51 protein-coding genes and 1 rRNA gene are annotated in these 57,671 nt (G+C 46.7%); 47 read left to right on the top strand and 5 right to left on the bottom strand.

Annotated elements, in window-relative coordinates:
* Window positions 1-553: 553 nt before the first annotated feature.
* The 24 genes from QOS07_RS00260 to QOS07_RS00145 all read left to right on the top strand — a co-directional run bounded on the left by QOS07_RS00260 (window position 554) and on the right by QOS07_RS00145 (window position 23,290).
* Window positions 554-1,756, top strand: a complete 1,203-nt coding sequence (locus QOS07_RS00260) for a NupC/NupG family nucleoside CNT transporter (protein WP_283587020.1) — start codon at window positions 554-556, stop codon at window positions 1,754-1,756.
* Window positions 1,757-1,835: 79 nt separating this feature from the next.
* Window positions 1,836-2,744: a ribonucleoside hydrolase RihC gene (rihC, locus tag QOS07_RS00255; RefSeq protein ID WP_283587019.1), complete on the top strand. Its 909-nt coding sequence runs from the start codon at window positions 1,836-1,838 to the stop codon at window positions 2,742-2,744.
* Between the two features lie 191 nt (window positions 2,745-2,935).
* Entirely contained in the window at window positions 2,936-3,661 is a 726-nt protein-coding gene (gene rsmG / locus QOS07_RS00250) for a 16S rRNA (guanine(527)-N(7))-methyltransferase RsmG (RefSeq protein WP_283587018.1), read from the top strand.
* Between the two features lie 17 nt (window positions 3,662-3,678).
* Window positions 3,679-4,635 carry a ParB/RepB/Spo0J family partition protein gene (locus QOS07_RS00245; protein WP_283587017.1) on the top strand — a complete coding sequence of 319 codons (957 nt, stop codon included), beginning with the start codon at window positions 3,679-3,681 and terminating at the stop codon, window positions 4,633-4,635.
* Between the two features lie 12 nt (window positions 4,636-4,647).
* Window positions 4,648-5,418: a ParA family protein gene (locus QOS07_RS00240; RefSeq protein WP_283587016.1), complete on the top strand. Its 771-nt coding sequence runs from the start codon at window positions 4,648-4,650 to the stop codon at window positions 5,416-5,418.
* Window positions 5,405-6,292, top strand: coding sequence for a ParB/RepB/Spo0J family partition protein (locus tag QOS07_RS00235; protein WP_283587015.1), 888 nt, complete (start codon window positions 5,405-5,407; stop codon window positions 6,290-6,292). The genes QOS07_RS00240 and QOS07_RS00235 overlap by 14 nt, the downstream gene beginning before the upstream one ends.
* An 11-nt stretch (window positions 6,293-6,303) precedes the next feature.
* Complete coding sequence (locus QOS07_RS00230) at window positions 6,304-6,504, top strand: DUF951 domain-containing protein (protein ID WP_003711677.1); 201 nt, start codon at window positions 6,304-6,306, stop codon at window positions 6,502-6,504.
* A gap of 51 nt (window positions 6,505-6,555) precedes the next feature.
* Window positions 6,556-7,653, top strand: coding sequence for a redox-regulated ATPase YchF (gene ychF / locus QOS07_RS00225; protein ID WP_283587014.1), 1,098 nt, complete (start codon window positions 6,556-6,558; stop codon window positions 7,651-7,653).
* A 46-nt stretch (window positions 7,654-7,699) separates the two neighbouring features.
* Complete coding sequence (locus QOS07_RS00220; RefSeq protein WP_283587013.1) at window positions 7,700-8,455, top strand: DUF1129 domain-containing protein; 756 nt, start codon at window positions 7,700-7,702, stop codon at window positions 8,453-8,455.
* Window positions 8,456-8,658: 203 nt separating this feature from the next.
* Window positions 8,659-9,336: a deoxyribose-phosphate aldolase gene (gene deoC, locus QOS07_RS00215; protein WP_283587012.1), complete on the top strand. Its 678-nt coding sequence runs from the start codon at window positions 8,659-8,661 to the stop codon at window positions 9,334-9,336.
* Between the two features lie 44 nt (window positions 9,337-9,380).
* Entirely contained in the window at window positions 9,381-10,574 is a 1,194-nt protein-coding gene (locus tag QOS07_RS00210) for a phosphopentomutase (RefSeq protein ID WP_283587011.1), read from the top strand.
* 27 nt (window positions 10,575-10,601) lie between these two features.
* On the top strand, window positions 10,602-11,900 hold the full coding sequence (locus QOS07_RS00205) for a pyrimidine-nucleoside phosphorylase (protein WP_283587010.1): 1,299 nt from the start codon (window positions 10,602-10,604) through the stop codon (window positions 11,898-11,900).
* Between the two features lie 17 nt (window positions 11,901-11,917).
* Window positions 11,918-12,628, top strand: coding sequence for a purine-nucleoside phosphorylase (gene deoD, locus QOS07_RS00200; RefSeq protein ID WP_283587009.1), 711 nt, complete (start codon window positions 11,918-11,920; stop codon window positions 12,626-12,628).
* 116 nt (window positions 12,629-12,744) lie between these two features.
* Window positions 12,745-13,695, top strand: coding sequence for a sugar-binding transcriptional regulator (locus tag QOS07_RS00195; protein ID WP_283587008.1), 951 nt, complete (start codon window positions 12,745-12,747; stop codon window positions 13,693-13,695).
* A 70-nt stretch (window positions 13,696-13,765) separates the two neighbouring features.
* On the top strand, window positions 13,766-14,908 hold the full coding sequence (gene guaB, locus QOS07_RS00190) for an IMP dehydrogenase (RefSeq protein ID WP_283587007.1): 1,143 nt from the start codon (window positions 13,766-13,768) through the stop codon (window positions 14,906-14,908).
* A gap of 160 nt (window positions 14,909-15,068) precedes the next feature.
* Window positions 15,069-16,082 (top strand): LCP family protein, encoded by a 1,014-nt coding sequence (locus QOS07_RS00185; RefSeq protein WP_283587006.1) that lies wholly within the window; start codon window positions 15,069-15,071, stop codon window positions 16,080-16,082.
* Window positions 16,083-16,190: 108 nt separating this feature from the next.
* Complete coding sequence (locus QOS07_RS00180; RefSeq protein ID WP_283587005.1) at window positions 16,191-16,880, top strand: response regulator transcription factor; 690 nt, start codon at window positions 16,191-16,193, stop codon at window positions 16,878-16,880.
* Window positions 16,881-16,904: 24 nt separating this feature from the next.
* Window positions 16,905-18,041, top strand: a complete 1,137-nt coding sequence (locus QOS07_RS00175; protein WP_283587004.1) for a sensor histidine kinase — start codon at window positions 16,905-16,907, stop codon at window positions 18,039-18,041.
* A 131-nt stretch (window positions 18,042-18,172) separates the two neighbouring features.
* Window positions 18,173-19,027: an AzlC family ABC transporter permease gene (locus QOS07_RS00170; protein WP_283587003.1), complete on the top strand. Its 855-nt coding sequence runs from the start codon at window positions 18,173-18,175 to the stop codon at window positions 19,025-19,027.
* Window positions 19,028-19,038: 11 nt separating this feature from the next.
* Window positions 19,039-19,419: an AzlD domain-containing protein gene (locus QOS07_RS00165; protein ID WP_283587002.1), complete on the top strand. Its 381-nt coding sequence runs from the start codon at window positions 19,039-19,041 to the stop codon at window positions 19,417-19,419.
* Between the two features lie 437 nt (window positions 19,420-19,856).
* A complete protein-coding gene (locus QOS07_RS00160) occupies window positions 19,857-20,783 on the top strand; it encodes a dihydroorotate dehydrogenase (protein ID WP_283587001.1) in 927 nt (308 codons plus the stop codon).
* The gene (gene pyrF / locus QOS07_RS00155) at window positions 20,780-21,508 is read left to right on the top strand and encodes an orotidine-5'-phosphate decarboxylase (protein WP_283587000.1); all 729 of its coding nucleotides are present in this window, start codon (window positions 20,780-20,782) and stop codon (window positions 21,506-21,508) included. The genes QOS07_RS00160 and pyrF overlap by 4 nt, the downstream gene beginning before the upstream one ends.
* Entirely contained in the window at window positions 21,508-22,152 is a 645-nt protein-coding gene (gene pyrE, locus QOS07_RS00150; RefSeq protein ID WP_283586999.1) for an orotate phosphoribosyltransferase, read from the top strand. The genes pyrF and pyrE overlap by 1 nt, the downstream gene beginning before the upstream one ends.
* A gap of 193 nt (window positions 22,153-22,345) precedes the next feature.
* A complete protein-coding gene (locus QOS07_RS00145) occupies window positions 22,346-23,290 on the top strand; it encodes an L-lactate dehydrogenase (protein ID WP_283586998.1) in 945 nt (314 codons plus the stop codon).
* Between the two features lie 134 nt (window positions 23,291-23,424).
* Here QOS07_RS00145 and QOS07_RS00140 read toward each other — a convergent pair whose 3' ends face one another.
* Window positions 23,425-24,600 (bottom strand): SAM-dependent methyltransferase, encoded by a 1,176-nt coding sequence (locus QOS07_RS00140; protein WP_283586997.1) that lies wholly within the window; start codon window positions 24,598-24,600, stop codon window positions 23,425-23,427.
* 152 nt (window positions 24,601-24,752) lie between these two features.
* Here QOS07_RS00140 and QOS07_RS00135 point away from each other — a divergent pair, with 152 nt between their 5' ends.
* The 7 genes from QOS07_RS00135 (at window position 24,753) to purB (ending at window position 33,634) form a co-directional block, all read left to right on the top strand.
* A complete protein-coding gene (locus QOS07_RS00135) occupies window positions 24,753-25,796 on the top strand; it encodes an AI-2E family transporter (protein ID WP_283586996.1) in 1,044 nt (347 codons plus the stop codon).
* 162 nt (window positions 25,797-25,958) lie between these two features.
* On the top strand, window positions 25,959-27,638 hold the full coding sequence (gene alsS, locus QOS07_RS00130) for an acetolactate synthase AlsS (protein WP_283586995.1): 1,680 nt from the start codon (window positions 25,959-25,961) through the stop codon (window positions 27,636-27,638).
* Complete coding sequence (gene budA / locus QOS07_RS00125) at window positions 27,638-28,372, top strand: acetolactate decarboxylase (protein ID WP_283586994.1); 735 nt, start codon at window positions 27,638-27,640, stop codon at window positions 28,370-28,372. The genes alsS and budA overlap by 1 nt, the downstream gene beginning before the upstream one ends.
* Window positions 28,373-28,852: 480 nt before the next feature.
* Entirely contained in the window at window positions 28,853-30,514 is a 1,662-nt protein-coding gene (locus tag QOS07_RS00120) for a formate--tetrahydrofolate ligase (protein ID WP_283586993.1), read from the top strand.
* Between the two features lie 153 nt (window positions 30,515-30,667).
* Window positions 30,668-31,153, top strand: a complete 486-nt coding sequence (gene purE / locus QOS07_RS00115; protein WP_283586992.1) for a 5-(carboxyamino)imidazole ribonucleotide mutase — start codon at window positions 30,668-30,670, stop codon at window positions 31,151-31,153.
* Window position 31,154: 1 nt separating this feature from the next.
* The gene (gene purK / locus QOS07_RS00110) at window positions 31,155-32,270 is read left to right on the top strand and encodes a 5-(carboxyamino)imidazole ribonucleotide synthase (protein WP_283587115.1); all 1,116 of its coding nucleotides are present in this window, start codon (window positions 31,155-31,157) and stop codon (window positions 32,268-32,270) included.
* A gap of 68 nt (window positions 32,271-32,338) precedes the next feature.
* Window positions 32,339-33,634, top strand: a complete 1,296-nt coding sequence (purB, locus tag QOS07_RS00105) for an adenylosuccinate lyase (RefSeq protein ID WP_283586991.1) — start codon at window positions 32,339-32,341, stop codon at window positions 33,632-33,634.
* Window positions 33,635-33,923: 289 nt separating this feature from the next.
* On the opposite strand, the gene QOS07_RS00100 is transcribed toward purB, so the two are convergent.
* The 4 genes from QOS07_RS00100 to QOS07_RS00085 all read right to left on the bottom strand — a co-directional run bounded on the left by QOS07_RS00100 (window position 33,924) and on the right by QOS07_RS00085 (window position 37,985).
* Window positions 33,924-34,442: a GNAT family N-acetyltransferase gene (locus tag QOS07_RS00100; RefSeq protein WP_326521315.1), complete on the bottom strand. Its 519-nt coding sequence runs from the start codon at window positions 34,440-34,442 to the stop codon at window positions 33,924-33,926.
* Window positions 34,443-34,533: 91 nt separating this feature from the next.
* The gene (locus tag QOS07_RS00095) at window positions 34,534-35,814 is read right to left on the bottom strand and encodes a homoserine dehydrogenase (RefSeq protein ID WP_283586990.1); all 1,281 of its coding nucleotides are present in this window, start codon (window positions 35,812-35,814) and stop codon (window positions 34,534-34,536) included.
* Between the two features lie 15 nt (window positions 35,815-35,829).
* Window positions 35,830-37,113, bottom strand: a complete 1,284-nt coding sequence (locus tag QOS07_RS00090) for an O-acetylhomoserine aminocarboxypropyltransferase/cysteine synthase family protein (RefSeq protein ID WP_283586989.1) — start codon at window positions 37,111-37,113, stop codon at window positions 35,830-35,832.
* Between the two features lie 17 nt (window positions 37,114-37,130).
* A complete protein-coding gene (locus QOS07_RS00085; protein ID WP_283586988.1) occupies window positions 37,131-37,985 on the bottom strand; it encodes a homoserine O-acetyltransferase/O-succinyltransferase family protein in 855 nt (284 codons plus the stop codon).
* Window positions 37,986-38,593: 608 nt separating this feature from the next.
* Here QOS07_RS00085 and purC point away from each other — a divergent pair.
* The 16 genes from purC to QOS07_RS00005 all read left to right on the top strand — a co-directional run.
* Window positions 38,594-39,313 (top strand): phosphoribosylaminoimidazolesuccinocarboxamide synthase, encoded by a 720-nt coding sequence (purC, locus tag QOS07_RS00080; protein ID WP_283586987.1) that lies wholly within the window; start codon window positions 38,594-38,596, stop codon window positions 39,311-39,313.
* Window positions 39,313-39,564: a phosphoribosylformylglycinamidine synthase subunit PurS gene (purS, locus tag QOS07_RS00075; RefSeq protein ID WP_283586986.1), complete on the top strand. Its 252-nt coding sequence runs from the start codon at window positions 39,313-39,315 to the stop codon at window positions 39,562-39,564. The genes purC and purS overlap by 1 nt, the downstream gene beginning before the upstream one ends.
* Window positions 39,561-40,241 (top strand): phosphoribosylformylglycinamidine synthase subunit PurQ, encoded by a 681-nt coding sequence (gene purQ, locus QOS07_RS00070; RefSeq protein WP_283586985.1) that lies wholly within the window; start codon window positions 39,561-39,563, stop codon window positions 40,239-40,241. The genes purS and purQ overlap by 4 nt, the downstream gene beginning before the upstream one ends.
* 3 nt (window positions 40,242-40,244) lie before the next feature.
* On the top strand, window positions 40,245-42,473 hold the full coding sequence (gene purL / locus QOS07_RS00065; RefSeq protein WP_283586984.1) for a phosphoribosylformylglycinamidine synthase subunit PurL: 2,229 nt from the start codon (window positions 40,245-40,247) through the stop codon (window positions 42,471-42,473).
* A complete protein-coding gene (gene purF / locus QOS07_RS00060) occupies window positions 42,449-43,915 on the top strand; it encodes an amidophosphoribosyltransferase (RefSeq protein WP_283586983.1) in 1,467 nt (488 codons plus the stop codon). Before purL ends, purF begins: the two co-directional genes overlap by 25 nt.
* Window positions 43,912-44,949, top strand: a complete 1,038-nt coding sequence (gene purM / locus QOS07_RS00055) for a phosphoribosylformylglycinamidine cyclo-ligase (RefSeq protein ID WP_283586982.1) — start codon at window positions 43,912-43,914, stop codon at window positions 44,947-44,949. Before purF ends, purM begins: the two co-directional genes overlap by 4 nt.
* Window positions 44,950-44,959: 10 nt before the next feature.
* Window positions 44,960-45,544 carry a phosphoribosylglycinamide formyltransferase gene (gene purN / locus QOS07_RS00050; protein ID WP_283586981.1) on the top strand — a complete coding sequence of 195 codons (585 nt, stop codon included), beginning with the start codon at window positions 44,960-44,962 and terminating at the stop codon, window positions 45,542-45,544.
* Window positions 45,544-47,082, top strand: a complete 1,539-nt coding sequence (purH, locus tag QOS07_RS00045; protein WP_283586980.1) for a bifunctional phosphoribosylaminoimidazolecarboxamide formyltransferase/IMP cyclohydrolase — start codon at window positions 45,544-45,546, stop codon at window positions 47,080-47,082. The genes purN and purH overlap by 1 nt, the downstream gene beginning before the upstream one ends.
* Before the next feature lie 23 nt (window positions 47,083-47,105).
* Window positions 47,106-48,365, top strand: coding sequence for a phosphoribosylamine--glycine ligase (purD, locus tag QOS07_RS00040; RefSeq protein WP_283586979.1), 1,260 nt, complete (start codon window positions 47,106-47,108; stop codon window positions 48,363-48,365).
* Window positions 48,366-48,580: 215 nt separating this feature from the next.
* On the top strand, window positions 48,581-49,264 hold the full coding sequence (locus QOS07_RS00035; RefSeq protein ID WP_283586978.1) for a DUF554 domain-containing protein: 684 nt from the start codon (window positions 48,581-48,583) through the stop codon (window positions 49,262-49,264).
* 108 nt (window positions 49,265-49,372) lie between these two features.
* The gene (locus tag QOS07_RS00030) at window positions 49,373-50,059 is read left to right on the top strand and encodes a 2,3-diphosphoglycerate-dependent phosphoglycerate mutase (protein ID WP_283586977.1); all 687 of its coding nucleotides are present in this window, start codon (window positions 49,373-49,375) and stop codon (window positions 50,057-50,059) included.
* A 398-nt stretch (window positions 50,060-50,457) separates the two neighbouring features.
* On the top strand, window positions 50,458-51,492 hold the full coding sequence (locus QOS07_RS00025) for a hypothetical protein (RefSeq protein ID WP_283586976.1): 1,035 nt from the start codon (window positions 50,458-50,460) through the stop codon (window positions 51,490-51,492).
* Between the two features lie 90 nt (window positions 51,493-51,582).
* Window positions 51,583-52,089, top strand: a complete 507-nt coding sequence (locus QOS07_RS00020) for a hypothetical protein (RefSeq protein ID WP_283586975.1) — start codon at window positions 51,583-51,585, stop codon at window positions 52,087-52,089.
* A 297-nt stretch (window positions 52,090-52,386) separates the two neighbouring features.
* On the top strand, window positions 52,387-55,314 hold the full coding sequence (locus QOS07_RS00015) for an LTA synthase family protein (protein WP_283586974.1): 2,928 nt from the start codon (window positions 52,387-52,389) through the stop codon (window positions 55,312-55,314).
* 294 nt (window positions 55,315-55,608) lie between these two features.
* Window positions 55,609-56,859, top strand: coding sequence for a tyrosine--tRNA ligase (gene tyrS, locus QOS07_RS00010; protein WP_283586973.1), 1,251 nt, complete (start codon window positions 55,609-55,611; stop codon window positions 56,857-56,859).
* A 506-nt stretch (window positions 56,860-57,365) separates the two neighbouring features.
* Window positions 57,366-57,671, top strand: a 16S ribosomal RNA gene (locus QOS07_RS00005); the annotation flags it as partial.

The following is a 57,671-nucleotide window of genomic DNA, read 5'->3' as shown; positions in this document are numbered from 1 at the left end:
GTTAACGGATCTTAATTAAATTAAGCGCGGCTGTTACCTTTTCATGGGAGCACGGAGACATCAATTTGTCTCCGCTTTTTTTGTTTTAAATGATCAAAAATATTATAATGGACTTCCTTGGCAGGGGCGGGAAGGACAACTGGATTGTTATTCTTCCGCACATAAACGGTGGCTCGCTGATGTTCGTATTCTAATGAACATTAACGGGCTATTTGTTTATTTAACTTCAAAATTAAAAAATGAAATTGCTTGTGCTTCTTACACAAGGTTAGCGCTTCCAAAAAACTTTTAAAAGTTTGTTAACGCTTTCTTGATAAGTAAAACGTTTAATCAATGCCGGAAGTAAACCGTTTTGATGGTTGCCCTGATAAATAAAACGGTATCATTTCACAAAGTCGACATTATTTAAGCCTTTACACAAACGGCGAAGTAGGATATTCTTAAAGTTGTAAAGTTGTCTCACCGAACAAAGCAATTATTAATTTATCGATTTTAGTAGCGTAGACAACAGTGTTTATTACATGGATTTTTTTATAAGGGGTGTATTACAACCATGTATCTTGCAATCAATATTCTTGGATTGATTGTCTTCCTTTTCATCGGTTGGCTGTTCTCAAAGAACCGTAAAGCCATCAACTGGAAGACTGTCGGTATCATGATCGTGCTGAACTTACTTTTGGCATGGTTCTTGACTGGATCTTCAGCAGGTCGTGCCGGTGTTAAGGCCGCTGCCGATGGATTCGTTTGGATTGTTGACGTTTCCGCAAAGGGGACTGTCTTCGCACTTGGTGATTGGTACAACACTAAGAGCCTGAACTTCATTTGTTCTGCTCTGATGCCAATCCTGATGATTGTTCCATTGTTCGATATCTTGACTTACATTGGCTTCTTGCCATGGATTATCAAGTGGATCGGACGTGGACTCTCATACATCACTGGTCAACCAAAGTTCGAATCATTCTTTGCTGTTGAAATGATGTTCTTAGGTAACACTGAAGTTCTTGCTGTTTCCGGTATGCAAATTCGGAAGATGGGTAAGGAACGTAACCTGACTCTGGCTATGATGTCAATGTCTTGTGTTACTGCTTCAATCTTGGGTGCATATATTGAAATGATGCCTGGTCAATACATTTTGACCGCTGTTCCTATCAACATTATTAACGCTCTGATCGCTACTAGTATGTTGAACCCTGTTACTGTTTCACCAGAAGAAGATACCATCGAAAAGGTTGGTAACGATGATGGCGGTAAGAAGGAACCATTCTTCAGCTTCCTTGGTGACTCTATCCTTGGTGCCGGTAAGCTGATCTTGATCATTGTTGCTAACGTTGTTGCCTTCGTTGCATTGGCTGCTTTGATTGACAAGATCTTGGCACTGTTCTGGAAGCCACTGTCACTTGAAAGTATCCTTGGTGTCTGCATGTTCCCATTCTCATGGTTACTGGGTCTCCCAGTTCACCAAGCATGGCAACTTGCTCAAGACATGGGTATGAAGTTAGTTACTAACGAATTCGTTGTTATGGGTAAGGTTACTGGTTCAATCAACAACTACCCAGAACACTTAAAGGCCGTTCTGACTGTCTTCGTTACTTCCTTCGCCAACTTTGGTACTTTAGGTATGATTATCGGTGCCTTCAAGGGCTTAGCTGATAAGGAAGATAACGACTACATTGCTACTAACATTGGTTACCTGTTACTGTCAGGTATCTTAGTATCACTGATGTCAGCTGCATTTGTTGGTCTGTTCGTTTGGTAAAATTTAAAAGCAGCTGTATGGCTGCTTTTTTTAACCCTTATTTCGTAAACGCTTGCAATTAATATAGGAGGAAATAGATATGACCACTAAGATTATTATGGATACAGATCCCGGTATTGATGACGCTGCTGCCTTAACAATGGCAATCAACGATCCTTCAATCGATTTGAAGTTAGTTACTGCTGTTGCTGGTAACGTTACTGTTGATAAGACTACTGCTAATGCCTTGAAGATTGTTCATTTCTTCGGCAAGGACATTCCAGTTGCTGCCGGTGCTGAACAACCACTAATCAAGCCATTTGAAGATGCAGCCCGGATTCACGGTGAATCTGGTATGCCAGGTTACGACTTTGGTGAAGACTACGGTAAGCCAATTAATAAGACTGCCGTAGAAGCACTGCACGACGCAATCATGGCTGAAGACGAAGTTACCTTGGTACCAACTGGTTCATACACCAACATTGCCTTACTCTTTAGCCAATACCCAGAAGTAAAGAGCCACATCAAGCGGATCGTTGCCATGGGTGGTTCTGTTTCCGGTGGTAACATGACCAGTGCTGCTGAATTCAACGTCTTCACTGACCCAGATGCAGCACGGATTATGTACAACGCGGGTATTCCAATTGTAATGGTAGGCCTGGACGTTACCCTGAAGGCACTTCTGACTAAGGACACCATTGAAAAGTTGGGCAAGATGAACAAGACTGGTGAAATGCTCCACGCCTTGATTACCCACTACAATGATGGTACTGATGAAGGTCGTCCAATGCACGATGTTAACACCATCTTCTACTTGCTCCACCCAGAAGCATTTACTACTAAGAAGATGTGGGTCGATGTTCAAACTGAAGGACCAGCAATTGGTGCAACGGTTGCGGATGTTCGTGGTGCTTACCATGATGGAAAGACAAACGCAGATGTTTGCCTCGACATTGATGCTGACTACTTCAACAAGTGGTTCTTAGACGAAGTAAGCAAGATGAACTAAGCACGATTGCTTGGATTCTGAGGCGGAGCTGTGACAAAGTTAGCTTTGTCATGGCTCCTTTTTTATTTTAAAATTTCCCGGGAAATTATTACCTAAACTGGTGGGCGAAGCAGTTGAAAGGACGGCGGTTTTAGGTTACAGTATAAGGGTACGTGAAACATTTATGTTTCACGAAAAGGAGCGCTTATTCAATGAATCCAGAACAATTTCGAAAAACACTTGCTGATCATGGCGTGGAGTTGACTGACCGGCAAATGCAGCAATTTGCTGATTACTACCAGCTATTGGTGGCAACTAACCGGCAAGTTAACTTGACCCGGATTACGGAGAAAAATGATGTTTACCTTAAGCATTTTTACGACTCTTTAACGGGGGCGCTTGCTGAACCGCGGTTACAAAATGAGCAGTTAACCCTTTGCGATATCGGGGCGGGAGCCGGTTTTCCATCGCTCCCCTTAAAGATTGCCTTTCCCCAGCTGAAAGTAACGATTGTTGATTCCCTCAATAAACGAATTAACTTTTTGCAGGAACTAGTTACTAAACTCGGGCTAACGGAAGTTGAACTTATTCATGACCGGGCGGAGACCTTTTCCGCAAAGAAAGCAGCCCATCGTGAAATGTATGACTTAGTGACAGCACGGGCAGTGGCCCGGCTCAGCGTCCTCAGTGAGCTCTGCTTGCCCGCTGCGCGGGTTGGCGGAGAATTGGTTGCCTACAAGGCTAGTGCCGCTGACGAGGAACTAGCGGATGCGCAGGAGGCAATCAGGAAACTAGGTGGCCAGGTGCAAAAAGAAGTTGCACTGACCTTACCGGGTACCGATGAACAACGTAAAATAGTAATAATTGATAAAATCACCGCAACCCCGAAAAAGTACCCACGGCGGCCAGGGTTGCCAAATAAAAAACCGCTTCAATAGAGTGAGGAGGAAGAATAATGGCTTTTTCATTATTTAACTTTGGAAAAAGTGAAGGTAATGATACCAAGCAAAAGGTAGTTGATATTAAGTTAGACCAGATCATTCCTAACCGTTACCAGCCACGGCAGGTTTTTGATAAGGATGGCATTCGGGAGCTTGCCCAGACTATTGATGAACATGGCTTGCTCCAGCCAATTGTCTTACGGGAATATGAACCGGCTAAGTATGAAATTATTGCTGGTGAGCGTCGTTACCGGGCAATGAAGCTCCTGCAATGGGAAACGGCACCGGCAATTATCGAAAAGATGAGCGACCATGAAGCTGCTTCACTGGCCCTGGTGGAAAACCTCCAGCGGTCACAGTTAAGTTCTGTTGAAGAGGCGCAAGCATACCGTCGCTTAATGGACCTAAACCATCTGACCCAGGCAACGTTGGCCAAGGGAATGGGGAAGAGCCAGTCCTTTGTTGCTAATAAGCTCCGGCTGTTGAAGTTGATTAAACCGGTCCAAACGGCCATTCTGGACCACCGAATTTCGGAGCGGCATGGTCGTGCAATGTTGGACCTTGACGAAAAACAACAGCGTGACATGCTGATGAAGGTAGTTAATAACCGGCTAACTGTTCGGCAAACTGAAGACGAGGTTGCCCGGGTGCTTGGCCGGCCACTACCTTCTGAAATTGCCAAGCAGAAGGCAGAAGCACGTAAGCAAGCACTATCAGCAATTGCACCTGAGGCCGAGCCAGGACAAGATGTACCAACCCCGGCACCGAAGAAGACCAAGGCAAAGAAGTCGAGCAAGAAGGCTCATCCAAAGACAAAACGGGCTAAGCAGATTAATGATGCCCGGTTAGCTTTGAATACAATTAAGAAGTCAATTAAGTTGGCAACTGACAGTGGCTTTGCCGTTACGACGAAGGAAACGGATGATGATAAGGCCTACCAACTGGTAATTGAAATTCCGAAGAAGCAGTAGGAGGCAGATTAAATGGGTTCAGTAATTGCTTTAGCTAACCAAAAGGGTGGTGTAGGTAAAACGACAACCAGTGTTAACCTTGGGGCATGTCTTGCCGATCAGGGTCAGCACGTCCTTTTGATTGACCTTGACCCCCAAGGGAACGCCACCAGTGGGTTGGGGGTTGAGAAACGTGAAATTGAAAAGAGCGTTTATGATGTGTTGATTAATGATGAACCATTAACGAACGTCATTCGCCACTCTAGCCATCCCGACCTAGATATTGCGCCAACAACGATTGCACTTTCCGGGGCGGAAGTTGAATTAACCAACCTGATGGCCCGGGAAACCCGACTTAAGGACGCCTTTGGGGATGTAAAGGATAATTATGACTTTATCCTAATTGACTGCCCACCTTCACTTGGCCTGTTAACAATTAATGCTTTCACTGCCTGTGACTCGATTCTGATCCCCGTGCAAAGTGAATACTATGCTTTGGAAGGGTTAAGCCAGTTGCTTAACACAATCAAGCTGGTCCAAAAGCACTTTAATGCTGACCTGAAGATTGAAGGGGTCCTGTTGACAATGTACGATAAGCGGACGAACCTCGGTCAGCAGGTTAATGCAGAAGTAAAGAAGTTCTTTGGCAACCAGGTTTACAAGACAGTTATTCCACGGAATGTGCGTCTGTCGGAGGCACCAAGTCATGGTCTGGCAATCATTGATTATGATAAGCGGTCAAAGGGAGCACAAGTCTACAAAGAACTGGCAAAGGAAGTGTTGGCAAAGCATGGCAAAGCGTAAAAAGGGTGGCCTTGGTCGCGGTATCGAGGCCTTATTTGAAGAAAACAATATTGAAGAGCCGGTTAATGGTGAGACGGTTCAAGACGTCAAGCTTTCTCTCATCCGCCCCAATCCTTACCAGCCACGGCGGACCTTTGATAAGGCGGCACTGAAGGAACTAGCCGATTCAATTAAGAAAACAGGGGTCTTCCAACCAGTTATTTTACGGCAGCCAGATCCAGCAATTGAACGCTATGAACTAATTGCTGGTGAACGGCGGTTCCGGGCTTCCAAGCTGGCTAAACAAGAGACCATTCCGGCCATTGTTCGTAACATGACCAACGAACAGATGATGGAAGTCGCCGTTTTAGAAAATTTACAGCGGGAAGACTTAACGCCACTTGAAGAGGCACAAGCATACCAGACGCTGATGGATAAGCTTTCTCTGACCCAGGCAGAAGTAGCTGCACGACTGGGAAAGAGTCGCCCCTACATTGCGAACTATTTACGGTTGCTTGGCTTGCCGACCCTGATTAAGGATGCTTTAAATGATGGGCGCCTTTCAATGGGGCAGGCACGGACAATGTTGGGCCTCAAGGATAAAAAGAAGTTAGTTGCGTTGGCAAAACGGGCGATGGATAATAACCTGACTGTGCGGCAGCTTGAAGAAATTGTGGCGCAGATGAATGGTGAAAGTAAAAAACGGGCTGCGAAAAAGAAGACGCGAAAGCCAGTTTATATTCGTGAAGCAGAGTCACAACTGCAAAGTAAGTTTGGGACGAAAGTTTCCGTGGCACAAAGCCGTAAGCGTGGTGCCGGAAAGATTGAAATTCCATATACGTCCAATGATGACTTAACAAGGATTTTGGAATTATTGAATATTTCATTAGACTAGGAGGGACTAATATGGCTGCTTATGACAAGGGTGATGTTGTATTGATGAAAAAGGCCCACCCCTGTGGAACTAACCGCTGGTTAATCACCCGGGTAGGTGCCGATATTAAGATCCAGTGTCAGGGATGCGGACACGTTGTAATGATGACGCGGCAAAAATTTGACAAGGGTTTCAAAAAAGTCCTTGAAAAAGCTCCTGCTGACAACCAATAATTAGTTGTTCATTGTTTTAGAAAAATAAATAAAAAGGAAAGTGAAAATTTCATGTCATTAACTGCAGGTATCGTTGGTTTACCAAATGTTGGTAAGTCCACACTGTTTAACGCAATTACTAAGGCCGGTGCTGAAATGGCCAACTACCCATTCGCAACGATTGATCCTAACGTGGGGATGGTGGAAGTGCCAGATAAGCGTCTGGACCGGATCCAAGAATTAATTCCCGCTAAAAAGATCGTTCCAACCACCTTCGAATTTACCGACATTGCTGGGATTGTTAAAGGTGCCAGCAAGGGTGAAGGACTTGGTAACAAGTTCTTGGAAAACATTCGGCAGACTGATGCCATTGTCCACGTGGTACGGGCCTTTGACGATAGCGACATTACCAGTGTTTCCGGTAAGGTTGACCCAATCGAAGATATTGATACGATTAACCTGGAATTGGTAATGGCTGACTTGGACGCCGTTAATAAGCGGTTAAGCAAGGTACAGCGGGCAGCTAAGGGCCGTGACAAGGATGCCTTAGCCGAACTCGATGTTTTAAACAAGATTAAGCCGGTTCTTGAAGATGGTAAGAGTGTTCGCTCAATTGACTTTAGCGATGATGAAAAGAAAATTGTTAAGGGACTCTTTCTGCTGACTAGCAAACCAGTGCTGTACGTAGCCAATATCGCGGAAGATGACATGGCTGACCCTGACGGCAACAAGTACATGGATGAAATCAAGGAACACGTCAAGGGCGATGGTGAAGTGATCGGTGTCGCTGCCGCTGCCGAAGAACAAATCGCTGAAATGGACGACGCTGACAAGGCTGACTTCCTTGAAATGGAAGGGGTTAAGGAACCAGGCTTGAACCGGCTGATTCGGGCCGCATACAAGTTGCTTGGCCTGGAAACCTTCTTCACTGCTGGTGGCCCTGAAACTCGTGCCTGGACTTACCGGAAGGGCACAAAGGCACCGCAAGCTGCTGGGATTATTCACTCAGACTTCGAACGTGGCTTTATTCGGGCCGAAGTAATGAGTTTTGAAGACCTTGATAAGCTCGGCTCAGAAGCGGCTGTTAAGGAAGCTGGGAAGCTCCGTCTTGAAGGTAAGGATTACGTAATGCAAGACGGCGATATTGTTGAATTCCGGTTCAACGTTTAATTAAAACTGCCGAAAGGGCAAGATGGATTAAGAGAGGAGTTTCACATTGAGTGAAGAACAACCACGGAATGCACAGGCTGGTCAACTGCAAAAGCAGCGCGAACGTGAACAGCGGCAAGAAAAGGGCAGTGCATTTGCCAAGTACGGTTTAACCCGTAAGAATGAAGAATTTGTTTACCAATTGAATAAGCAACTGGAGCGCCAAGATGTTCCAGAAGAAAAGCGGCCAGCAATGATTAAGGAGACAATCGACAAGCTGCTTGCTGGACAAAAGAAGGGGCAAACAGCTAAGAGCATGTTCGGTACTCCGACTGAATATGCAAAGGAACTGAAGAATCCGAAGCCAAAAGATACCAAGATGAACACGCAGCGTTCAATGAAGCTGCTAACGATCGATAATTCACTGATCTTCTTTAGTATCTTTACGTTTATGTATGGGATTATGTTCCTACTGTCCCCAGAAATCTTGAAGACAAAGCAATACGGTAGTTCGGGGATTACCGCGATTATCTTGGTTGCCGTAATTGGTGGGGTGCTCTTCAGCTACATTATGCTCCAACTTCAACCAGTTAATGGTAAGAAGGCGCGGCCAATGTTTATCCGGATCTTGATCCTGATTTTGGGGCTGGTAGCATGGCTTGGTATCTACATGATGGCTTCATGGTTGCCAAACGTAATCAACCCACGTCTGAATGCCTGGGTATACATCGTCTTTGGTCTGCTTGCCTTTGGTGGCGACCTTTACTTCAGAAACAAGTATCATGTTGCAGGCGTTTACGGCGGTGGCCGCCGGCGTCGGTAATGGAGATAAGCGAAAAACGTGTGATTGGGTTATTGATGGGCCTGACCACACGTTTTTTTTGCTTTAAACATTAACATTTAATTAAAACCTTTTACTTTTTGAAAAAATGTTCGTCAAAAGTATGGACATTTTTTCAAGTGCCTGTTAGACTTTAATATGTAATCTGATGAAAGCGAATTCATGAAAGAAGAGGAGATCACATTATGAAGTTAACACAAGCACAATTAGCCAAGTACATGGACCACACAATGCTGAAGCCAGAAGCAACGGCCGAAATGATTGACAAGGCGGTTGCCGAAGCACGGAAGTACAACACCGCTTCTGTTTGCATCAACCCATACTGGGTAAAGCGGGTTCACGAAGGACTTGAAGGAACTGACATTAACACTTGTACAGTTATCGGCTTCCCTCTCGGTGCTACTTCAACTGAAAGCAAGGTCTTTGAAACTAAGCAAGCCATCAAAGACGGTGCCGATGAAGTTGACATGGTTATCAACATTGGTGAATTAAAGGGTGGAAACGACCAAGCAGTTGAAGATGACATTCGGGCTGTCGCTGAAGCTACTCACGCAGAAGGCAAGATGCTGAAGGTAATCATTGAAAACTGCCTGTTGACGGACGAAGAAAAGGCCCGTGCTTCTAAGCTGACTGTTAAGGGCGGTGCCGACTTCGTTAAGACTTCCACTGGTTTCTCAACTTCTGGTGCAAAGGTTGAAGACGTTAAGATTATGCGGGAAGCTGTTGGCCCAGACTTTAAGATCAAGGCTGCTGGTGGTATCCACAGCTTGGCTGAAGCCTACGCAATGATTGAAGCCGGTGCCAACCGCCTTGGGGTTTCCGCATCCGTTAAGATCTTGGACGAAGCTGCTCAACAAGACTAATTGTCAATTAGCTGATTTAGTTAACGATGTTTGGAGGGATCAATATGTCATATAAACGTGTATTTGTTATCGTAATGGACTCAGTTGGTACTGGTGCCGCTCATGACGCCGATAAGTTTGATGATGTTGGTTCAGATACTTTAGGCCACGTTGGTGAGTACTACAAGGGCAAGCTGGAACTTCCTAACTTGGGTAAGATGGGGATCAGCAACCTGCGTGACACGCCAATCGAAGGTGTTCCGAATGCTGACCCAGCCATCGGTGATTTCGGTAAGATGGAAGAGGTTTCCGCTGGTAAGGACAGTATGGACGGCCACTGGGAAATGATGGGCCTGCCAGTAATGAAGCCATTATCCACGTTCCCAAATGGCTTCCCACAAGAAATTGTTGACAAGCTGGAAAAGTTCTCTGGCCGGAAGGTAATTGTTAACAAGCCATACTCCGGGACCGAAGTTATCCATGACTACGGTGAACGGCAAATGAAGACCGGGGAATTAATTCTCTACACTTCTGGTGACTCCGTAATGCAAATTGCTGCTCACGAAGATGTAATTCCAGTTAAGGAACTTTACAAGATTTGTGAATATGCACGGACACTGGTTAATGGTCCCGAATACACGGTTGGTCGGATTATTGCTCGTCCATACGTGGGCCCAGACAAGGACCACTTTACCCGGACTGCTAACCGTCACGACTTCAGCCTGAAGCCAATTGGTGAAACTGATATGGACCGGCTGCGTGCTGCCGGCTACGATGTAATCGGTGTTGGTAAGATCAACGATATCTTCTCTGGTCAAGGAATTGACAAGGGTTACCACAACGAAAGCAACATGGACGGTATGGACCACGTTGACGAAGTAATGAAGCAAGACTTCAACGGTTTCTGCTTCACTAACCTGGTTGACTTCGATGCCATGTACGGTCACCGTCGTAATCCAAAGGGCTTCGGTCAAGCACTGATGGACTTTGACAAGCGGCTGGGTACGGTTCTGAAGGAAATGAAGCCAGATGACTTACTGATGATTACCGCTGACCACGGTAATGACCCTGGCTTCCGTGGTACTGACCACACTCGTGAAAATGTTCCATTGCTGGTTTACTCCCCATCAATGAAGAAGAGCAACCAATCACTTGGCCTGCGGAAGACCTTCTCTGACTTAGGGGCAACGATTCTTGAAAACTTCAACGTTGATTCTGTACGGGGCACAAGCTTCTACAAGGGAATCAGCAACGATTAATACACAAGTAAGAAAGGGGCGCTGACCATGCGAATGGTAGATGTTATTGACGCCAAAAGAAATGGAAAAACCTTGACCGATGACCAGCTTCAGTTTTTCGTGGATGGGGTGGTTGACGGTTCAATTCCTGACTACCAAATCAGTGCACTCCTGATGGCAATCTACTTCCAAGGGATGACAAGCGAAGAGCAGACAAGCCTGACGATGAAGATGATGCACTCGGGTGAACATCTTGACTTGAGTAAGATTCCTGGAATTAAGGTTGATAAGCACTCCACTGGGGGCGTTGGTGACAAAGTTAGTCTGCCACTCGCAGCAATGGTTGCGGCAACTGGGATCCCGGTACCAATGATCTCTGGCCGGGGCCTGGGCCACACCGGTGGGACCCTTGATAAGCTCGAAGCAATTCCGGGCTTCAAGGTTGAAATCAGTGAGCAAGACTTTATCAACCAGGTCGCAAAGGAAAAGCTGGCAATCGTGGGGGCAACTGGCGAAGTTGCACCAGCTGATAAGAAGATTTACGGCCTGCGTGATGTTACTGATACGGTTGATTCAATCCCGTTGATTGCTAGTTCAATCATGAGTAAGAAGATTGCTTCTGGTACCGATGCGTTAGTAATTGATGTCAAGACGGGTGCGGGAGCGTTCATGAAGACCCTTGACCAGTCACGGGCACTAGCTAACGCGCTGGTTGGAATCGGTAAGAAGGCGGGCCTGCAATGTATGGCCGTAATCTCCGATATGAACCAGCCGCTTGGTAATAAGGTTGGTAATTCACTGGAAATTGAAGAATCCATCGATGTTCTTAAAGGGAAAGGGCCACACGACTTAACTGACCTGGTTCTAACCCTTGGTAGCTACATGGTGGTGATGGGCGGTAAGGCAAAGACGCCTGAGGAAGCCCGTCAGTTACTGGAGCAAACAATTGCCAATGGGACCGCTCTTGATCGCTTTAAGGCGATGGTAATTGCCCAGGGTGGGGACCCACGGGTAATTGATGACTACACAGTGATGCCACAGGCTAAATACCACATTCCGTACCGTGCTAAACGTGACGGAGTGTTGAGCAAGCTTTCCGCTGACGAAGTTGGTACTGCCAGCATGCTGCTTGGTGGTGGTCGTCAACAGGCCAGCGACCAGCTCGATTACAGTGTTGGAATTGAACTCCACCACAAGCTTGGTGACGAGGTTAAGGCGGGTGACACCCTGCTGACAATTTACAGCAACCAGGAAGAAATTCCGGCGGTTGAAAAACTCTTGGATGAGAGTATCGAAATCAGTGACCACTATGACAAACCAGAATTGATTCATGAAATCATTGAATAATTGAGGAGGAACAGATAATGAGTACACACATTAACGCCAAGATGGGCGATTACGCAGATACAGTATTACTTCCAGGTGACCCACTGCGGGCAAAGTACATTGCAGAAAACTTCTTAGACAATGTTAAGCAAGTTAACTCTGTTCGGAACGCCTTTGGTTACACCGGTGAGTACAAGGGTCACCGGGTATCCGTTCAAGGTTCCGGGATGGGGATCCCATCAATGTCTATCTACATTAATGAATTAGTCCGTGAATTTGGTGTTAAGACCATCATCCGGGTTGGTTCTTGTGGGGCCATTGCACCAGGAATCCACCTGCGTGACGTAATCCTGGCCCAAGGTTCATCAACCGACTCTGCGGTAACCATGAACACCTTTGGCGCCGGCTTCCACTATGCACCATTGGCTGACTTTGGCCTGCTGGACACAGCTTACCACGTTGCTGAAAAGCTGGGCGTCGATGCTAAAGTTGGTGATATCTTTGCTGCTGACCGTTTCTACAATGATGAATTAGACATGAAGAAACTTCGTGACTACGGCATCCTCGGAACTGAAATGGAATCTGCAGGTTTGTACCTGTTGGGTGCTAAGCTCCACTTCCGTGCATTATCTGTTCTGACCGTTAGCGACCTGATCTTTGGTGATGAAAAGTCAACTGCTGAAGAACGGGAAAAGACGTTTAATGATATGATCAACATTTCATTGGAGACTGCAATTGCCGGTAAGTAATGGTATATAATGAGCCATGAAAGACGGCGTCCAGAATAATAACTAAATTAATTAAGGGCCTGTTTCAGAACTTACTTCTGTAGCTGGCCCTTATTTTGGTAAAAGGAGGATCACCGATGGAGAACAATGATGAAAAGAAGATTAACCAGGCGTTAAAGGTAGCAACGCTTTACTACCGGGATGGTTATAACCAGCAAGACATTGCAACGGAATTAAATATTTCCCGGGCAACGGTTTCCCGTTTACTGCAGTATGGCCGGGAAGAGGGGCTAGTGACCATCAAGATCAACAACCCGCTGGCACCACTCCAGCAGCTAGAATCTGCACTCGTTGCTAAGTATCCTTCCCTAAAAAAGGTCATCATTGTTCCCGGTAAAGATGATCCACTGGAACAAGTGGGGATTGCTGGTGCCCATTACCTGGAAAAGATTATCCATGATAATGATATTTTGGGGCTTGGCTGGGGGCAGACGGTTTACCAGGTAGCCCTCCACATTGACCCGAAAGATGTTTCCGGGGTAAAGGTTGTTCAGATGAAGGGAAGCATGGCCAATACTGAGACCCGCAACTATGCCTTTGAAACGGTCAATACTTTTGCCAGTGCTTTTAACACTCTTCCGCAGTACTTGCCTGTCCCGGTTATCTTTGACCACGCCAAGACAAAGGAACTCGTTGCCAATGATACCCACATTAAGTACATTCTGAAGCTAGGACGCCAAGCCGACATTGCCATGTTTACGGTGGGGACCGTTCGCGATTCTGCATTATTATTTCGGCTTGGTTACTTTACGGATCGTGAACAACGAACGTTACAGCAAGAAGCGGTGGGGGATGTATTTTCCCGTTTCATCGATGTCCACGGCCAGATTGTTAACCCTAATATTGACCGCCGTACTATCGGGATTGCACTGCCGGAACTGAAAAAGAAAAAGCACAGCATCTTAGTAGTGGCAAACGTAGCGAAGGTTCCGGCTACCCATGGCGTATTAACGGCTGGTTACGCTAATACCCTCGTAATTGATCAGGAAAGTGCGAACGATTTACTAGCTTTTTCCCCTGAATCTTAACTTTTTCTTGATTTTGTTGGCAAATCCTAGTAGTATTGACCCAACCAAAATTAAGGAGTGTGTATGATCAATGTCAAATTGGGACACTAAGTTTGCCAAAAAAGGTTTAACTTTTGATGATGTTTTATTGATTCCAGCCGAAAGCCACGTTTTACCAAACGAGGTCGATCTGAGTACACAGCTTGCTGACAACCTCAAGCTTAAGATTCCGTTGATCAGTGCCGGAATGGATACCGTTACCGAAGGACCAATGGCCATTGCGATGGCCCTTCAAGGTGGCCTTGGCGTTGTCCACAAGAATATGTCGATCCAAGCTCAAGCTGGGGAAGTGGCTAATGTTAAGAGCGTAGTTGTTCCTGCTAACGCTACTAAGGCGGCAGTTGACGACCAGAACCGCCTGCTTTGTGCTGCTGCGGTTGGTGTAACGAGTGATACCTTTGAACGTGCCGAAGCCCTTCTTAAGGCTGGTGCAGATGCGATCGTGATTGATACTGCTCACGGTCATTCTGCCGGGGTGCTGCGCAAGATTAAGGAGATCCGTGACCACTTCCCAGATGTTACCCTGATCGCCGGAAACGTTGCTACTGGGGAAGCAACGAAGGCCCTTTATGATGCAGGGGTTGATGTAGTTAAGGTCGGAATTGGCCCTGGCTCTATTTGTACTACCCGGGTGGTAGCCGGTGTTGGTGTTCCACAAATTACCGCTATCTATGATGCTGCTTCAGTTGCTCGTGAATACGGTAAGCCAATCATTGCTGATGGTGGTATTAAGTACTCCGGTGACGTTGTTAAGGCGCTGGCTGCTGGTGGTAACGCCGTAATGCTTGGTAGCATGCTTTCAGGTACCACTGAAGCACCAGGTGAAGTATTTGAAGATAACGGCAAGCGTTACAAGTCTTACCGGGGGATGGGTTCCGTTGGTGCCATGGCTCAAGCACACGGCTCCTCTGACCGTTACTTCCAAGGTGGCGTTAACGAAGCTAACAAGCTGGTTCCGGAAGGAATTGAAGCCCGTGTTGAATACAAGGGTGATGTATCTGACATTGTCTTCCAAATTGATGGTGGCCTTCGTTCTGGGATGGGTTATGTTGGCGCTCCTGATATCCCAACATTGATCGAAAAAGCCCAATTTGTTCAAATCACTAATGCTGGTTTGCGTGAATCACACCCACACGATGTTCAAATTACCCGGGCTGCTCCTAATTACAAGTAAAATTTGATAAAGAAGAGGGAGTGAGGCAGAAGTCGGTTATGACTTCCACCTCACTCCCTCTTTTATTGTGAACACATTTCTTTTTGCGCGGGATACTGCAGTTTGACGCGGAAACTGGTACAATCGATACTGAAATCATAATTTAGTAGGGAGAGTAATTATGAATAATCAAGACCCGCAGGAGCAATTTGAAAAGCGGAGTGAGTACCGTCAGCAAAATGGGCAACGACCACACCACCACCGTGGCTGGAAAATATTTGGTGTCATTGTCTTAATTATTGCGATTATCGCTGGAATCTATGCCTTTATGGCATGGCGAAACGTCAAAGTAACAACCAACAGCATGTATAATTCATCTGGTGCCACCCGGCAACGTGATGCTCAAAAGGTGTTAGACCAGCGGCGCCCGGTCTCAATCTTATTGCTGGGTACCGATACTGGGGCATTGGGCCGGTCCTATAAGGGGCGGACGGATACGGTAATGATCATGACGATTAACCCGCAAACCGAAAAAACTGAAATCGTAAGTATTCCCCGGGACATGAAGGTAAACTTGCCGGGCTACCCTGAAGATTCACCAGCGAAGTTAAACGCTGCTTACACGTATGGTGGGGTAAAAGAAACGACGAACGTTCTTCAAAAGCACTTCAATATCCCGATTGACTACTATGTACTAGTTAATATGGGTGGCTTGAAGCAGGCAATCAACCAAGTTGGTGGGGTTACTGTAACGTCACCACTGACCTTTGATTATGAGGGCAGCCACTTTGAAAAGGGTGAGACTTACCACCTTAATGGTGCCAATGCACTTAAGTTTAGTCGGATGCGGTATGATGATCCGCAGGGTGACTATGGTCGCCAGCAACGGCAAAAGATTGTTATTAAGGCGTTGTTAAAGAAATCAGTATCCTATAAGACGGTACTGAACCAAAAGTTCTTGAAGTCAATTTCACATAATTCAAAGACTGACCTAACATTTGATGATATGCTCCAGCTTGCTCGTCATTACCGGAAAGCAACTAAGAATGTCAGCCAAGACCACGCACAAGGTAAGGGCGAAAGCAAAGATGGACAGGCATTTGAAGTGGTTCCAAAGGATGAACAGCAACGGGTTTCAAATGTTCTTCGGAAGAGTTTGGGTCTGACGACGGCAAACTTAGATGCTGAAAATTAATGGCTACTTACCTAAAGTTTTCTTAAGGCGAAAGGTAATTAGCCTTTTTTTGCTTCAAGTTCGCTATAATAAAATGTTAGAGTATACGAAATAAGGAGTGGCGATATAATGAAAATTTTAGTTGTCGATGACGATAAAGAGATTGTTCAACTACTAGAAATTTATATTCGGAATGAAGGCTATGAGCCACTATCCGCCTATAACGGGAAAGAGGCTTTGACGAAGCTTAACACGAACCCCGATATCAGCCTGGTAATCCTCGACTTGATGATGCCAGAAATGGACGGGATGCAAGTAATCAAGCAGATTCGGAAGGACTCTGACATTCCAATCCTAGTCTTGTCAGCTAAGACGGCCGATATGGATAAGATTCAGGGATTGATCTCTGGTGCAGATGACTACGTAACGAAGCCATTTAACCCACTAGAAGTGATGGCACGGGTTAAGTCCTTGTTACGGCGGACCCAGGGTGAAGTTACTAACGACCAACCAGATGTCCTTAACGTCGGTCCACTGATCATTAATAAGGATTCCCATGAAGTAAAGACGATTAAGGGTGATGTTATTCAGTTAACGGCACTCGAATTCGGAATTCTTTACTTACTTGCTAGCCACCCGAACCGTGTTTTCTCGGCTGATGATATTTTTGAACGGGTATGGCAACAGGAAAGTGTTGTTTCAGCCAAGACGGTGATGGTCCACGTTAGCCACTTGCGGGATAAGATTGAAGAAGCAACTAATGGTGAAAAAGTTATCCAAACCGTTTGGGGCGTTGGTTACAAGGTAGAAAGCCATTAGAAATAACTACCTGGAGGGAAAAACTTGAAATTAACTGGGCGCGAAAAAAGTTCATTAATTTTTGAAGGGGTTGTGACGGTAATCCTGTTGGTTTTGCTTAATATGGCAATCATTATGATTATCCAGGACATGATCCAAGATAACCCTGGTGTAAACAACGGGATTTTCATGATTAAACAATCATTACGGATCGGCCCCCTTCAAACGCAGATTTGGAGTTACCAGCGGATTTTAATTGCCCTCTTTGTAGTAATTGATATCTGGGTAGTATGGTGGCGGCTGCGGCGGCGTTACCACCTTTACCAGATGAACCACATCATTGGCGAACTCCATTACATTGCCCAGGGACACCTTGACCACCGAATTCCATTCCGCTTAAAGGGAAACCAGCAACACGTGATTAGTAGTGTGAACGCCCTGGTTGATAGTGCAGTGAAGTCGATGGATGACGAGCGGAAGATTGAAAAGTCAAAGGACGAACTGATTACCAACGTTAGTCACGACCTGCGGACGCCACTGACGAGTATTATTGGCTACCTCGGCCTGATCGAGGATAAGCAGTACCAGAGCGAAGAGGATATCCTTAAGTACACGCATACAGCTTATGAGAAGGCCAAGCAGATGAAGACTTTGGTCGAGGACCTCTTTGAATACACGAAGGTTCAGCAACATGGTGCCCCAGTAAATATTATGCGGGTCGACCTAAACCAGTTGCTGGAGCAATTGACCGCTAGCTTTGAACTGGAGGCTCAGCACCGTGGGATTGTTATTTCTTCAAAGGTCATTCCTAACCCCCTGATGATTGAAGCCGACCCGGAAAAACTAGGGCGGGTCTTCAATAACCTGGTTGCTAATGCCTTCAAATATGGTAATGGCGCAAGCTACATTACCATTGATGCCCGGCAAAAGGATGACAATGTCGTGGTAAAGGTTGCAAATGATGGGACGCCAATCCCGCCTAAGTCAGTTGGCCACATTTTTGAGCGGTTTTACCGGGCGGAAGAATCACGGTCACGGGCAACTGGTGGAACCGGCCTGGGACTGGCGATTGTTAAGAGTATCGTGGACCTCCACCACGGGACGGTTAAAGCAACATCAAATGAAGAAGAAACAGCCTTCATTGTAACCTTGCCGTTAAAGCAAGAAAAAGGGCTGAAATAAAGCAAAAGGGTAGAAAATTTCCTGGGAAATTTTCTACCCTTTTATATTCAGTTAAAATATTCTATGATAAACTTAAAGAGCATTGTGTGTCTTAAATTGTTAATTAGTTGACAAACATTGGAGGAAATTCTGTGGCAAAAGCGCAAATAAATCCAGAGAAAGCACGGTGGCTGGAAGTCCTTGGGATAGCCATGCCACTATGCTTAAGCTATATTCCGATTGGGTTGGCTTGTGGGATTTTATTACATGCGGCGGGGTTTAATTTTATTATGACCCTGATTGTGTCGGTGGTTGTCTTTTCTGGTGGTGCCCAGTTCATTTTGGCATCGCTGTTAACAATCAACGCGCCCCTATCATCAATTTTTGTAACTCTGTTTTTCCTGGAGTTACGGTATGCCCTGCTAGGGTCCAGCCTGTCTAAATATATCAAGAGTGAATCGCAACACTTTATCTGGCTCTTTGCAGTTTCAATGAACGATGAAAACTATGCGATTAATTATCTAAAGTTCGCAACCGATAAAAAGTGGTCGCCAAAAGATGCGTTGTTAGTTGAACACTACTCGTTGATTTCTTGGTCGGTGGCCAACATGGTCGGTGGGTTAATTGGTAGTACGATTTCAATCAACCTGGAAGTGGTTGATTTTGCACTAACGGCCCTCTTCCTGTACATGATTGTAATGCAGGTTCAGAACCACCTGACGCTGCTGATTAGTATTTTATCAGCGGTCCTGGCCGTTTGGTTTATGGTGCTCACTAGTAGCATTATTGGGGTTGTACTCGCCACCCTAGTAGCATCGTTTGTTGGTTTCTTAATCGAAAATACCGTTCGTCAGCGCAGCAAGAAGCCAGAAGAAAACTGGTTCTTGACGAAGGTGATCCGACCGAAGATTACCCGGACAACGGTTGAAGACCAGCAGAAACATAGTGAGCTGAAAGCAGCAAAGAAGCAGCTAATGGCAGACAAACGTCAGTCAAAGGATAAATAGTGGGGACAACAATGGAACAGCTATTTTCTAACATACCGGTTTTATTAGCGAATACTGGTGGACATAAAATTTTATATCATGTCGTAGTAATTATTTTTGCGGCATTTGCGGCGTTCATTCCCCGGTACTTTCCGATTCTTTTCTTCTCAACGCGGAAAATTCCCGAGTGGTTCAATGAATGGATGAAGTATGTGCCGGTGAGCTTATTCACGGCATTGGTAATTAAAAATATCTTCATTACAACGGCCGGATACCGCTTCGTGCCATTCGGTCACGTAGAACAAATTTTTGCGGCAATCATTGTAATGGTAATTGCTTACTTCACCCGGTCAATGTCAATCTCAGTAATTGGTGGGTTGATCTCCGTCTGGGTATTAAGTATGGTAATTTAAGAAATTGGCTCAGCGCTGGTGTGGTTGGCTGCTGGGCCGTTTTTTTATTTGCCGCTACTAAATTAATATTGACTTTTAGCCACTGAGTGCTTATTATCATTAATAACAAATTTACCTTTAAACTAGTCCAGTGAGGCTAAGAAGGATTTTTATTGTGCGTTACCAAAGACGGCCTTCTTAGTCCACTGCTGAGACGGCTTTTATTTTACAGAATTTCTCCAGCTGGCAGTAGTGGACCTAAGATCCGTGTGTGGGACCATCAATGTGATCAAGGGTATTTTGTTAAATACGAAAACCATTTAATTGACTCCTGTGAGAGCAAAACGGTACGGTGTTTGGCATTTTAAGAGAAGAGAAAAGGCACAGCGATCGCTTAATCAGGAAGGGGTTAAGTGGTCGCTGTTTTTTATTGTCAAACGCGAAAGGAGCACGTTCAGATGGATACTGCACAACGGCTGGCAGTGGAACTCCCCGGCCTGTCATTAAAGAACCCAGTTATTCCTGCAAGTGGGACCTGTGGTTATGGACAACAAATTGCTAAAAACTATGACCTTAACTTACTGGGGTCATTGGTTTTAAAATCAACGACCCTTCATGCCCGGTCCGGGAACCCAAACCCGCGGGTATGTGAAACGAGTGCGGGGTGGTTAAATGCCAATGGTTTGCAAAATGTGGGGGTTAATGCGGTTGTTACTGAAAAATTACCCTGGCTCAAGCAGCACTATCCTAGCTTGCCAATTATTGCGAGTGCGGCAGGCTTCTCGACGGCAGAATACGAAACAGTGGTCCAACGACTAGCCGCGGCACCAGAAGTAAACGCGATTGAGCTTAACGTTTCTTGCCCAAACGTTAAACATGGCGGTTTGGCAATGGGAACCGACCCCGCCGTTCTCGAAGACTTAACACAGAAAGTGGTGCGGCAGGCTAATGGTAAGCCAATCTACGTAAAGTTAACCCCTAATGTTACCAACATTGTCCCACTAGCCCAAGCGGCAGAACGCGGTGGCGCAAGTGGCTTAACGATGATTAATACTTTGACTGGTCTCAGTATTAACCTCAAAACCCGCCGCCCAGTCTTAGCCAACGTTACTGGTGGCCTTTCCGGCCCAGCTCTTAAACCAATGGCCCTGCGGATGATCCACCAGGTTCGTTCTGTATCACACCTGCCAATCATTGGTGTTGGCGGCATTGAAACGGCGGAGGATGTCCTGGAATTTATGATGGCTGGTGCTAACGCGGTTGAAGTTGGTGCCGCTAGTTTTCACGATCCATTAGCGTGCCCACGGATTGTGGCGGACTTACCACTGGTAATGGACCGTTATGGAATTAAACGACTGACAGATCTGTGGGAGGTAAAGTTTTGAAACGTTATTCACCAATGGTCGCAATTGATGTGGCGACAAAAGAAGAAGCGGCGACATTATTTGACCAGCTGACTGTTGAACCCCGGCCAATCCTGAAAATTGGGATGGAGCTGTACTACCACTTTGGTCAAGAGGTCGTTAAGGAAGCTCAGCAACGTGGCTTTAAGATCTTTCTTGACTTAAAACTCCATGATATTCCGAACACAGTTAAGCGGGCGATGTATGTCCTGGGCCAATTAGGTGTCGACTTTACCACGATTCATGCGGCGGGTGGCAGTGAAATGGTTGCTGCTGGTGTACAAGGGTTGAAGGAAGGAGCAGCGGCGGCTGGCTTACCAGAACCAAAATTACTGGCGATTACCCAGCTAACCTCGATTGATGAAACGATCCTTCATAATGAACAGCACGTGGATCTTTCACTGGTTGAGTCAGTACAAAATTACGCCCGGCTAGCTGAACAGGCAGGGGCCGATGGTGTTGTCTGCTCCGCCCAAGAAGTTCGGGCAATCCGTCAGGTGACCAGTCCTGACTTCCTGTGCGTAACGCCAGGAATTCGGCCCCAAAACTTTGCAAAGGGTGACCAAAAGCGGGTGGTAACGCCTGCACAGGCCCACCAACTTGGCAGTAACGCCATTGTAGTTGGCCGGCCAATTACCCAGAGCGGTCACCCAGTAGAAGCATATCAAGCAATTGAACAAGAATTTTTGAAGGCGGGGAATAAATAATGAGTTATGCAGAAACGGTTGCAAAGGATCTTCTAGAAATTCATGCAGTAACACTGAGCCCAGATAAGCCTTATACCTGGGCAAGCGGATTGCATTCACCAATTTATACTGACAACCGGCTGACGATTTCTTATCCAGCAGTTCGGCAGGCAATTTTTAAGGGGATGGCTGAGTTAATTAAAAGTCACTTCCCTGAAACAGCAGTAATTGCGGGAACCGCTACGGCGGGGATCCCCCATGCAGCATGGGTGGCTGAAGAATTAGGCAAACCGCTGGTCTATGTCCGGTCGAAGCCAAAGGACCATGGCCGTGGTAAGCAGATTGAGGGTGTCCTGAAAGCAGGGCAAAAGGTAGTGGTAATTGACGACCTGATTTCTACCGGTGGCAGTGTATTAAACGCGGTTGACGCGGTTAACAAGGCTGGTGCTGAAGTTGTTGGTGTCGTTTCAGTCTTTACTTACCAACTTCCTGCTGCAACTGAGAACTTTGCTGCTAAGGGGCTGGAATATTATTCGGTAACGAATTATTCAACCTTGGTTAATGCCGCTAAGGACAACGGTTTGATCAGTGAGGACCACCTCGAATCGCTTCATGAGTGGCGGCAAGATCCCGCTGCCTGGAGTGCAAAACATGGTAAAGATTAAGGAGCTGTGATACGCGGTATCCCTGTAATATTCACAACTAATACAAAAAGGTCGTGACGGAACTGAGCTGAGTTTTGTCACGACCTTTTTATATTATTTAAAATAACAGTTGACATTTTAAAAAATTACAACTAAAGTATCATTAAGATTTAATTAGAACTATGAGAGAAAGATTAAGAAAGAAGCGATTAGTATGACTCGAAAAGTAGGTGTAGTTGGTCAAGGACACGTTGGTGAAACACTGGCGAATAACCTCCTGGTGACTGGGACAGTGGATGAACTGGTCCTGATTGATACAAATGAAAAGAAATTAAACGCAAATGCGACTGATTTTGAAGATGCAGAAGCAAACCTGCCTACCTATACTAAGGTTGTCCGCAACGATTACAACGCATTGAAGGACGCAGATGTAGTTGTAATTGCGGTTGGTAATATTGGGGTCCAAAAGGATAATGCTAAGCATGACCGTTTTGTTGAACTGAATGTTAACAGTACGGCTGCTAAGGAAGTCGGTACCAAGCTAAAGGAAGTTGGCTTTAACGGTGTCCTCGTTTCAATTAGTAACCCCTGTGATGTAATTGCGGCACTGTTCCAAAAGTACACTGGCCTGCCAAAGAACCAGGTGATTGGTACTGGTACCTTACTTGATACTGCCCGCCTGCGGAAGGCAGTTGGTCAGGCGCTGGACGTTGATCCTCGTTCCGTTACTGGTTATGCACTGGGTGAACACGGGAATTCTCAATTTGCAGCTTGGTCCCAAGTTCGTGTCCTCGGTCAAAACATTACTGACCTTGCAGCGGTTAATGATGACCTGAACCTGGATTCACTAGCTGAAGCAACGAAGGCCGGTGGCTACACTGTTTTCCATGGTAAGCTTTACACTAACTTTGGAATTGCGGCGGCAGCCCTCCGCCTGGTAACGGCGATTCTTAATGATGCTAATATTGAACTGCCATGTTCTAACTTCCGTGAAGAATACGGCACTTACTGCGGCTACCCAGCAATCCTAGGAAAGGGCGGGGTCGTAAAGCAACTTCAACTTAACCTCACTGATGATGAAAAGAAGAAACTTGCAGAATCTGCTAACTACATCAAGACCCGTTTTGATGACACGGTTAAAAAGCTTGATGCAGAATAATAGAATTAGGACCTTCTGATAAATAAAGAGACTGGGAAGAAAAAGGCTTGTTTTTCTTCTCAGTCTCTTGTTTTTTCTTTAAGGACTAACCGCGGTGGAAAGGAAATTCCTCTTTGTGTTAGCTTCCTTTTTAATTACTTGAGCATGTAGTTCCGAGTCATTGGTAGGTTTTCACCTGAAGGACCCTTGGTGATCAGGTATTGGATAACATCAATGTTACCAGATTCAAATGATGCGGCACATGCTTGCAAGTACAGGTCCCACATCCGGGTGAACCGTTCACCCATCATATCCTGGATTTGGTTCCGCTTGTTGTTAAAGTTGGCATCCCAAATTTCCAGGGTGTGTTGGTAGTGACGACGGAGCATTTCCATGTCCGCAATCTGCATGTGGTTTTCTTCAATATGACCGATCATTTCTTCCAGCCCAGGAATGTAGCCACCTGGGAAAATGTACTTGTTGATCCAACCATTGAAGGCGCCACCTTGTTGACGGGTGATACCGTGGATAAGGGCAACCCCGTTGTTCTTCAGGTAACGGTTAACGTCCTTGAAGTACAGGCCGAGGTTTTCCTTACCAACGTGTTCGAACATCCCAACAGAGGTGATGTAGTCCCAAGTTTGATCGCCGAGTTCACGGTAGTCAACCAGCTTAACCTCAGCTACATCTTCTAAGCCGTCATCCTTAATCCGTTGGCTGACGAACCGGTATTGTTCTTCACTCAGGGTAACACCGGTAACCTTGAGCTTGTATTCCTTGGCAGCAGTCAGCATTAGGGTTCCCCAACCACAACCAATGTCTAGTAAGGTCTTGCCTGGCTTTGGATCCAGCTTTTGCAAGATGTGGTGAACCTTGTCTTCTTGGGCCTTAGTTAAGTCATCCCAGTTGTCATCAGTGAAGTAAGCACAGGAGTAAGTCATTGTGTCATCAAGCCATAACTTGTAGAAGTCGTTACCAACATCATAGTGACTTTGGACGTCAGATTGGCTTTCCTTTTCGGAGTGGCCTTGCTTTGGCAAAAACTTACGGAACTTGGAGCTCCGCATGAAACTATCAGCACTTTCGTAGGCTGATTCGATCAGCTTTTGGATGCTGCCCTTAATTTCAATTTTGCCATCCATGTATGCTTCACCAAGGGCGATAGAGGCGTTCTTGGTAACATCACGAATCGGAATCTTTTCCTTAAAGATGATGGTTACTTGGGGCTCGCCATTACCGTATACGGCACTCTTTCCATCCCAGTACACAACCTTAACGGGAATAGTAAAAGAGTGGCTTAGCAGTGGCTTGTAGAACGTCTTTTCTAACATTTCAACGTATCCTTCTTTCTAAAGTAATAGAATTATTATAACACCCCATCAATTGAATTAAGAAAAAGAAGCTTAAATCAGACAAATTAATAATAATATCTTAGGTAAATTAAGGTAAACTGACATTAGTAACTCTAAAAAGGGATGATGATATGGTTGATGCTTGGCATCGCTTTATAAAAAATGTTGAATTACGGCGTTTTGTTGTGTTAGAAATCATTATTTTTTTGCTGTGGATGATGCGGTCGATGATGAATATGATCTTGCTGACCTTTATCTTGACTTACATTGTGGTTAACTGGGTCCACCTAGTCCGCCGCTGGATACCTAAGCTGTCGCCGGGGATTATTGTCATTATTACCTACGCCCTCCTGCTCTGGCTCCTCTATCTTGGCATTACCCAGTACCTCCCCGTGCTCGTCCGTCAGATTATCAGGATGGTTAACTCCGTTTTGAAATTTTACAGTTCTAATGATGCAACGGCCTTTTTCCACTACATCAATCGATACATTAGCATGGCAACGATCATGGGGCAGGTTAAACATGGCCTTACGCTGGCGGTAAGCACCATTACTAGTGTCGGTGCACTAGCCGTCACGTTTGTAATGTCATTGATTTTGAGTTTCTTCTATACCCTGGAGCTTAACCAAACTGAAAGCTTTTCCCGCTTGTTTTTGGACAGCAAATTTAGCTGGTTCTTTCAGGATATTGCTTACTTTGGCAAAAAATTTACTAACACTTTCGGGGTGGTTTTGGAAGCGCAATTTTTCATTGCCATTTGCAATACTGTCATTACCACTATCTGCTTGGCGATCATGAAGATGCCCCAGATTTTTGCACTGTCACTGGTTGTTTTTGTCTTTAGCCTAGTACCGGTTGCAGGGGTCATCATTTCAACGATCCCCCTGAGTCTGGTTGCGTATTCGGTTGGTGGCCTGCGCGATGTGATTTATATTATCGTGATGGTCATTGTAATTCACATGATTGAAGCTTATGTCCTTAACCCGAAATTTATGTCGAGTCAGACTGACTTGCCAATCTTTTACACCTTCATCGTCCTGTTAGTCGGTGAACACTTCTGGGGAACCTGGGGACTAATTGTAGGGGTGCCGATTTTCACCTTCCTCCTCGATATCCTCGGTGTGAAATCAATTCACAAGGGAAGAAAAAAGAAGGCAGAGGTCGGTCGTGATTAAGTATTGCTGCTTGTGAAATTCACAGCGTGATTAATTTTCTAAAAAAGTATTCCTGAATAAATCAACGATTAGCGCATGTGAAGATTCGGCAATCTTGTGAAATTTTTAAAATCAGATTAGAATTTTACCAACATCAAATTTAGAGAAATTGAGGTGGCCGTTATGACAAAAAAATTATATGGCGCAGACATTGTTATTGATAGTCTTCGCAAACATGGCGTTGACCTAGTATTCGGTATTCCTGGAGCGAAGATTGACCGTTTGTTTGAAGCTCTTGATGGTAAGGATAGTGATGATGCACCTAAATTAATCGTCACTCGTCACGAACAAAATGCCGTTTTTATGGCGCAAGCATATGCCCGGCTGACTGGCAAGACCGGGGTGGCAATTAGTACATCCGGTCCCGGTGTCGGCAACCTGACTACGGGGATCATGACTGCGAATGCTGAAGGAGACCCAATCTTGGCAATTGGTGGCCAGGTACAACGGAAGGATTTGCACCGTTTAACCCACCAGAGCACACCATCTGCAGAAATCATGGCACCAATTACACGTTACAGTGCTGAAATCCAGGACCCCAATAATATTTCGGAAACGATTGCGAATGCTTTTGAAGCTAGCCAGGGCGCTGAAAAGGGTGCGTCCTTTGTCAGCCTGCCACAAGACGTTGACGATGCGGTAGTAGATGAAAAACCATTACCAATCTATGAAGCACCAAAGATGGGCCCGGCTGACCCGGCAGAGCTCGATAAACTGGTTGACCTGATTAAGCACAGTAAGATGCCAGTGATCTTAATTGGCCAACGTGGTGGTAATGAAGAAGTTACTGCGGCACTTCATAACTTATTGCGGGACTATGCCTTCCCGGTTGTTGAAACCTTCCAAGCAGCCGGTGTTGTTTCCCGGGACCTGGAAGACCAGTCCTACTTTGGCCGGGTTGGCCTATTCCGCAACCAGGTTGGTGACCAGCTGCTCCAACAAAGTGACCTTGTAATTGCGGTGGGTTACGATGCAATTGAATATGAACCGCGGAACTGGAATAAAGAAGGCCAACTGCGGATCGTCAACCTTGATACCAAGCCAGCCCAAATTGATAACCACTACACGCCAGTGATGCAGCTGGTTGGTGACATTGCAACCAGTCTTAACCAGCTAGACCAGCTGTTAAAGGGATTTAAGTACCCAGCAGCTGCGAAGGACCAACTGGCAGCGTACAAAGCTAAGCTGGACAAGGATAAGCAGCAAAAGGCACCGCAAAGTCATGGTAAGAGTCATCCATTGGCTATTGTTCAAGCAATTCAGGAGAACGTGACCGACGACATGATTGTGTCACTAGATGTTGGTTCGCATTACATCTGGATGGCCCGGCACTTCCGTTGCTACCAGCCACGGCACCTGCTGATCAGTAATGGGATGCAGACGTTAGGTGTTGGCTTACCATGGGCAATGGTTGCTGCAATGCTTCATCCGGAACGGAAGGCAGTAGCTATCTGTGGGGATGGCGGCTTTCTCTTCTCCGGCTCTGAATTGTCGACCGCTGTCCAGCACCACCTTAACCTGGTAGTAATCGTTTGGAATGATGATGCCCACTATGACATGGTTAAATTCCAAGAAGAGATGAAGTACCCACAAGCAGCGGGGGTTAAGTTCGGTGATTGTGACATTGTTAAGTACGCTGAGAGCTTTGGTGCCACTGGTCTCCGGGTTGAAAAGCCGGCCGACCTAAATAAGGTCATGAACAAGGCCTTTAATGTTGATGGCCCAGTGGTAGTTGATGTTCCGGTTGACTACAGCAATAACAAGGACCTGGCGGCCAACTTGATTGACTCACAATTAGGTTAATGAAAGGAAATGATAGTATCAGTACGTTATATGAACACGGTACGTTAGCATCACTGATGGCAGGTAATATGGCCGGGACAATTGCCCTGGGGGACTTGTTAAAGCACGGTTCCACGGGAATTGGTACGTTTGACGGTCTCGATGGTGAAGTGATTATCCTCGACGGTGAAGTTTACCAGGCCGTTTCAAGTGGCCAGGTGAACCACGTCACTAACATGCAGGCAAAGATGCCGTTTGCCTCAGTTCACCAGCCAGCTGATTTGCAGAAATTGACAATTAACGATGCTAATTTTGCGTTGCTAAATGGTGACTTTGTTGGACAGCATGAATTGAAGAACGTCTTTGCGGCACTACGGTTAAAGGGCGAATTTAACCATGTAAAGGTACGGATTGCACCGAAACAAGAAGAGCCGTACCCAAGCCTGCTGGAAGTAGCCCAAGGACAACCAACTTTTGTGTGTGACCACGTGCAAGGGACAATTATCGGCTACTATGCACCGGCAATTTTTGGTAGTGTCACTGCCGCTGGCTGGCACCTCCACTTTATCAGTGATGACCGTGAATTTGCTGGTCACTTGTTGGAATTTAATGCGGCTAAGCTGACAGGTGACTTGCAGGTCTTTGATACGTTAGAACAACACCTTCCAGTGGCTGATGAAGCATTCCGGAAGGGTGAGGTCGACATGGCCACCCTGCGTGACAGCATTGCTAAGTCAGAGGGAAATGCAGACTAACAATTTTAATGATTAGGGGAAAGCTAATTACGATTCCCCCTGTGAGGAGCTGTGACACAACCCCGGTTAGGGCCTGCGACGCGAAGCTAGCCTATCTGGTATGACTAGCATAGGACGATCGTTAGCACGGAACGGGCTAGCGATTGTCCGTAGCTAGACACTAAGGCCCTGGGTTGTGGCACGCAATATCTCTGTAATATTCGGAGCTAAAACAAGGGCCCATGACAAAACCAAGTTTTGTCACGGGCCCCTCATTTGTTTACCGCGCCATTCACTATTCGGTGAAAATGAACTATTCCTTTGACACACTTTATTAGAACCGATAACCTAAATTAGGTGGTTAATAATTGAAAAAATAACCAATAATTCGTGAAAAGAGGTTTACTTACTGCAGAAAATACAGTATATTGCCTATATAGGCAAACAAAACGATACAGTTTAATAAAAAATGTTCGTGAATATTGGAAGGAGTCGGTTGAGATGATGACAGATATCGAAATTGCTGACCAAGCGGAAATGAAGCCAATTAAGGAAATTGCCCAAAAGATGGGGCTAGGCGAGGATGACATTGAGCAATACGGTAAGTACAAGGCAAAGATTTCCTTACCCGTCAAAGCACATCCTGATAAGAAACATAAACTAGTTCTGGTGACTTCAATCAACCCAACACCGGCTGGTGAAGGGAAATCGACTGTTTTGGTTGGCTTGGGTGATGCCATGAACCAACTAGGTCATCAAACAATCATCGCAATGCGTGAACCATCAATGGGCCCTGTATTTGGAATCAAGGGTGGTGCTACTGGTGGTGGTTACAGTCAGGTTGTACCGATGGAAGATATTAACCTTCACTTCACCGGTGACCTTCATGCCCTGACCAGTGCCAACAACACGTTAGCAGCCTTGATTGATAACTACATTATGCGGGGAAACGAACTTAACTTGGACCCCCGGCGGATCATTTGGAAGCGGGTTGAGGATGTTAACGACCGGGCATTACGGACCGTGGTTACTGGCCTTGGTGGCCTGATGCAGGGTGTTCCACGTGAAACAGGGTTTGACATTACTGCCGCTTCCGAACTGATGGCGATCTTGTGCCTCTCAACCGACTTGATGGACTTGAAGAAGCGGGTCGGTAAGATTGTGGTTGGCTATACCTATGATAAGAAGCCAGTAACAGTTGCTGAATTAGGCTTTGCTGATGCAATCACTATCCTGCTGAAGGACGCAATCAAGCCAAACCTGGTTCAGACTTTGGATCATACGCCAACGATCATTCACGGTGGGCCATTTGCCAATATTGCCCATGGTTGTAACAGTGTTCTGGCTACTAAGACGGCTCTTCAACTGGCCGACTACACGGTTACCGAATCCGGCTTCGGAGCGGACTTAGGGGCTGAAAAATTCATGGATATCAAGCGCCGTGTCTTGGGTAAGAACCCGGATGCAGTTGTTATCGTAGCGACTGTTCGTGCCCTTGAATACAATGGTGGCGCTGCATTGGCCGACCTTAAGGGTGAAAACCTTCCGGAACTAAAGAAGGGGATGGCCAACCTGAACCGCCATATCAAGAATATGCAACGCTATGGTGTGCCATTGGTAGTTGCAGTAAACCACTTTGCTACCGATACCGATGCCGAAATCAAGTTGATTGAAGATAATTGTAAGGAACTCGGTGTTAACGTGGTTAAGGTTGATGCCTGGGCTAAAGGTGGCGCCGGGACTCATGACTTGGCGGAAGAAGTGGTTCGCTTGGCCGACCAACAAAGTGACTTCCATGAACTTTACAGCCTAGAAGCTACCCCAGAAGAAAAAGTACGGACGGTGGCAACCAAGATTTACGGCGCAAAGGATGTTGAATTCAGCCGGAAGGCACAGCGGCAACTGAAGCAGTTTGCGGAACTTGGCTGGAATAACCTGCCTGTCTGCATTGCTAAGACCCAGTATTCATTTACGGACGATAAAAACCAGTTAGGAGCCCCAGAAGGTTTCACTTTCCATATTCGTGAATTTGTACCAAAGCTTGGTGCAGGCTTTATTGTCGCCCTTGCTGGGAACATGATGACAATGCCTGGCCTCTCTAAAGTGCCGGCAGCCGTTAATATGACCATTGATAAGGATGGCAAGATTACCGGTTTGTTCTAGAAATAAAAAAGTGCGGCTGATTAGCCGTACTTTTTATTTTAAATTATTTAACACGAACGATAAACACATACAAATATATTTTTGTTCGATATTTTCCTTGAAGAAGCAGTGATGATTTGGTATTCTTAAAGCAGTTTCTAAGGAGGTAACGTGATGAGCAAAATTAGTGTTGTGATGGGCAGTAAGTCAGACTGGCCAACCGTTAAAGAAGCTTGTAAAATATTAGATCAATTCGGCGTCGACTATGATAAAAACGTCATTTCCGCTCACCGGATGCCAAATGAAATGTTCGCCTTTGCTCAAGGGGCAGCGGCAAAGGGAACGAAAGTAATTATTGCTTGTGCCGGTGGTGCAGCCCACTTACCAGGAATGATTGCGGCTAACACTCCGTTGCCAGTAATTGGAATTCCGGGTCAAACCAAGGCCCTTGGTGGTATGGATTCCCTCTTGTCAATTGTTCAGATGCCAGCGGGGATTCCTGTTGCAACCACGGCAATTGGGGTAGCCGGCGCAAAGAATGCGGCACTATTAGCACTCCAAATCCTTGGCACCACTGACCAGTCCATCCAGGACCAAATCGTTGATTACCGGAAGCAAATGCACGATGCAGCAAAGGAAAGCGGTGCGCACCTTGACTAAAATGATTCAACAAGGGCAAACAATTGGAATTATTGGTGGCGGTCAGCTTGGTCAAATGATGGCCCTTGATGCTAAGCAAACGGGGATGAAGGTTATTATCTTAGACCCAACTCCCCATTGCCCCGCTGGCCAAGTTGCCGACGACCAAATTGTGGCTGAATACGCTGACGTTAAAGCAATTGAAGAACTAGCCCGGCGGTCGGATGTATTGACCTACGAGTTCGAAAATGTTGACCTCAACGCGCTTAAGGATGTGGCCGACAAGGTTTATATTCCACAAGGGACCCACTTGCTGTACACCACTAAAAACCGGATCCGGGAAAAGACTTTCTTACGGAATGCCGGGCTGAAGACGGCACCGTTTATGGCAGTTAAGAACCAGGAGGACCTGCAAAAGGCAGTTGCAAAGATCGGCTACCCCTGCGTGCTGAAAACCTGTGAAGGTGGGTACGATGGCCATGGTCAAGAAGTCCTTCACAGTGATGCGGACCTGGCCAAGTGTGCCGGTATCTTATCAACCAAGGATGCCATTCTTGAAGGATGGGTGCCATTTAGGCTAGAGTGTTCCGTCATGGTCGGCCGGAACGAAGATGGTGAAGTAACCGTCTTCCCGGTTTCCGAGAATATTCACCACAACGAGATCCTGCACATCAGCATTGTACCAGCCCGGATTTCACCAGAACTTCAGGAACGCGCTAAGGAGATGGCGGTTAAGATCGCCCATGCAATTGATCTCCGTGGTATTTTGGGTGTTGAAATGTTTGTGGGCAATGATGGTGAAATTTACATTAATGAACTAGCACCACGACCACATAATTCTGGTCACTACTCAATTGAGGCCTGCAACTTCTCCCAGTTTGCTATCCACAACCGGGCTGTTTGCAACTGGCCGCTACCTAAGATTGACCTCCTTCACCCAGTGATCATGGTGAATGTCTTGGGTCAACACGTTCAGGGTGTCCGTGACCAGATTGCAAAGAAGCCCAACTGGCACTTCCACGATTACGGTAAGGCAGAAGTTCGTCACAACCGCAAGATGGGGCACGTTACCATCCTGACTAATGACTTTGACCAGACACTAAAAGAAATTGATGACACCCATATTTGGGATGACTAAGGGCTTGGGGGAACCCCCAACCTGTGCGATAATAATTGCAGAATAAACATAGAGAGGATTTTTAACCGATGATTGATCGCTACACTAGTCCAGAAATGGCAAAAATCTGGAGCCTTGAAACCCAGTACCAATGTTGGCTGGAAGTAGAAATTGCGGCTGATGAGGCCTGGAGCAAGCTTGGCCACATTCCTGCTGAAGATGTGGAGAAGATTAAGAAGAACGCTAAGTTTAGCGTAGAAGGGATCGCGGAGATTGAAGCCGTAACCCACCACGACGTCATTGCCTTTACCCGTGATGTTTCCAAGTCCCTGGGTCCTGAACGGAAGTGGGTCCACTATGGGATGACCAGTACCGACGTTGTTGATACTGCCCAGGGCCTCCGCTTAAAGAAGGCTAACGATATCCTCCGGAAGGATATTGATGACTTCATGGCCGTTTTAAAGGAACTGGCTGAAAAGTACAAGTACACCGTTTGCATGGGCCGGACCCATGGTATTCATGCTGAACCAACTACTTTTGGCTTAAAGGCTGCCCGGTGGTACTCCGAAATGAAGCGGAACAAGGAACGGTTCGAACACGCTGCCCGCGGTGTCGAAGCGGGTAAGATTTCTGGTGCGGTTGGTACCTTTGCTGAAATTGATCCCTTTGTTGAAAAATACGTCTGTGATAAGCTTGGCCTCCGGGCGCAAGAGATTTCTACTCAGGTACTCCCTCGTGACCTCCACGCGGAATACATCGCTACAATTACCCTGATTGGGACCAGCATGGAAGAAATGGCGACCGAAATTCGTTCTCTCCAACGGACTGAAATTCATGAAGTTGAGGAACACTTTGCCAAGGGACAAAAGGGTTCATCTGCTATGCCTCATAAGCGGAACCCAATTGGCTCTGAAAATATCTGTGGTTGTGCCCGGGTTCTCCGTGGGAACGTGGTTACCGCCTACGAAGATGTTGCTCTGTGGCACGAACGGGATATTTCCCACTCCAGTGCTGAACGGATGATTCTTCCTGATTCAACCTCATTACTGGACTACATGCTCCGCCGCTTTGGTCGCATCCTGAAGAACCTGGATGTCTTCCCTGAAACAATGAAGAAGAACATGGAGAAGACGCTTGGCCTAATTTACAGTGGCCGCGTACTCCTGAAGCTGGTTAACAGCGGGATGAGTCGTGAATCAGCCTACGATTTGATCCAGCCATACACTGCTAAGTGCTGGGCCGAGCAGATCCCATTCCGGCCGCTGCTGGAAGCTGACCCAACCATCCAAAAGCAGTTGACGAAGGAAGACTTGGATGACGCCTTTGACTACCACTGGCACCTCCGTCACGTCGATGATATTTATAAGCGGGTCGGCTTAGATTAAAGCCTAACCCCAAACGTAAAAGACGAAAGGTCCAGGGCGCGGTAATCCGTGCCCTGGACCTTTGTGCTTTGTCGATGTTAAATTTATATATAAAACTATCGAGGAGTATTGAAATGAAATTTAACCGTCAATTTTATAAAACAAACAGCTTCCTGTTTGGCCTGGTGCTAATAATTGCCCCAACCTATAATTTATTGACTAGCCAGGACCAGGTTGGTCGATTGCTTAACATAGGCTGTCAGATCTTTGGCCTCATTTTTCTAGTTGCCTGTTTCTTTAAGCGGGAACACTAGGCTGTCGGGAAATTCTTCCCGTAAATTTTAAGTTCCCGGTACTCACCATCAACTTTAGAAATATTTGGCATGTGTCCCCACTTTTCATAGCCACAGCTGCTGAATAGTCCCTGGCTGGGTTGATTACGTTCATAAATATAAGCAATTACCGTCTTAAAATGAAGGTGGTTCTTGATTTGCTGGCCAACATAATTCAGAAATAACCGGCCAATACCGTGCCGGTGGGCTCGCTTATGAATATAAATGGCAATTTCTGCCGAATCCCGGTAAGCGTGGTTGGGGTAGAAGTTTTCAAGGGCACACCAACCAACGACAGTTCCATCAATAGTGGCAACCCACAGTGGGTGTCGCTCATCAAACTGGGCAAACCAGTCTTGCCGTTGGTCAACGGTAACGGGCTTACTTTCATCAGTTGCAATCCCTGCCAGAACCGCTTCATTGAAAATGTCGATGATTACTTGCTGGTCGTCCGGTTGGGCCCGCCGGATTTTGACCGTCACTTGTTTCGTCATCATTTTCCTCCTCATTAATCATATTAATGGTAATTGTAACGTAAAGCGCACCGTCTCCCAAGCAATACGCTGAGAAGATGGTGCGCTTATCTTTTCATTCTTCTATTTTTTCAAGGACTGGTTGCCAGCTGTTGGCAATTGGCAGGTACGAAATTTTCTGCCCGCTGCGTTTAAGGGTTATTAGCAATTCTTCTAATGCATCACGAGAGATAACGGGTGTTAAGCCGCTCCAGTAATTGCGGCCGGTTGCCTGTTGCTGCCAGGAAAGAGTAGGGATGCTGGAAATAATTGAGAGGAGGTTACCAGTGCCCTCCACGGTAATTAAGTATTGCTGTGGAGCAGCTGTCAGTGGCTTAGCAGAAACCGGCTTACGGTAGCTGTTAAATTCACGACCACAATTGCCCTTTACAATATCGTCGCCAGTAGCCAGCAGGTCACTGAGAATGCTATTAGCCGTTGGTGCTGCCCCGGCACCGGGACCGGTATAGGTGGTTTCGCCAAGTGCATCGCTTTGGACGGCAATGGCGTTTTGCACACCATTAACGTGGGCCAATGGTTCTGATGCAGGAATGGCGGCCGGTCCAACGAAGGAAAAGAGCTGGCGGTTTTCTTCCTTGGCTACTGCGAGCAGCTTGACTTTTAATCCCAGCTGGCCAGCGCTAATTAATTGCGCGGGTGAAATGGTGGTGATCCCGCGACGTGGAACATCCTTTAAGCTGAGTGATTGGCCAAATGCAAACCGACTGAGGATGATCAGCTTGTAAGTGGCATCAATTCCTTGGACGTCATTGGTGGGGTCGGCCTCGGCGTATCCTAACTCTTGGGCAGCCTTAAGGGCAGTTGCGTAGTCTTTATGCTCCCGGTCCATGGCAGTCAGAACATAATTGGCGGTACCGTTAATGATACCGGTAATTTGGGTGATTTGGTCGGTCTCAAGACTTGATGAAAGGACCCGGAGAATGGGGATTCCACCAGCAACGCTAGCTTCATAAAAGAAGTCAACGCCCGCCGTTTTAGCTAATGGAAGGATTTCGTCGCCGGCCGTCGCTAAAAGGTCCTTGTTGGCGCTAATAATTGACTTGCCATTAAGGATTGCCTGGCAGATTGCCACCTTTGCGGGTTCAATCGTTCCCATTGCTTCAATCACAATCTGGATTTCCGGGTCATCAACCACATCGGTAACCTTATCAGTAAGAATTGTCCCCGCGGGAAGGTTATCGTTTCGGTGGTGGGCGCAGTTGTGAACAGCAACGCTCTTGAGCTTAAAACGAAAATCTTGGGTACGGGCAATTTTTGCTGCCTGTTTTTGGAGAAGGGTGACTACTCCCTTACCAACAGTGCCGAGTCCCAAAAGTCCGATTGTGATTGTTTTCATAGCGCAGGTTCCTTTCTAGATTTTATCAAGTGCTTGGTCAAGGTCAGCAATTAAGTTATCCGCATTTTCAATTCCAACAGAGATCCGGATGAGGTCGGGAGTAACACCGGCGGCCTTGAGTTGTTCGTCATTTAATTGTGCGTGAGTGGTTGATGCAGGGTGGATAATCAAGGACTTTGCATCAGCAACGTTGGCAAGGAGTGAGAAAAGCTTGAGGTTGCTAATCAATTTCTTACCGGCTTCCTCGCCACCCTTAAGCCCAAGGGTAAAGATTGAGCCAACCCCCTTTGGGAAGTACTTGTCAGCCAGTGGCTTGTAAGGACTGTCTGGCAATTCGGGGTAGTTAATCCAGGCAACCTTTGGGTGGTCATTTAAGAACTTAACGATCTTCCGGGTGTTGGCCACGTGACGTTCAACCCGTAATGACAATGATTCCAGCCCTTGAAGAAGGAGGAAGGAGTTGAACGGACTAATTGTGGCACCAAGGTCTCGGAGCGTTTCGGCCCGAACCTTAGTCGTAAAGGCAGCTCCCTTTAGGTCAGCAAAGACAATTCCATCGTACTGGTCATTTGGCTCGGTAAAACCAGGGTACTTGCCGCTTGCCTTGTAGTCGAACTTACCGTTTTCAACAATGACACCACCCATTGTGGTCCCGTGGCCACCAATGAACTTAGTGGCGGAGTGGACGACAACGTCAGCGCCGTGATCAAGCGGCTTAACCAGGTAAGGCGTACCAAAGGTGTTGTCAACGATTAGGATAATACCGTGGTCGTGGGCAATCTTAGCGATCTTTTCGAAGTCAACCAGGTTGATCCGGGGGTTACCAATACTTTCAACGTAGAGTGCCTTGGTGTGTTCATTAATTTCCTTAGCGAAGTTTTCTGGGTCGTCAGGGTCAACGAAGTGAGTCGTAATTCCGAGCTTTGGTAGGGTAACGGCGAAGAGGTCGTAAGTACCACCGTACAGGGTGCTGGCAGCAACAATTTCATCACCCTTGGCAGCAACGTTTAAAATCGCAGCGGTAATTGCGGCAGAACCGGTAGCAAGGGTTACACCAGCGGTCCCGTCTTCCAGTGCGGCAACCCGCTTGTCAACAACGTCAGTCGTCGGGTTCGTCAGGCGGGTATAAATATTGCCGGGCTCTTTTAAGCTGAACCGGTCAGCCGCTTCCTTAGCATCCTTAAAGACGTAGGAAGTCGTTTGGTAAATTGGTACAGCCCGTGCACCTGTTTCATCGACTGTTTGACCAGCATGGACTTGGAGGGTTTCAAAATGGTAGTTGTGGTTTTCTTTTGTCATATTTAATAACCTACTTTCTAATTAGCGATGGTGTTTAACCAGTTTTGGTAAATTGAGTGTGAAGCAGACTGCCAGGAATAATTAATTTTTCCACTTGCTTCATTGGTAAAGTAATGAAGTGGTGCGTGAATTGCGCGCCGCTTTTTTTGATCACGGTAGTATTCTTTCGCTAGTGTGTCGCTGTCGTATTCAGGGTGCCCAGTGATGTAAGTATGGTGAAAGCCATGCGACCGTAAAATCATGGGCCCGGCTTCCTTGCTGTCAGCGATGATTTTGAGGTCGCCAGGAAGGTGGCGGCGGTCAAGAATACTAGTGCTGTGCCGTGATTGGGGCATCTTAATCAGCCCCCCGGCACCAAAGTCACGGGCGAGCCGTGATAGTGGGTTGATGTCTGTGGCAGTGAAAATCCCAAACAGCTTGCTTTTAAGTACGCGCTTGGGAACGTTAAAATCGACAAACAATCCTGCTTGAGCGGCCCAACATTCAAAGAGGGATTCCCGAACATGGTGGTTGGCCCAACTAATGATGGACCGGAGCTCCTTCCAGTAGTCAACCTGGTTGAACGGTAATTTTTCAACCGGCGCACCGGTGACGATTAATCCATCAAAGTGCCGCTCCTTAATTTGACTAAGGTTAAAGTAATGATCGCGAATAAGGTCAACTGATGTTCCCTTGAAATGGTGGGTAACCGGGTAAAGGAAGGTCAAAGTGACGTCCCGTGATAAGCAATTAAAACGTTTCAGGAATTGCACTTCGGTTGTGACTTTTGTCGGCATTAAATTAAGCACTAATAAGTGAAGTGGGTTAACTTGCTGGTGATTTTGCCATTGTTTTCTAATAATTGCCAAACCATTTTCTGCGTTTGCTGTCATTTTGACCAACTCCTTTCTGTTAACTAAAAAAGCCTCCGTCACGGTCCTATTACTAGGATTCCGGGACGAAGGCTTTCGCGGTACCACCCTGATTTATCGTTGACTCACGCCAACGACCTTAATAAGTACTCACCACTAAAGGTGAAGACCCGACAGGATACCGGCTGTCAACCGCACCTTCAGCCATGATGACCAAGGGATGACTCGGAGCTCATCTTCATATTAACGATGCTTACCCCTCGCACCAACCGGGGATTCTCTTATAAGGTCGTTAATAATACTCTTCTCTTCAGCGTCTCATCAAATTCTAATCGTTTTGTAGTTTACCATCGAATTTTCTAATGTCAAGGGGTTGGCATCTTTTTGCTTTAGAAATTAAGAATTACCACCCGACAAAGTTGCTTTTGAAAAGTCAGCTTTTAAGATAATTAACCTGGTACTTTATTCCAGCAAAACACGAACAATAAATTCGAAAGTAGAAAATAAAGTTCATAAATAGTATTGACAGGGCAAAATAGTAATAGTATATTGTTGGCATAAAGGACGAATGAATTTCGCTCAAGTTTTCTTATAGTTCGTGATTTACACATAAAGGAGCCAGTAATAAGATGGAAAAGTTATTGTATACCGGTAAGGCAAAGCAGATGTGGCAAACAGATGACCCTGAAGTTTTACGGGTCGTTTACATGGACCAGGCAACCGCCCTTAACGGTAAGGAAAAGGACCACTTCACGGGTAAGGGAAAGGCTGCAAACGCAATTTCAACACTAGTTTTCCAATACTTAATCCGTCATGGGATTACGACTCACTTTATTAAGAAACTTTCTGAAAACGAGGAACTTGTTAAGAAGTGCGAAATGGTACCGCTGGAGTTTGTTACCAGAAACGTAATTGCCGGCCACTTTGCTAGCCGTTACGGGCTGGATGAAGGTGGTTCATTAACAACCCCGGTCGAAGAAACCTTCTACAAGAGTGACAAACTTGATGACCCATTCATTAATGAATCGGCATCAATTGCACTTGGAATTGCAACCCACCAAGAATTGGAACAGATGTGGGGAACCTGCCGGGAAGTTAACACCCTGCTGACCCACCTCTTCTTTAAGGCGGGGATGCGGTTAGTTGACTTTAAGTTGGAATTTGGTCACCTCAGTGATGGTCAAATTGTGCTGGCCGACGAATTTTCTCCTGACAACTGCCGCTTATGGGATCTCAAGACTAATGCCCACCTTGACAAGGATGTTTACCGGCGTGACCTTGCCGACTTAACGACTACCTATGATGAAGTACTTGCCCGGTTACAAAAAGCAGTTGCGGAGGAAGACTAATGACTAAAGTTCGGATTTTCGTCACATACAAACCATCCGTTTTTGACCCCCAGGGTGACACAATTACCAAGACAATCCACACGCTGGGATACGACGAAGTTAAGGATGTTCAGGTTGGTAAGTTTTTCGATGTGACAATCGATGCTAACGGTGACCAGGTAGCGGCAACCGTTAAGGAAATTGCGGAAAAATTGTTAGTTAACTTCAACATGGAAACCTACACTTACCAAGTATTGGAGGACCAACAATGAAGATTGCGGTAATTGTTTTTCCTGGGTCAAATTGTGATATTGACCTTTATGAAGCGCTCAGTTCCGTTTGCGGTGCCGATGTCGACTATGTTTCACACAAGCAGGACAACCTGACTGGTTATGATGCGGTAATGCTGCCTGGTGGCTTTTCCTACGGTGACTATTTACGGGCCGGTGCGATTGCCCGGTTTGCGCCCGTTATGGGGGCCGTGGTCAAGATGGCCAATAAAGGGAAGCCTGTTTTCGGCACCTGCAACGGTTTCCAGATTTTAACTGAAGCCGGTTTATTGCCGGGTGGGTTGAAACGAAATAACAGCCAGAAGTTCGTTTGCAAGACGGTACCGCTTGAGGTGGTTAATAACCAAACTCTTTTTACCAGCCAGTACCAAGAACACGAACGAATTGCACTGCCAATTGCTCACGCTGATGGTAGTTACTACGCTGATGAAGAAACACTCGATGATTTAGAAGCCCACCACCAAGTCGTTTTTCGTTATGCCGAGGAAAATCCCAATGGTAGTCTCCGCAACATTGCGGGAATCACCAACCGGCAGGGAAACGTCTTAGGGATGATGCCCCACCCAGAACGGGCAGTTGAAGCCATCCTCGGTAACACGGATGGCTTACGGCTATTCAAGTCATTATTGGAAAATGGTCACGCAAAAGTGGAGGAATAAATAATGAAGCAAGCTATGTCGCCGGAAGAAATTAAAGAGAAGAAGCCCTACTTGGACTGGAGCCTGAGCGAAGACGAGTACAACTACATTAGCGAAAAGCTCCTTGGCCGCTTGCCAAACTACACGGAAACCGGCCTTTTTTCCGCAATGTGGAGTGAACACTGCTCTTACAAGAAATCAAAGCCGGTTTTGCGCCTGTTCCCTAACAAGAATAGCCGGGTGCTTCAGGGGCCTGGGGAAGGTGCCGGGGTTGTCGACATTGATGATGGCCAGGCGGTTGTTTTTAAGGCTGAGAGCCACAACCACCCAACAACGGTTGAACCTTACCAGGGTGCTGCTACTGGTATTGGCGGAATCTTGCGGGATATCTTCAGTATGGGCGCTCGTCCGGTTGCATCGCTTGACTCCCTCCATTTTGGTGAACTTGATAATAATCAAACGAAGATGAAGGTCGATGGGACCGTTCGGGGAATTGGCGACTATGGTAACTGTATGGGAATTCCAACGGTGGCTGGTGAAACTACCTTTGATCCTTGCTACCAGGGCAACGTTCTCTGTAACGCGATGAGCGTCGGCCTGATGGACCAAAAAGATATTCAAAAGGGAAAGGCAGCAGGTGTTGGCAATGCTGTTATGTATGTTGGTGCCAAAACCGGCCGTGATGGGATTCACGGTGCTACCTTTGCCTCCGCTGACTTTAGTGACGAAAATGCCACCCAGCGTTCGGCCGTCCAAGTAGGGGGCCCCTTTATGGAAAAGCTGCTCCTCGAGGCCTGCCTAGAAGTAATTACGAAGCACCCTGATTGGCTGGTCGGTATCCAGGATATGGGTGCGGCCGGAATCGTTTCTTCCAGTGCCGAAATGGCATCTGAAGGAAAGAGCGGGATGGACCTTGACCTGGACCTAGTACCACAACGGGAAAGCGGAATGTCTGCTTACGAAATCATGCTGAGTGAGTCCCAAGAACGGATGCTCCTTTGTGTGAACAAGGGTCATGAAGAAGACGTCAAAAAGATCTTTGATTACTATGACCTGGATGCGGTAACGATTGGTCGAATTACGGAGGGGCACCAATATGTCCTCCACCATGATGGCCAAGTGGTTTGTGATATTCCAGTTACGAGCTTGACCGATGACGTCTTAGAAGAGGCAAGCGAAGAAAAGAAGCCTGCCCGGATTACCGCAGCTGAAGGTGAACCTGCCTGGCAGCCAAAAATCACCGATGCTGAAGCCACCCTCCGTGGTCTTCTCCAGCAAAGCACGGTTGCTGATAAGAGCAGCCTTTACCAGCAATATGATTCACAGGTTCGGACCTGTACCGTGGTTGGCCCCGGTAGCGATTCTGGTGTAATCCGTGTCCGTGGTACCCACAAAGGCCTCGCAATGACTACCGATGGTAACGGCCGGTTTGTTTACCTTAGCCCTAAAATTGGTGGAAAGATTGCACTGGTCGAAGCAGCTAGCAATATTATTTCTGCTGGTGCTGAACCATTAGCGATTACGGACTGCCTTAACTACGGTGACCCAAACGACCCCGAAATTTTCTGGGAACTTCACCAATCAGTACAGGGGATGGCTGATGCCTGCCGGGTATTTGACACACCGGTAATTTCCGGGAATGTTTCCCTCTACAACGAAAACAATGGTCAGGCAATCCACCCAACGCCAATGGTCGGGATGGTCGGCCTGGTTAAGAATATCGACCGGGTAATCCCTTCATTTGCCCAACATGCTGGTGACCGCGTCTACCTTATTGGGCGGACCGGTGACGATTTTGCCGGCTCTGAACTACAAAAGATGATCCAGGGGGATATCAGTGGTGTTGTGAATGACTTTGACCTTGCGGCAGTTAACGACAACCTCCACCGTTTGCTAAAAGAAATGCAAGCAGGACACGTTGCAAGTGCCCATGATCTTAGTGAAGGTGGCCTGGGGGTAGCCCTTAGCGAAACACTCTTTAAGACTGACCTGGGGATGAACCTTGATTTACGGGAACTAACTGCCGACTTGTTCTTTAGTGAAACACCAGGACGGGTGGTAGTGACCGTTCCAACAGAATATGCCCACGACTTTGAACAAACCATGGGTGAAGCGGCCAACTTAATCGGGACCGTTACGAACACCCACTGGTTGGAAGTCCACCTGGCAGATGCAGAGGTAAACCAAAATGTTGCTGAATTACAAAAACTATGGAAGGAGGCACTGCCTTGCCAGCTGAAATCAAAGGATTAAATGAAGAGTGTGGTGTCTTCGGTGTCTTTGGCGCACCAGATGCTAGCCAACTGACTTACTATGGCTTGCACACCCTCCAGCACCGGGGACAGGAAGGCGCCGGGATCGTTTCGACTGATGGTCACCACCTTTACCAGCACCGCGACCGGGGCCTTTTAGCAAAGGTGTTTGAAGACCCGGCTGAGCTGAAACGCCTGGTTGGTGATTCTGCAATTGGCCACGTTCGTTACGGGACGAGCGGTCATAACTCAATTGCTAATGTCCAACCATTCCTCTTTCGCTTCCACGATGGTGACGTTGCGTTAGCTCATAATGGGAATTTAACCAACGCGGTTACTCTCCGGCGCCAGCTAGAAGATGATGGGGCAGTTTTCCAATCCGATTCGGATACGGAAATCCTAATCCACTTAATTCGGAAACACATCAAGGAAGGCTTTATTCCCGCCTTGAAGAAGAGCCTTAACCAGGTTCATGGTGGATTTGCCTACCTGCTATTACAAAAGGACCGGTTGATTGCGGCGCTTGACCCGAATGGTATCCGACCACTTTGTATTGGCCAACTACCTAATGGCGCGTACGTGGTTGCCAGTGAAACTTGTGCGCTAGACATTATTAACGCTAAGTTTATCCGGGATGTCCAACCTGGCGAGTTAATTATTATTGACCACGATGGGCTTCACATTGACCACTACACTACTGATACCAAGCTGGCGATCTGTTCAATGGAATACATTTACTTTGCCCGCCCGGATTCCATTATTCATGGGGTAACCGTCCACAATGCTCGTAAGGAGATGGGCCGGCGGCTGGCAAAAGAACACCCGGTTGATGCTGATATGGTCATCGGGGTGCCTAACTCATCACTATCCGCAGCTTCTGGTTATGCTGAAGAAATCGGTCTCCCTTATGAAATGGGACTAATCAAAAGCCAGTATGTTGCACGGACGTTTATCCAACCAACTCAAGCATTACGGGAACGGGGCGTCCACCTTAAATTATCCGCTGTTCGCGGGGTAGTTAATGGTAAGCGGGTTGCCGTTGTAGACGATTCGATTGTTCGCGGTACCACTTCCAAGCAGATTATTAAGATGCTACGTGATGCGGGGGCCAAGGAGGTCCACATGCTGATCGCCTCACCACCATTTAAGTTTCCGTGCTTCTACGGGATTGATATCTCAACCCGGTCTGAACTCTTTGCTGCCCACTACTCAGTTGAAGAAATGCGGCAAAAAATTGGTGCCGATTCATTAAATTTCCTGAGTGTCGATAGCTTGATTAAGGCAATTAATGTTCCCGATGCCGGGGATGCGCCATATGGCGGGCTGACCGTTGCTTACTTTAATGGTGACTACCCAACCCCGCTTTATGACTACGAGGCAGGTTATTTAAAGTCGTTGAATGAACAAGAACAGCGTGAACGGAAGGAGCGTGCAGCACGATGAACCGTTACCAAGAGGCCGGCGTCGATGTTAATGCCGGATATGAACTGGTTGACCGGATTAAAAATGCGGTCGCTTCAACTAAGCGACCCGGTGTTGTAGGCGGCATTGGCAGCTTTGGTGGCCTTTTTGACCTTGGTGAGTTACACGTAAAACACCCGGTACTGGTTTCAGGAACCGACGGGGTAGGGACAAAACTCCTGGTTGCCCAGAAGATAGACAAACATGACACAATTGGCATCGATGTGGTTGCCATGTGTGTCAATGATGTTTTGGCCCAGGGAGCTGAACCGCTTTTCTTCCTAGACTATATTGCAACTGGCCACAATGATCCTGCTAAGATGGCAGACATTGTTAGCGGAGTTGCAGCTGGTTGCCGCCAGGCAGGAACAGCTTTAATTGGCGGTGAAACGGCTGAAATGCCGGATATGTACGCTAAAGAAGAGTATGACCTGGCTGGCACCGTCGCGGGGGTAGTAGAGAAAGATGAAATGTTGACGGCCGCCTTGCCAGAAGCAGGGGATGTCTTGCTCGGCTTACCTGCCAGCGGGATTCACTCCAATGGCTTTTCACTGGTCCGGCAAATCCTTTTTAAGGACCATGATGTTAAATTGACCGACCAACCAGCTGAATTAGGCGGGCAAAGCGTTGGCGAAGCAATCTTGACTCCCACTAAGATTTACGTTCAGCAGGTTTTGCCGTTAGTACGTCAAAAGCTAGTTCGGGGGATTAGCCACATCACCGGTGGCGGCCTAATCGAAAATGTACCGCGAATGTTTAGCGACAACTTGCAAGCGGTAATTGATAGTCATTCCTGGCCCCAGTTGCCCGTGTTTAATTACTTGCGACAAGTTGGCAACCTGCCCTTAAATGATTGCTGGCAGACCTTCAACATGGGGATTGGGATGGTCCTTGCGGTTAAACCCGACCACGTTGCGGCTGCCCAGTCGTTATTGGAAGAGCAAGGGGAAAAGTCATACCGGATTGGCCACTTGCAAGAACGGCCAGCCGGCGCCACGAAGATTGAGATTAAGTGAGGCATTAGACATGAGAGTTGCAATTTTTGCGTCAGGAAACGGAACTAACTTTGAGGAGTTAGACCAGCATTTTCAGGCCGGCGACTTACCTGGTGACCTAGCATTGCTGTTCTGCAACCACCCGGATGCACCGGTGATGGATCGCGCTAAGCGGCTAGGAGTTCCAGCGGAAAGTTTTACGGTTAAATCCTGTGGGGGTAAGGAAAATTACGAGGAGAAAGTCCTTGCCCTTTTGAAAAAGTACCGGATTGACTTCATTGCCCTTGCTGGTTATCTCCGGGTAGTTGGACCAACAATCCTTAATGAATATGACCACCGGATTGTGAACCTTCATCCGGCCTGGCTACCAGAATACCCGGGACTGCATTCAATTGAACGGGCTTTTAATGACCATCGGACTCAAACCGGGGTAACTGTTCATTATATTGATGCTGCTCTTGATGCGGGACCAATTATTGCCCAGTGTCACGTGCCGATCTTAGATGATGATACGGTTGACACTTTAGAGACACGGGTTCATGAAACTGAGCACCAGTTATACCCATTGGCATTGCGAGAAGCACTGTTTGCTGCAAAAGAAAAGGAGCATAAATAATGAAACGAGCATTGGTAAGCGTATCTGACAAGACAAACTTGGTTCCCTTTGTGAAGGGGCTAGAGGACAACGGCTATGAAATTGTTTCGACCGGCGGCACCAAGAAGGTCCTCGATGAAGCAGGTGTCAAGACCACCAGTATTGAAGATGTAACCCACTTCCCAGAAATCCTTGATGGGCGGGTTAAGACATTGAACCCATACGTTCATGGTGGCTTATTGGCTCGCCGCGAATTGCCTGAACATATGGCGACCCTGAAGAAACTGAACATCACGCCAATCGACCTTGTTTGCGTTAACTTGTACCCATTTAAGCAGACAATTGAACAAAAAGATGTGAAGCTTGCCGATGCCATCGAAAACATCGATATTGGTGGCCCATCCATGGTTCGGTCAGCTGCGAAGAACTACCGTGACGTTACCATTGTGGTTGATAAAAACGACTACGACCAGGTCCTTAAGGAGATTAAGGAAAATGGCGATACGACGCTGGCAACGCGGGCAAAGCTGGCTGCAAAGGCCTTCCGCCACACTGCTTCTTATGATGCATTGATTTCCCAATACTTGACCAAGAAAAATGGCCTGGAAGATCCAGAAAAGCTAACCCTGACTTGGGACCTCAAAGAAACGATGCGGTACGGTGAAAACAGCCACCAACAAGCATGGCTATATGAAGATGCATTGCCAAAGTCCTACTCAGTCCTTGAAGCAAAGCAGCTGCACGGGAAGAAGCTTTCCTACAACAATATTAAGGATGCGGATGAAGCCCTGCGGTGTATTCGTGAATTTGATGAACCCGCTGTTGTGGCAATGAAGCATATGAACCCATGTGGAATTGGCCGTGGCGATGACCTGGAACAGGCATGGGACCGGGCATACGAGGCAGATACGGTTTCTATTTTTGGCGGGGTAATTGCCCTTAACCGGAAAGTGGACCTGGCAACTGCCGAAAAGATGCACAAGATTTTCCTCGAAATCGTCATTGCACCGGGCTTTGATGATGATGCCTATGAAGTATTGGCAAAGAAGAAGAACATCCGTCTGCTGACCGTTGACTTTAGCAAGAAGGACGAACAACCACGGCACGAAGTAGTTTCCGTGATGGGTGGCCTCCTGATGCAGGAACAAGATGTCCTGGCCGAAGACTACCATGACTGGAAGTGTGTTACCGAAACCAAGCCAACTGAAGAACAGTTGAAGACGTTGATGTTTGCCTGGAAGGCAGTAAAGCATGCTAAGTCCAACGCAATTGTGATGGCAAATGATGAACGGACGCTTGGTGTTGGTGAAGGGCAGCCAAACCGGATTGATTCACTGAAGATTGCCGTTAAACATGCTGGTGACGCAATTGATGACCGGGCAGTAATGGCAAGTGATGCCTTCTTCCCATTTGGCGACTGTGTTGAATATGCTGGTAAGCATGGCATCAAGGCAGTTGTTCAACCGGGTGGCTCAATCCGCGACCAGGAATCAATTGAGATGGCAAACAAGTATGGAATTGCGATGGTAACAACTGGTGTCCGGCACTTCCGCCACTAGTTAGAACTTTGAGGAGGATCAGCATGGCAGAACAAGTCAATGTGTTAGTTGTTGGTGAAGGTGGTCGTGAGTTTGCGATTGCAAAGAAATTACAGGCAAGCTCCCATGTTAAGCAAGTGTACTGTGCACCTGGGAACGTAGGGATGCCAACGGTTGGTGTCCAGCCGGTTGACATTGCTGAAACTGACTTTGCTGGTCTGATTAGGTTTGCCAAGGAGCATAATGTTGCCTGGACCTTTGTTGGACCCGAAGACTGCCTGGTGGACGGGATCGTTGATGATTTTCGTGCAGCGGGGTTAAAGGCGTTTGGCCCTACTGCCCGGGCAGCACAACTGGAAGGTTCCAAGGACTATGCCCTTAACTTCATGAATAACTATCACGTACCCACTGCCCGTCATGCTTCCTACCGTGACCAAACGGCGGCCATTGCTGGTGTTGATCAGTTTGGCTTCCCAGTTGTCATTAAGGAAAACGGCCTCGCCGGTGGTAAGGGTGTTGTAATTGCGAAGGACCGTGAAACGGCGGTTCAGACGATTAAGGAGATGTTTGACCGGGGGCAGGCTCGGCTAGTTCTAGAAGAGTGCCTCGTTGGGCAGGAGTATTCGATGTTTGTCCTTCTCAGCAATGGTCATTACCGGATTTTGCCGATGGCTCAGGACCACAAGCGGGCTTATGATGGCGATAAGGGACCGAATACGGGCGGAATGGGCTCTTACAGTCCACTTCCCCAATTAACGGCAAGCGACCTGCAACGGATCATTGACCAAGTGGTGGTGCCAACAGTTAACGGCCTGGTTGCCGGTGAATATCACTATCACGGAATCCTTTACATTGGCTTGATTATGACGGCTGCTGGACCAAAGGTAATTGAATACAATGTCCGTTTAGGTGATCCTGAAACCCAGGTGATCTTGCCACGGCTTAAGACGGACCTCTTCGAACTGGTTAACCGGGCATTGAATGATGAACCGCTGCCGGAAGTGGTGGTGGATGAACAGGCAAGCTTTGGGGTGGTGCTCGCTTCAAAGGGCTATCCACAAAAGCCAGTGCACGGGCAGGCGCTCGGCCAGCTGCCGGTTGTTGATGGCATCCAGATTGATTATGCTAATGTGGCAGGGAGTCTTGATGAACTGAAGGGTAATGGTGGCCGTCTGCTGATGGTAGAGACCGTGGCCCCAACGCTTCAAGCGGCCCACGATGCGGTATATGATTATCTGGACCAGCTAAATGAACCAGAATGCTTTTACCGGAAGGACATTGGCGCTAAGGCCGGTCTTAACTGATTTGACAGGTTAATGACGGATGTGCTAGCTTAGCGGTAATTGTCAAAGGGTTGCTATAGATAAAAAAGAGTGGAAAAGAAACTTTTGGCTTTTTCCACTCTTTTTTTACACAGTAATTACGGGGGAAAGTAGGCTTCGCAAGATTGGTGGATTGGCCTGTTTTGTGCGGGCGTCGCGAAGCTTTTCCTAACTTCGTCTTGCTAAGGAGAATGAAAATGATTGGAACGATTGCAAACACTTGTGCAATTTTAGTTGGGACGACGCTCGGTTGCTTCCTGAAAAAGGGACTTAAAGAACGTTACCAAGATGCTTTGTTCCTTGCGATGGGGCTGGCTGCTCTAGGAATTGGGCTGGAAAACGTCGTTAATAATATGCCGAAGAGTCACTACCCGGTGTTATTTATTGTTAGTTTGGCGATTGGCGCCGTTGTCGGGACCTGGTGGAAAATTGATGATCATTTTAACCAACTGATTAAGCGGTGCGGTGGTCAATCACGGATTGCGGAAGGGATTGCGACGGGAATCCTGTTGTACTGTATTGGTGCACTGTCAATTGTTGGCCCGGTGATGGCGGCAGTGAAGGGCGATCATACGATGTTGTTTACGAATGCGACCTTAGATTTTGTGACATCGATGGTGTTTGGTGCAAGCTTTGGCTGGGGAATGCTGGCCTGTGCACCGGTGCTGTTTTGCTGGCAGGGGATGATATACTTGGCTGCTAAGTACTTGTCGGCGAGCTTCTTCACTGGGCCGGTGGTGACTGAGATTTCGATTGTTGGGGGCTTTTTAATTGCGACGACGGGGATTAGCTTGTTGAAGTTGCGGCAAATTAAGACACTCAACTTGCTACCGTCGTTGCTGGTACCGATTATCTTTTTTATTATTCTAGACACATTTTGAGATGAAAGCGGTTCATGGTGGGCCTGCTACTTTTAATTTAGTTCAAGATAGGCTAAAATGATGATTGTATTTGAAATAAAAATTAAGAAGAAAGAGGTCAATTTGAACATGGCTAAATTAGTACTTATCCGTCACGGCCAAAGTGAATGGAACCTGTCAAACCAATTCACTGGTTGGGTTGATGTTGACTTAAGTGAAAAGGGTGTTGAACAAGCTAAGAACGCTGGTAAGGCACTTAAGGAACACGGAATTGAATTCGACTACGCATACACTTCAGTTTTGAAGCGTGCGATCAAGACGTTGCATTATGCTCTTGAAGAATGTGACCAACTGTGGATTCCTGAAACTAAGACTTGGCGTTTGAACGAACGTCACTACGGTGCTCTTCAAGGCCACAACAAGAAGAAGGCTGCTGAAAAGTACGGTGACGAACAAGTTCACATTTGGCGTCGTTCATACGATGTTTTGCCACCACTGCTGAGTGCAGATGACGAAGGTTCAGCTGTAAATGATCGTCGTTACGCAAACTTAGACCCACGGACTATTCCTGGTGGTGAAAACTTAAAGGTTACTCTGGAACGGGTTATTCCTTTATGGCAAGACGAAATTGCACCAAAGCTGCTTGATGGCAAGAACGTAATCATCGCAGCCCACGGTAACTCACTGCGTGCATTGAGCAAGTACATTGAACAAATCTCTGACGAAGACATCATGAACCTGGAAATGGCCACTGGCCAACCAGTTGTTTACGACTTCGACGACAAGCTCAATGTTTTGAGTAAGGAAAAGTACTAAACTAAAAAAGAGTGCGGAGCGGGCCGGATTAGGGCCGTATGCATAACATGGAAAAATCGGTTGACGCATTTTGCGTCGGCCGATTTTTTCTGTTAGGCACTAGGCCCGGGCCCGCGGAGCACGTTTCCTTGCAGGAAGAAAAATAAAAACAGTAAAAGAGCAGGAGAAGTTGCAGTACGCATTTTGCGTCGTTCGATTTTTTTCTGTTAGGCACTAGCCTCCTGCCCTGTAGCACGTTTTCTTGCAGGGGGGCGATAATTGACTAATTAGGTGCAATAATTTAATCCTCCGGTATAGAAAAAATGAAAAAATTGCGAAGATTAGTCAAAGAAATTGAGCTCGGCATTAGTTGTGTTATGATGGAACATAAATTGATTAAAAGGTGGACATTTTTTCATATGAAGAAACAACATAGCTTATCCTTGAGTAACTTTGTGAAGGAACTTAAGGCACTGGTTAAGCCACATTACTTATCTGCGATGTGGCCAATCGGTGGTATTACCATTATTTATTTTGCGTTGGTTTGCATCATCGGTCTCTTCTCAACGAACGTTCTACAATCAATGATGATGAGCGTCATGATGATCATGTACGGGATGGCATCACCATTGGCACTGTTGATGGGGTTAGTAGAAGTATTAGCTGGGATTGCAATTATTGCGGCACTGTCATTTTTCTACAACTTCTACGTTGTGGCTGCCCAGTATGCTTACCAGGACCACTTGGCTAACCCTGACCAGCCGGTAAGTGCTGGTTCCATCTGGCTGCACTTTAAGCACCTGCGGAAGAACCAATTATGGCGGATTGCCCTTTACGTTGGTTTATTTATCTTCCTGTGGAGCTTGCCATTAAACATCATTGCTGACGTTGTTGGCGGAATGACACACAGTGCTTTATGGTTACGTGGTATCCAATTGGTTAATGAAATCGTGGTTATTTGGAAGAGTATCGAATTCTCCCAATCCTACTTCCTTTACCGGGAAAAGCAGCCGCAATTCCTTGGCCAGTCAATGCGGCATGCACTGACGGCTAGTCGGCGCTTTATGGGTGGCCGGAAGTTGAACTACTTCTTGATTACCCTGTTGGTTGAAATTTTCCCAATGGTTGTTTGGGGCGTAATCTTTGGCGGCCTAGCATTCTATGGTAACTACACCGCTACCTATGTCCTGATGTACATCGGCCTGTTGATTGCCATCTTAGGGATGGTTTGCTACCTGCCAGTTGTCTTTGCAACGGGAGCACTTTTCTACGTTAAGAGTAAGGAAGGCGATGATGTTGATGCCGACTTCAAAGATACCTTCAAGCCAGTTGCCGAACTGACTGGCGAAGCATTTGTCCATGAGGTTTACACCCCAAAGAAGGCAAAAAAACAACCATCACCAACGGTTAAGCCGGAAGAAAATAAAAAGCCTGAAGCCAAGAAGGAAGACTAGGCTTTTAAGCTAGACGCTAAGCAGAGATGCTTGGCGTTTTTTATTTAAAGGGAATACAATGAAAGAAATAAGAATTCTGGAGGGTAGGAAATGAAAAAGAGCTCTAAATTTGCGCTAGGCCTTGCCTTGCTAATGACCGTTGCTGCTGTTAAACATCAGAAAAACAAAAAGGGTTTGTTAAGTGGGGTTTATAAGGAAACCAGTAGAGATGTGCTGGCGGACGACGCGGGACGGCCCCAGTATAATTATTTCTACTTTAAAGAAGATGGCACTGCCTTATTGGCCCAGCCGGAAACGGCAAACCAGTATGGCGATGCTGGTCAAGGAACGTGGGAATACCTCGGAAATGACCAGTTTCAAGTTAAAATCAAAAGTATTTATGATCACAACTTCTACCAGCTGGTAATGACAAGGAGCGGTGAGAACCTGACTACACCGGGAACGGTTAAACATGCGCCGTTTGAATGGGAAGCGGACAGTTACCAACAGGATGAAATGGTAGTTGCTGATTTTATGGATATGTTTAATCAGGCAAAGAAATCACAGCAGGAAAAAGTAGCCAAGAATGGTTATGATGTTCCTGAAAATGAACGATAAGAAAGGGAGCTGTGACACACCCCCCGGTTAGGGCCTGATGGCTAGCATAGGACGATCGTTAGCACGGAACGGGCTAGCGATTGTCCGTAGCTAGACACTAAGGCCCTGGGTTGTGGCACGCGATATCTCTGTAATATTCGGAGCTAAAACAAAACAAGGGCCCATGACAAAACCAAGTTTTGTCACGGGCCCTGTTCCTGTCTTATGACACTACTATTTATCAAGAATGAATATTGAATATAATTGGCGATCGTTTTTATAATAAAGAGCAGAATTCTGTATAGAAAGTTGGATTGAATGAGTAACAAACGTTTAACAAGTCGGGGATACTTGGTTGGTACTATTATTAGTATCATTACGGTTCTTTGCTACTTATGTACGGCTGGTCAAATACTGACTCACTTGACGGGTCACCACCCCGCATTATTTGCTAGTTGGTGGCTATTAAAGATGGCAATCAGTGCGTCAGTAGTCCTGGTACCGATCCTGATTGGCTGCGGTCAACGCCGTGCCAAGCCGCGGTGGGGAATGATGGTCCTCCTGTGGTTGATCGGGGCAGTCGGCTTTTTATGGGCAAAGTATACGACCCAACCAGTAGTAAACGTGGCACAGCCATCACCGGAGTTATATGTGGCCCAGGAAATTTTCATTGCCTGGCTAACCAGCTCCGGTCTTTTTGTGTTGGCTCAACCACTACAAAAACTATTGCACCGGTGGTCAGTTATCCAGCGACGGCACACTTTAATTACAATTACGGTAATCTTCTTCCTGGTACGCCTCTTTAACGGCTACGACATTCTGGGCTTCCACCGGGGGACCAGCCTAATCTGGTTTATCTACCTTTTTGCGGTCGGGGACTGGTTAGCCAATGACCGGGCCTGGTTAAAAAAGTGGGCGCGGTGGCGGTATGCCACGGTCACGGTTACTGCCTTCCTTGTGTCAGGGGTGTTGACGTGGTTAAACATGAACCATGTCCTTTACAGCCCGCATAAGGGGTTAAAACCAGACACCCACTACCTGCTAGCGATTAATGCTTTCCAGCCATTGGTAGTAATTACCTGCATTCTTGCGGTAGCATGGTTGGTTCGTGCTAGTAAGATGCGGTGGGCAAATGAGCATAATTACACCCAATTAATCATCCTCCTGGGCCTATTAGGGACGCCGCAAGCGGTAACCCCACTCCTGGTGCCAACCGTTAACTGGTCGTTGGCGGTTACTACCGGGATTATCCTAGTGGTATTAGCAGTTAGTTTGCCATACGCAGTGGTATCACTGGGAAGCCGGTGGCAATTTAACTTTAATTGGCGCCAAGCGGTAGTCTGGGGAAAACAATTTGCCAAGCGTTACTGGCCGGTTATCCTTACCTATGTCGTTTTGTGGCTAATTACGGTAGCGTCATTTGCTTACCTGTGGGGAAATGACTGGACGATGGTTCAATGGGTTGTTACCCAGCGGGCTAAAATAGTGACAGTCAACGTCCTGATCGTCTTCGCATTAATATTAATCTTAATGGCAATTACGAACCGTTGGTGGTTGAGCAGTGGGATCGGAATTATCTTCTACCTAGGATGGCTCTGTGCATCGGTTCTTAAAATTGCCGCCCGGAATGAACCAATTTTGCCAACCGACCTTTCCGCGGTGAAAGCGATAGGTGAACTGCTGGGGATGGTTAACCCGTGGATTATTGCGGGAGCCATCGTTGTTATTATCTTGCTGTTGGCATTCTTTGGGTGGCTGGAACACCGCTATGGTAGCCCGTGTCGCTTTAATGCTTGGAGCCGGGGGATTGTGGCGGTCCTTGCTATTTGTTTTTTGGCCTGCTTTACCCGGGTCAATCATAGCGATTCCGTCGTCTACAAGCAGCTGCAGCGGATTGATGACACCCCCTACTTCTATGCCCAACTCCGGGGAGCAAAGATGAACGGGACTCTTTTGCAGTTTGCAAATAATGTTGATGTTCACGTGATGACGAAGCCGGCGGGCTATTCCGCTGCGGAGATGAAACGGGTTGAGCAACGGTATGCTAAAGAAGGACGGCAGATCAATCACCAGCGGACTCACCAGAGTATGGGTAAGCAAAATCTTGTATTTGTACTGAGCGAAAGCTTTGCTGATCCGGCGCGGGTGCCGGGGATGAAGGTTAGCGGTGGCGACCCGTTGCCGTTCCTGCACCGCTTCAAGAAGCAGACGACCAGTGGGATAATGCTGAGCTCTGGCTATGGTGGCGGGACCGCCAATATGGAATACCAGGCATTGACTGGGCTATCGATTGCTAATTTCTCACCGACAATGCCAACGCCATATTCACAGCTGGTACCATTTCAAAAGAAGACCTTTACTATCAATAATTTGTTTAACTATAGCATCGGAATCCACCCGTTTACGGCTAACCTTTATAGTCGGGAGACGGTTTACAAGAAGTTTGGCTTCAATAAGTTCTACCACTTTGATGGTGGCAGCAAGATTACCTACACTAGTAAAATCCAAAAGAATCCGCGGGTCAGTGATGACTCTACCTATAAGGAAATCGACCTGAACTTGGCCCGCCGCCCTCATGGTAAGTTCGTTCAGGTGGCAACAATGCAAAACCATATGCCATACGAACCGGCATATTACCAGAAACGGCAGTACCATGTCAGCGGGAAAGGCTTCAATAATCCTGACCAGCAGGGACAAATTGAGGCTTACATCCAGGGAATTCACTATACTGACCAGGCATTGCAAGCGTGGATTCACCGGTTAGATAATAGTAAACAGCCAACCACGGTAGTATGGTATGGTGACCACTTGCCGGGGATCTACCATGGGCTACCGATGGGGAAGTACGGGACACCGCTTCATGAAACTGATTACTTTATTTACAGCAATAAAGCGGCCCAAAAGATTAACCATGATCGTTTGCCTAGTGAACACCAGCTGGTTGGCCCCAACGATTTCTCGGCAATGGCACTTGCTAAGATGGACGTGAAAGTGTCGCCATATTATGCCTTGCTGACTAAGGTTCAAGAAGACTTACCCGCCATTTCCCTACCTACTAATGGAACGGCGAAGAACAATTCTGCCCACCAGGGAGGAATTGACTTTGTTAACCAGCATGGGCAACATGTTAAGCTAAATAAGCAGCAGCGGCAGCTTTTCCATGACTACCAACTGGTTCAATATGACTTAACGGCTGGTCACCACTACCTGCAAAAGGAGAGTTTTCTTAAACAGGTTGCAAGGTAGTGGGTTGACAGATGGTCCGGAAAGCCGGTACAATAACGGCAATTATTAAAGGACGCTGAGACAAGAACTAGTAGTTACTGGTTGGACATCCAGAGAGTGGGCGGCAATTGTGAGCCCACCAATGCTGAGCGACGAATTACACTTGTTGAGTCTGAACGGATCGTCCCGTTATCGACGAGAGAGGTAGTCCGCTTACGGGCTGCAATTCAAGGTGGTAACGCGGTTAAATCGTCCCTGACTTCATTTGAAGTCAGGGATTTTTTTATCCGTAGCAAAAAATTAGGAGGAACGACGATGAACATTATTGATGACCTAGAATGGCGTGGCGCCATCAACCAATCAACGGACTTGGATGCATTAAAAAAGCTGACGGAAGAAAATAAGATTGCCCTTTACTGTGGAACCGACCCAACTGGTGACAGTCTTCATATCGGTCACTTGATTCCGTTCATGATCCTGAAACGGTTCCAGCTTGCTGGTCACCATCCAGTTATTTTGATTGGTGGTGGAACGGGTGCGATCGGTGACCCATCTGGCCGGAAGACTGAGCGGACACTGCAAACGATGGAACAAGTTCACCATAATGAAGAGGCATTGACGGCCCAGATGAAGAAACTGTTTGGGACGGAGAACTTTACGATTGTTAATAACCACGACTGGCTTTCCAAGATTAGTTTATTGGACTTCTTACGGGATTACGGTAAGCTGTTCAACATTAATACGATGTTGAATAAGGAAGTTGTTGCTAGCCGGTTGGAAGCGGGAATTTCCTTTACTGAATTTACTTACCAAATCCTGCAATCCGTTGACTTCCTCCACCTGTACCGTCACCACGACGTTCAGTTGGAAATTGGTGGTTCTGACCAGTGGGGGAACATCACTGCCGGGATTGACTTAATTCACAAGATTGAAGGACCTGAAACAAAGGTATATGGCCTGACGATTCCATTGATGCTCAAGGCTGATGGAACTAAGTTTGGTAAGACGGCTGGCGGTGCAGTCTGGCTTGATCCAAAGAAGACGTCACCATACGAATTCTACCAATTCTGGATTAATCAGGATGACCGGGATGTTGTAAAGTACCTTAAGTACTTTACTTTCTTATCTAAAGAAGAAATTGATGATCTGGCTGAAAAGGTTGAGAAGGAACCATGGAAGCGTGAAGCACAACGCCGCTTAGCTGAAGAAGTTACTAAGTTTGTTCATGGCGAGAAGGCAGTTGAAGAAGCTGAACGGATCAGTAAGGCACTCTTCTCTGGGGATGTTGCTGACTTATCTGTTGAAGAAATTGAACAGGGCTTCAAGAACATGCCATCGGTTGACGTTGAAAACAAGAAGGAAAACATTGTTATCTGGTTGACCGATAATGGCATCGAACCATCCCGGCGGCAAGCGCGGCAAGATGTTTCTAATGGCGCAATTCGGATTAACGGTGAAAAGGTGGACGACTTGGAAGCAGAAATTGATCCAAGCACACACTTTGATGGTAAGTTTGTAATTGTCCGTCGTGGTAAGAAGCACTACTTCCTTGCACGGGTAAAATAAAATTTGAACTTAATTGTTAGTAAAAAGCTGACCAGTGAAAGACACAGGTCAGCTTTTTGTTTACAAAAATATTAAATTACAAACAAAAGAGTAGATGACAAAAGGTAAGTTCAGGTTTTTAAAAATAGCCAAAAAAGCTTGCAGATTAATGCTTGACGATTGGTGGAAATCCATGTATTATATTTAACGTTGTCAAGGCGATGACATAGTTGATGAAAAATTTCTGAAATATGTTTGACATTGTTTTGACATCATGATATATTGTCAGAGTTGCTTATTTGAGTTCTGACAATTAGTTCTTAAAATTAGTTGTTGACTTCAAACGGCGACTGTGATAAAATAGATTTGTTAGCTAACTGCTAACGAGGTAGACCTTTGAAAACTGAACAAAGTTTCGACGAATCAAATGTGTAGGGTCTTCGATCACTTCGGTGATTGGAGCAAAAACATTTGCGAAGTCAATTCGCTTAATTAATTTGAAATAGAGCTATTCAAGTTCTTATATTTTATATGAGAGTTTGATCCTGGCTCAGGATGAACGCCGGCGGTGTGCCTAATACATGCAAGTCGAGCGCACTGGCCCAACTGATATGACGTGCTTGCACTGATTTGACGATGGATTACCAGTGAGCGGCGGACGGGTGAGTAACACGTGGGCAACCTGCCCCAGAGCGGGGGATAACATTTGGAAACAGGTGCTAATACCGCATAACTCCGAAAACCACATGGTTTTCGGATAAAAGATGGTTTCGGCTATCACTTTGGGATGGGCCCGCGGTGCATTAGCTAGTTGGTAAGGTAACGGCTTACCA

This window comes from Limosilactobacillus viscerum, assembly GCF_947387525.1.
In the GTDB taxonomy this organism is placed as follows: domain Bacteria; phylum Bacillota; class Bacilli; order Lactobacillales; family Lactobacillaceae; genus Limosilactobacillus; species Limosilactobacillus viscerum.
This window is presented reverse-complemented; position numbering and strand designations above follow the sequence as displayed.

Coding starts and splice junctions, on each gene's coding strand:
- QOS07_RS00260 (WP_283587020.1), top strand. CDS start 554: ATGTATCTTGCAATCAATATTCTTGGATTGATTGTCTTCCTTTTCATC.
- rihC (WP_283587019.1), top strand. CDS start 1,836: ATGACCACTAAGATTATTATGGATACAGATCCCGGTATTGATGACGCT.
- rsmG (WP_283587018.1), top strand. CDS start 2,936: ATGAATCCAGAACAATTTCGAAAAACACTTGCTGATCATGGCGTGGAG.
- QOS07_RS00245 (WP_283587017.1), top strand. CDS start 3,679: ATGGCTTTTTCATTATTTAACTTTGGAAAAAGTGAAGGTAATGATACC.
- QOS07_RS00240 (WP_283587016.1), top strand. CDS start 4,648: ATGGGTTCAGTAATTGCTTTAGCTAACCAAAAGGGTGGTGTAGGTAAA.
- QOS07_RS00235 (WP_283587015.1), top strand. CDS start 5,405: ATGGCAAAGCGTAAAAAGGGTGGCCTTGGTCGCGGTATCGAGGCCTTA.
- QOS07_RS00230 (WP_003711677.1), top strand. CDS start 6,304: ATGGCTGCTTATGACAAGGGTGATGTTGTATTGATGAAAAAGGCCCAC.
- ychF (WP_283587014.1), top strand. CDS start 6,556: ATGTCATTAACTGCAGGTATCGTTGGTTTACCAAATGTTGGTAAGTCC.
- deoC (WP_283587012.1), top strand. CDS start 8,659: ATGAAGTTAACACAAGCACAATTAGCCAAGTACATGGACCACACAATG.
- QOS07_RS00210 (WP_283587011.1), top strand. CDS start 9,381: ATGTCATATAAACGTGTATTTGTTATCGTAATGGACTCAGTTGGTACT.
- QOS07_RS00205 (WP_283587010.1), top strand. CDS start 10,602: ATGCGAATGGTAGATGTTATTGACGCCAAAAGAAATGGAAAAACCTTG.
- deoD (WP_283587009.1), top strand. CDS start 11,918: ATGAGTACACACATTAACGCCAAGATGGGCGATTACGCAGATACAGTA.
- QOS07_RS00195 (WP_283587008.1), top strand. CDS start 12,745: ATGGAGAACAATGATGAAAAGAAGATTAACCAGGCGTTAAAGGTAGCA.
- guaB (WP_283587007.1), top strand. CDS start 13,766: ATGTCAAATTGGGACACTAAGTTTGCCAAAAAAGGTTTAACTTTTGAT.
- QOS07_RS00185 (WP_283587006.1), top strand. CDS start 15,069: ATGAATAATCAAGACCCGCAGGAGCAATTTGAAAAGCGGAGTGAGTAC.
- QOS07_RS00180 (WP_283587005.1), top strand. CDS start 16,191: ATGAAAATTTTAGTTGTCGATGACGATAAAGAGATTGTTCAACTACTA.
- QOS07_RS00165 (WP_283587002.1), top strand. CDS start 19,039: ATGGAACAGCTATTTTCTAACATACCGGTTTTATTAGCGAATACTGGT.
- QOS07_RS00160 (WP_283587001.1), top strand. CDS start 19,857: ATGGATACTGCACAACGGCTGGCAGTGGAACTCCCCGGCCTGTCATTA.
- pyrE (WP_283586999.1), top strand. CDS start 21,508: ATGAGTTATGCAGAAACGGTTGCAAAGGATCTTCTAGAAATTCATGCA.
- QOS07_RS00145 (WP_283586998.1), top strand. CDS start 22,346: ATGACTCGAAAAGTAGGTGTAGTTGGTCAAGGACACGTTGGTGAAACA.
- QOS07_RS00140 (WP_283586997.1), bottom strand. CDS start 24,600: ATGTTAGAAAAGACGTTCTACAAGCCACTGCTAAGCCACTCTTTTACT.
- QOS07_RS00135 (WP_283586996.1), top strand. CDS start 24,753: ATGGTTGATGCTTGGCATCGCTTTATAAAAAATGTTGAATTACGGCGT.
- alsS (WP_283586995.1), top strand. CDS start 25,959: ATGACAAAAAAATTATATGGCGCAGACATTGTTATTGATAGTCTTCGC.
- budA (WP_283586994.1), top strand. CDS start 27,638: ATGAAAGGAAATGATAGTATCAGTACGTTATATGAACACGGTACGTTA.
- QOS07_RS00120 (WP_283586993.1), top strand. CDS start 28,853: ATGATGACAGATATCGAAATTGCTGACCAAGCGGAAATGAAGCCAATT.
- purE (WP_283586992.1), top strand. CDS start 30,668: ATGAGCAAAATTAGTGTTGTGATGGGCAGTAAGTCAGACTGGCCAACC.
- purK (WP_283587115.1), top strand. CDS start 31,155: ATGATTCAACAAGGGCAAACAATTGGAATTATTGGTGGCGGTCAGCTT.
- purB (WP_283586991.1), top strand. CDS start 32,339: ATGATTGATCGCTACACTAGTCCAGAAATGGCAAAAATCTGGAGCCTT.
- QOS07_RS00100 (WP_326521315.1), bottom strand. CDS start 34,442: ATGATGACGAAACAAGTGACGGTCAAAATCCGGCGGGCCCAACCGGAC.
- QOS07_RS00095 (WP_283586990.1), bottom strand. CDS start 35,814: ATGAAAACAATCACAATCGGACTTTTGGGACTCGGCACTGTTGGTAAG.
- QOS07_RS00090 (WP_283586989.1), bottom strand. CDS start 37,113: ATGACAAAAGAAAACCACAACTACCATTTTGAAACCCTCCAAGTCCAT.
- QOS07_RS00085 (WP_283586988.1), bottom strand. CDS start 37,985: ATGACAGCAAACGCAGAAAATGGTTTGGCAATTATTAGAAAACAATGG.
- purC (WP_283586987.1), top strand. CDS start 38,594: ATGGAAAAGTTATTGTATACCGGTAAGGCAAAGCAGATGTGGCAAACA.
- purS (WP_283586986.1), top strand. CDS start 39,313: ATGACTAAAGTTCGGATTTTCGTCACATACAAACCATCCGTTTTTGAC.
- purQ (WP_283586985.1), top strand. CDS start 39,561: ATGAAGATTGCGGTAATTGTTTTTCCTGGGTCAAATTGTGATATTGAC.
- purL (WP_283586984.1), top strand. CDS start 40,245: ATGAAGCAAGCTATGTCGCCGGAAGAAATTAAAGAGAAGAAGCCCTAC.
- purM (WP_283586982.1), top strand. CDS start 43,912: ATGAACCGTTACCAAGAGGCCGGCGTCGATGTTAATGCCGGATATGAA.
- purN (WP_283586981.1), top strand. CDS start 44,960: ATGAGAGTTGCAATTTTTGCGTCAGGAAACGGAACTAACTTTGAGGAG.
- purH (WP_283586980.1), top strand. CDS start 45,544: ATGAAACGAGCATTGGTAAGCGTATCTGACAAGACAAACTTGGTTCCC.
- purD (WP_283586979.1), top strand. CDS start 47,106: ATGGCAGAACAAGTCAATGTGTTAGTTGTTGGTGAAGGTGGTCGTGAG.
- QOS07_RS00035 (WP_283586978.1), top strand. CDS start 48,581: ATGATTGGAACGATTGCAAACACTTGTGCAATTTTAGTTGGGACGACG.
- QOS07_RS00030 (WP_283586977.1), top strand. CDS start 49,373: ATGGCTAAATTAGTACTTATCCGTCACGGCCAAAGTGAATGGAACCTG.
- QOS07_RS00025 (WP_283586976.1), top strand. CDS start 50,458: ATGAAGAAACAACATAGCTTATCCTTGAGTAACTTTGTGAAGGAACTT.
- QOS07_RS00020 (WP_283586975.1), top strand. CDS start 51,583: ATGAAAAAGAGCTCTAAATTTGCGCTAGGCCTTGCCTTGCTAATGACC.
- QOS07_RS00015 (WP_283586974.1), top strand. CDS start 52,387: ATGAGTAACAAACGTTTAACAAGTCGGGGATACTTGGTTGGTACTATT.
- tyrS (WP_283586973.1), top strand. CDS start 55,609: ATGAACATTATTGATGACCTAGAATGGCGTGGCGCCATCAACCAATCA.